This is a genomic window from Micropruina sp. (assembly GCF_047606365.1).
In the GTDB taxonomy this organism is placed as follows: Bacteria; Actinomycetota; Actinomycetes; order Propionibacteriales; family Propionibacteriaceae; genus Micropruina.
On the sequence record NZ_JASGEN010000105.1, the window covers coordinates 55,616 to 111,090 of the forward strand.

A 55,475-nucleotide genomic window follows, 5' to 3' on the forward strand; every position below is an offset into this window, starting at 1 on the left:
CGGCCGCTGCGGGATGCCGAGGTGCATCGGGTGATCCATGACTTGGTGCACGAGTTGGCTCGATAAGCTCAGCGCGTGCGGATCATTGGCATCGCGATCGTCGGCTCCAACGGCGTCATCGGGGACGGCGAACGCCAGCCGTTCGAGATCGCCGAGGACTGGGCGCGCTACAAGCGGGTTACCCACGGCCACCCGATGATCATGGGACGAGGCACGCATGACGCGATCGGACGCTGGCTGCGAGGACGCACCACCATCGTGGTGACCAGAGAGCCGGCTCGCATCGAACTGCCCACCGACGGGCGTGCCGTCGGCCACGCGGTGGCCTCGCTGGACGAGGCGCTCGAGCTGGCCCGCTCGCTGGACGACGAGATCTACGTCGCGGGCGGCGGCACCATCTATCGCCAGGCCTGGCCGGTACTCACCGAGCTCGACCTGACCGAGGTGGACGCGGCGGCCGAGGGCACCGTGTTCTTCCCGGAGGTCGATCCCGGCGAATGGCAGGAGGTCAGCCGCGAGCCGCGCGACGGCTTCGCCTTCGTCCGCTACCTGCGGCGTGCCGAACCGCGGACTGCCGGGTAGGCGTGCGCCCCACCGCCTCCGTCCTGCATCTTGATCTGGACGCCTTTTTCGCCGCCGTTGAGCAGCGGGACAAGCCGTCGCTGCGCGGCAAGCCGGTGATCGTCGGCGGCATCGGCCAGCGCGGGGTGGTCGCCACGGCCTCCTATGAGGCGCGCGTGTTCGGCGTGCATTCGGCGATGCCGACGCACGAGGCCCGGCGCCGCTGTCCGCACGCGGCCTTCCTGTTCGGCCGGTTCGGCGCCTACCGGCAGGCGTCCGGAATCGTGATGGGACTACTGCGAGAACTGTCGCCGCTGGTCGAGCCGCTCAGCCTGGACGAGGCGTTCGTCGACCTGGCGGTGGGGGACAGGTCGCTGGAACCGGAGGCGGTGCTGGCCGAGGTCGCGCAGTTGCGAGCTCGGCTCACTGACGAGACCGGCGGGCTGACCGCGTCCGTCGGTATCGGATCGTCGAAGTTCATCGCCAAGGTCGCCAGCGAACTGGCCAAGCCGGACGGCGTCCGGCTGATCGCTCCCGGCACCGAGGTGGAGACCATCGCCCCGCTGCCGGCCCGGGCGATCCCCGGGGTGGGCCCGGTCACCATGGAGAAGCTGGCCCGGCTCGGGGTCGGCACCGTTGCCGACCTGCAACGACTGTCGCAGCGCGAGCTGACCCGCGAACTGGGCCGGGCACAGGGGGAGTGGATCGGTGCGCTCGCCTTCGCCCGCGACGACCGCCCGGTGGAGCCCGACCGGGAGACCAAGTCGATCTCGGTGGAGGACACCTTCGAAACCGACGTCACCGACCGTGCCCGGTTGGACGCCATCGCCACCCGCGACGCCGGCACCGTCGCCCGACGATTGTCGGCGGCGCACCTGTTCGCCCGCACCATCACCATCAAGGCCCGCTACCCGGACTTCACCACGCTTTCCCGCTCGCGCACTCTGGAAGGAGCCACCGACGACCCCGAGGTGATCGCGACCATCGCCCGCACACTCCTGGACGGCGTGGACGTCCCCCGCGGCCTCCGCCTGTTCGGCGTCGGCGTCGCAGGCCTCACCGAGGTCGCCCAGGAAGCACTCTTCGAGACGTCCGGCCCGTCGGTCGAGCTGGTCGAGACCCATCCAACCGCCTCGTCTCCCGCCGCATCACCGTCATCCCGGCGAACGCCGGGATCTCCGGACGAGCCTCCAATGCCGCCGGTCGAGCTTGTCGAGACGTCTTCCACGCACGAGCGCAACCAGCGGGCAACCGCCTACCGTGCCGGCGCCGATGTCGTCCACGACGAGCACGGCCCCGGCTGGGTCTGGGGTGCCGGCCTCGGCCGGGTCACCGTCCGCTTCGAGACGGCTCAAACCGGGCCGGGCCCCGTCCGCACCTTCGCTGTCGACGACCCCGCCCTGCACCCGGTCGCCGACTGAGCGCCGCCGGCCGGGGCCCTACACTGAGCCCTGCCGCCGGAGTGGTGAAATTGGCAGACACGCAGGATTTAGGTTCCTGTGCCTTCGGGCGTGAGGGTTCAAGTCCCTTCTCCGGCACCTATCTCGCGCCGAGCGAGGAGCCGTAGACTCGGGCCATGACGTTCGAGCGAATCCAGGTTGATCCGCGGAAGATGGGCGGCGTTCCCATCATCCGTGACCTCCGTATGCCGGTCGCGACGATCATCAACATGGTGGCGGACGGCCGAACGGTCGAGCAGATTCTTAGCGATTTCCCCGAACTCGAAGCCGAGGATCTCAAGCAGGCTTTGCAGTTTGCCGCAGCGACCCTGAATGAGCGCCAGGTTCCGCTCCTGAGTGCATGAGGCTCCTGATCGACCAGAATCTCTCGCGGTATTTGCCAGAGCTCTTGGCGGCTGCGGGTTTCGACGTCGCTGACACTCGAACGCTCGGCATGCAGCGGTGGGTGGACGAGGACATCGCGGACTTCGCTGCTGCCGAGAACAGGATCGTCGTCTCGGCTGACACCGACTTCGGTGCCATTCTCGCCAAGCGTCAGACCGCGAGGCCCTCGTTCGTGTTGTTGCGACGGACGGGAGATTTATCCTCCGATGCGATCGCCAATCTCCTCACGATCAACCTTCCTGCGTTCGAAGAGGACCTGAATGAGGGCGCGATCCTGGTTGTCACGGACACCGTGATCCGCGTGCGTCGCCTTCCGATCTCACCAGCTTGACTGATCGAGGCTGAACGGAACTGGGATTGAGGGATTGTCGTCGCCGAGACTGCCATAGCTGACCAATGGCAGATATGGCCGGCTGCGTGAGGTTGCCCGTGTGTGCAGGTCGCCATCGCGACCGGTGTTCACCTGGGCCCGGTCCTCGTCGAGGTTGCAGACCAACCCGACACGAGCGTTGCTTGGGAAGAACGCGGATCGACCCACATCAACATTGACGAGCCACTTGCCACCAATGAAGAGGGCAAGGAACCCCTCATCATGTTCCGTCCGGGTGCCAGCGGTCACCATCGAGTCGACGTCTATGCGATGAACCGCGACGTCAACCGAGATCTGGCGCTCAAGCCGAAGGCGCGCAAGAACCTGGAGCGGTATCTGGTGGTGTTCACCTCGGTCGAGCGCGTCAGCTGATGCGGCGATGGTGGTTGAGCTCGGAAAACCAGCCGGTCGGATCGCGCATAAGGTCTCGACAAGCTCGACCAGCGAGAACTGGCGTTTCGCACTGGCGCCGGACGTGGCACGCAATGAACGCTGCGGTGTCACGTCCGGCGTCCAGTTCCGGTCTGATCAAGTCAGCGTGTGGCCATCGGGACTTTCAGTTCACCTTGCCCAGGGCTGCCAGCAGCATCCGGCGACGGTATTCGGGGCTGTCCGGCGGCTCGCTGTCGCCGAAGATGGCCTTCAGCCAGTGCCCGTCGGTGTTGTTCGGGAAAAGGATGTAGTCGCTGCCGAAGTGCCGGGCGTCCTCCATGGCCAGCTTCTTCCGCTCGGTGACCGAGTTCACGTAGTAGCGCCGACGGAAGTCGTTCAGGTTGTCGCCGAGGTAGGCGATCACGTCGTACTTCGCCGCGATCGCCTGCTGCGCCGGCTCCTTGTTCGACGAGTCGCGAAGAATCGTCACGTGCGCGTCGTCGGCATAGGCCAGGCCGGCGTGCCGGAGGTTGGCGAGGCCGTACTTCTGCGTGTTGTCGCCCTGGTCGCGGCTGGACACGTAGAAGATCTGGACGCCGCGGCGCTTGGCGTAGTGGGTGAAGTCGACGGCGCCGGGGGTGGCAGTCGGACCGTTGGCGGCCACCCATTCGTCCCACAGCGGGTCGTCGAACGCCTGCTTGCCGGCGGCCAGCAGGAGTGCCCAGTAGCTGTTCGAGTCGAGCACCGTGTCGTCGATGTCGGAGATGAAGGCCAGCTTCTTGCGCCGCCGGCCATGACCGTGCGGACGGCGGCGGGCCAGCGCCGCATCGAGTCGTGCCTTCGCCAGGTTGAAGCCCTGGATGTACAGCATGTCCCGCTCGGCCGCGGTCTGGCGCCAGGCGACGGCAGCGCTGAAGATGTTCTGCACCTCGCCCGCTGCGGCGTTCGCCCGTGGCGCGGCGGCCGCCATCGCCGCCAGGGTGCCACCGGCCACACCGGTCAGCAGGCTCCGTCGTCTGAGATCACTCATCGCGACTCCTCGATCGCTAGATGCCCGGCGGGGTCCGGGCTGAGGCGTCGCACGCTAGCAGCGCTAGGTGACAGTTGGTCAGGCCCGGCTCGGACCTTTCCACAGGTTGATCCCGCCCTCGACCGCGTGGGCGTCGATGGCGTCCAGTTCGTCCTCGCTGAAGTCCAGGTTGGCGACCGCACCGACGCTGTTCTCCAGCTGCGTCACGCTGGACGCCCCGATCAGCGCCGAGGTGACCCGGGTATCCCGCAGGATCCAGGCCAGCGCGAGTTGCGCCAAGCTCTGCCCGCGCTCCTGCGCCATCGCGTTCAACGCCCGGATGTGGGTCAGGTTCTGCTCGCTCAGCAGGTTCGGCGACAGCGACTTGCCCTGCGAGGCGCGCGATCCGGACGGGATGCCGTTGAGGTACTTGTCGGTGAGCATGCCCTGGGCCAGCGGCGAGAACGCGATGCAGCCCACACCCTCCTCACCGAGCACGTCGAGCAGATCCTCCTCGACCCATCGGTTCAGCATTGAGTACGACGGCTGGTGGATCAGCAGGGGAGTGCCGAGGTCGCGCAGAATGGCGATCGCCTCCCGCGTCCGGGTGCCGGAGTACGACGAGATGCCGACGTAGCGTGCCTTGCCCGAGCGCACGGCCGAATCGAGCGCTCCCATGGTCTCTTCCAGCGGGGTGTCCGGGTCGAAACGGTGGTGGTAGAAGATGTCGACGTAGTCGAGCCCCATCCGTTGCAGCGAGGCATCCAGCGAGCCCAGCAGGTACTTGCGCGAACCGAAATCGCCGTAGGGCCCGGGCCAGAAATCCCAGCCGGCCTTGCTCGAGATCACCAGCTCGTCGCGGTGCCGGGCGAAGTCCTCACGCAGATGCCGGCCGAAGTTGGTCTCGGCCGAGCCGTAGGGCGGCCCGTAGTTGTTGGCCAGGTCGAAGTGGGTGATGCCCAGATCGAACGCCCGGCGCAGGATCGCCCGCTGCCGGTCGAACGGCACGTCGTCGCCGAAGTTGTGCCACAGGCCGAGCGAGATGGCCGGCAACAGCAATCCGCTGCGTCCGGTGCGGCGATAGGGCATCCGGCCGTCGTAGCGGTCGGCGTCGGGAACGAACACGGGCTGCAGGGGCATAGTGGGTCCTTTCGGTCCCGACCGAGCTTAGAGGCTTAGTGACGCGGCCTACTCAGCGCGTCCCAGCTGTCCGTGACGTGCGGTGATATCGGCGTAGGCGTGGGTCAGCATCCGGGTCAGCACGTCGAGATCGACGCCGTCGAGGCGCCGCAGATACAGGCAGGTCTTGGCGGCCCGGTGCGGGCCCAGGTTCTCCAGTTCGTGCGCGTACAGCGACAGGCCGTTGACGAAGTAGAGGGCAAGATCACGGTTGCGCGGGGCGAAGCCGAGCGTGCACATGTCACCCTCGCGGCCACTCTCGTAGCGGTAGTGGTAGGTGTCGAAACCGATGATGCTGGGGCCCCACATCACCGGTGGGTGCCCGCTGATCCGGCTCATCAGGGCGATCAGTCGCCGGCAATCCTCGCGCTGCTGTGGGTCGACGAGTTGCGTGACGAAGTCGTCGACCGAGGCGCCGGTGGGCGCCGTGGTGCCCGCTGCCATGCCCATAGCCTAACCCGCCCCGCCGGTGCGTCGCTGGCCTTGACGCGGACGCGGGTTAGGCTTGCTCGGTGCCGACCCAGCTCACCCTCCCCGAGGAACGCACCGCGTCCGGCGCCTCGCCGGGGCCGCGAGCGGCGCGTCTCTGGTTGCGGCTGCTGATCGGCGTCGCCGCGATCGCCGCGTTGATCGGCCTGCGGATGTTCGCCGATCCCGCCTGGACGCAGTGGCTGCCGAGTGCCGGCCGCGACTTCTTCACCCTCTCGGTGAGTGTGATGGTCGAGTCGATGCCGTTCGTGTTCCTGGGAATCGGCATTTCGATCCTCGTGCAGGTCTGGCTGCCGGACCGGGTCTGGGGCTGGCTGCCCCGCAACCCCGTGGTGAGGCGGATCGTGCTGTCCGTCCTGGGCGTGGTCTTCCCGGTCTGCGAGTGCGGCAACGTGCCATTGGCACGCGGGCTGATGCTGCGTGGGCTGGGGGTGGGCGAATCGCTCACCTTCCTGATGGCGGCACCGATCCTGAATCCGGTCACAATCATCACCACCTATCAGGCGTTCGGATTCGACGACGGCATCCTGCTCGGACGCGTCCTCGGGGCGTTCGTGATCGCCAATCTGGTCGGCTGGGTCTTCTCCCGGCATCCCAACCCGAGCCAGTTGCTGACCCCGGGCTTCCGTGCCGCCTGCGAGGCCGACCACAGCGAGTCACCCAGCCGCTGGCAGCGCAGCGCCGAAGCCTTCACCACCGAGACCGCCGCAATGATCCCGGCGCTGGTCGCCGGCTCGTTCCTGGCTGGTGCGATCCAGGTGGGGGTGCCGCGGGACTGGCTGGTCACCATCGGCGGCAACCCGGTGATCTCGGTCGGCGTGCTGATGGTGCTGGCCTTCGTGGTCTCGGTGTGCTCCAACGTGGACGCGTTCTTCATCCTGTCGCTGAGCGCCGCCTTCGCACCCGGCGCGGTGGTCGCCTTCCTGGTCTTCGGGGCGATGATCGACATCAAGATGCTGGCGCTGCTGCGTACCACCTTCACCACCCGCACCCTGGGCCTGCTGACCGGACTGATCGGACTCAGCACGCTCGTGCTCGGATTGGGGCTGAACCTTGTCACATGACCACGATCATGACCACGCCCCCGCAACTGGCTTCCCGTGGGGGCTGCTGCTCGCGCTGGTCAGCTCGGTGGCCATCTGCTGGCTGGGTGTCACCGGACGGCTGAACCTCTACATCCACCCGCGCTACAACACGTTCACCATCGTCATGGCGGGCCTCGCGGTGGCCGCCACCGTGGCGGCCTGGGTGGCCCGGGGACGTCGTGGCGGCGGCAGCGGACGCAGTTGGGCCGCGATGGCGGCCGCGGCCGCGATGGTGGTCGCACTGCTGATCGTTCCGCCGTCCACCCTGACCGCCTCGTCGGCGCAGCAGCGCTCGTCCGGTTCGGGCTCCGAGACCGACTCGACCAGGCTGGCCGGGGCGGATCCCGCCAGCTTCCGCATCCGGGATTGGGCGGACCTGGTCGTCAATCCGGACAGCGCAGCCAAGTATGCGGGCCAGCAGGTCAAGCTGACCGGCTTCGTCGCGCCGGCCGATAAGCGTTCGGACATGTTCTATCTGGCCAAGTTCGTGGTCACCTGCTGCACGGTCGACGCGCGTCCTGCCGTGGTGCCGGTGAGCAAGCCGGACTGGGCGAAGTCGTACAAGGCGGACCAGTGGCTGGAGGTGACCGGCCGGATGATGCCGGTGGAAGACGCTCCCGGTGGCGCCGTGCTGGTGATCCGGCCCACCGGCATCCGTTCCGTCCCGGCACCGGAAATCCCCTATGAGTACTGAGTCGGGTGCCAGCACCGTCGACAGCGAATCGCGGGAGGGTCGTGGCGGCGTCCGGTTCTGGCGGACGAGCCTGATCCTGTGTTCAGTTCTCGCGCTGTTGGCGCTGGGGCTGGGCGCGGCGGGGGTGATGCGTCCGCCGAGCCTGGCCTCGGCCAGCATCGCCGCGGACCGGGCGGTGGGGACCGCCGGCGAGCGGCTGGTGCTGAAGAGTCGTCTTCCGGTGGTGCCCGTCGAGGCCGAACAGGTCACGGTGACGCCGGCCGTGCCGTTCACGGTGCAGACCAGTGAGAGCACGGTGACGCTGCGGTTCACCGCACCGCTCAGCTACGCCACCGAGTACCAGGTGGCGATCAGCGGTGTTCACAGCCAGTACACCACCACGATTGCGGACTGGAGCTACTCCTTCAGCACCCCCGCAGTGACGCTCTATTCGCTGATCGCCCATCGAGGGGATGAAGCGCAGGACGACACGGTCGTGAGCAACGACCAGGGCCGGACCAGCACCCTGATCACCGCCCCGGGCATCGAAAGCTATGTCGCGACCCGGAAGTTCCTGGTGGCGCTCAGCAACGCCGATCCGGATTCATCGGCACTGGTGGCGGTCGACCGGACGACGGGTGCCTCCGTGCCGGTCGCGATGCCGGGGACCGGGCTGGCCACCGAGCTCAACGCAGCCCCGGACGGCAGCAGGTTCGGCTACGTGTTCACCAGCACCGACGGCGACAGCAGCTATCAGAACTCCCTGTTGGTGGCGGACGCCGCCGACCTGGCGTCGCCTCCGGTCGAGGTGACCGCCAGTGGCCAGCCGCTCGCCGTGCGTGAGTGGCAGTTCGTTCCGGGCGTCGACGCGGTGGTCGTGGTCACCCCCGAGGAGCAGGCATTCCTGGTCTATCTGGACGGCGGCACTCCGCCGGTGCCGCTGGGGCCCATCGGGCAGCTGATCGGGTTCCTTCCCGGGTCGTCGACGCTGATGGCCGAGGGAGGCGGCAAGCAGCTTCTGCTCGACCTGGCCAGCGGCCTCAACGCCGACATCCCGAACACTCCCGACCCGGACAAGCGGACCTTCGCCGGACGTCGAAGTTTCCGTGCCGTCGGCGACTACCTGGTGGAGTTCAACACCTTCAAGAAGCGGACCGGAGGCACCGGCGTGACCACCCGATTGGCACACGTCACTCGCGCCGGCACCACCGATCTGTTCACCCTGCCCGACGACCAGGGCCAGGTGTTGAACAGCGGCCTCTCGCCGAACGGGCAGTTGGCCTGGGCGGTGGTGCTCGACCCGGACGCCCCGCTCGATGACCTGTCGTCGGGGGCATCCGACCACGCCACCACGAGGATCTTCGACCTCGCCACCGGTGAGCAGGTCGCCACTGTTCGGGGATCCCTCCCGGTCTGGGCGTCGTAAGGAGGTCGCCGAGCAGCGCAACCGCCGCTGGTTGAGCCTGTCGAAACACCCCGCCCGCGCCTCTGGAATGCGTTCATTGAAAGTTATATGGTTGCATCATGCAACTATCCGAGGAGCTCGCCAGGTTCTTCACCCTGTTGTGGCGGATCACCAACGATCAGCGCCGTGGTGCCACGCTGACCAGGCTCGAATACCTGGTGCTGGCGCGGTTGCATCGCGACGGCGCGATGCGGGCCGGCGACCTGGCGCAGAACGAGGGGCTCGATCCTTCTACCCTCAGCCGCCGGATCGCCGCGCTGGCCGAGCGCGATCTGGTGACTCGCCGGACCGATCGCGACGATCGGCGGGCGCAGCAGGTGGAGATCACCTCCGCCGGCCGGGACGCCTTCCTGGTCGAGCAGCGACGGCGGGTTGCGCTGGTGACCGACGCACTTGACCACTGGCCCGAGCCCGACCGCGTCCGGCTCGCCGAACTGCTCCACGAACTGAACGACTCACTGCACCGGAAGGCTGCCTCGTGACCGACACCGCCCCCGCACCTTTCAAACTGACACCGCAATCGCGGCGCATCTTCACCGGCCTGCTGCTCGGCATGCTGGTGGCCTCCATCTCACAGACCATCGTCGGCCCGGCGATGCCGCGCATCGTCGCCGAACTCGGCGGCATGGAGTACTACTCGTGGGTCGCCACCGCCGCGATGCTGGTCTCGGCGATCTCGGTGCCGATCGTCGGCAAGCTCTCCGACCTGTTCGGACGGCGTCCGTTCTACCTGGGCGGCCTGGGCATCTTCGTGCTCGGCTCGATCCTGGCCGGCACCGCACAGACCTTCTGGTGGCTGGTGGCGGCGCGCGCCGTCCAGGGCCTCGGCATGGGCATTCTGATGCCGCTCTCGCAGACCATCGTCGGCGACATCATTCCGCCTCGTCAGCGCGGCAAATACCAGGGCTACATGGGTGTCGTGTTCGGCGTCACCAGCGTCGCCGGTCCGCTGGCCGGCGGCGTGATCACCGACGCCCTGGGCTGGCGCTGGCTGTTCTTCGTGGGCGTGCCGATCGGCCTGGTCGCGGTGTTCGTGATCGCCCGGTTCCTGGTGATGGACCACGAGCCGCGCAAGGCCGTCATCGACTACTGGGGCATCGCCACCATGTCGGTGGGCATCACCGCCACCCTGTTGGCGGCCTCCATGGGCGGCACCAGTTACCCGTGGAACTCGCCGCTGATCATCGGCCTGTTCGTGGTGGGCGCGGTGTTCCTGGTCATCTTCGTGTTCGTCGAACTGCGGGCACCCGAGCCGGTGGTGCCGCTGCAGCTGTTCCGCTCGACCATCTTCACCTTCGCCAACCTGGGCGCCTTCGGCATGTCGATGGTGATGTTCGGGTCGATCATCTACGTGCCGGTCTACGCCCAGGGCGTGCTCGGCGTGAACGCCACCACCTCGGGCCTGATCACCCTGCCGCTGATGCTCGGCCTGGTCTTCGTCGGCATGGGCGCCGGGCTGCTGATCACCCGCTACGGCCGCTACAAGGAGATCATGCTGGTCGGCGCGGTGCTGCTCGGTGCCGGCGTGCTGGTGCTGGCCCGGCTGCATGCGCAATCGTCGGTCTGGGAGGTTGTCGCCGGTGTGGGCCTGATCGGCGTTGGTCTCGGTGCCCTGTCGCAGCAGTACACGCTGGTGGTGCAGAACGCCGTGGCCCGGCGCGACCTGGGCGTCGCCACCGCCGCGCTGCAGTTCTTCCGCAACGTGGGCGCGACCGTCGGCACCGCGGTGTTCGGAACGGTGCTGAGTGCCGGGCTGGATTCGGCGATCTTCGCCCATCTGCCCCCGGAGCTGGCGAAGACCATGCCGCACGGCACCATCAACGCCGGTTCGGTGCTCGACCCGACCGTGATCGGGAAGCTGCCGATCGAGGTGGTGGGAGCCGTCCGGATCGCCCTGGCCCAGCAGATCTCGACGATCTTCCTGGTGTGTATTCCGATCGTGGTGCTGGTCTTCGTCTGCACCCTGCTGATCAAGCCGATGGAGTTGCGTGACACGGTCAGCAACGCCGACGACGCCGGACGCGAACTGCTCGACACCATGTCGCAGCAGGGCGGCGATGTGGCGCCGGTGCTGTCCGGGACCGGGACGGGGGAGCGCACCCGGGAGCGGCTGCTGGGTCTCGAGCTGGCGGTCGTGGCTGAGAGCGCGGCCCGAGGTGATCGTCCGTTGGCTCGACGGGCCGTTACCGAACTCGGTGGCGGCGACTTTTCCCACGGCTTGACGCTGCTCTACTGCACCGCCGAGATGCTCACCTCCGATGATCCGGAGGTGGCTGCCGGTGCCGAGCGGTACGCCTGCGAACTGGCGCGGCGGGTCGGTGAACTCGGGGTGCTGATGAGCGAGGAGCTGCGCCGCCAGGTCGCGCTGGCCGCCGCCCAGTCACCGCGCCGCGCGATCCTGGAAGAGATCGAGAAGCCGGTGGCCGAGCGTCATGAGGCGGTGGACATCGGCAAGCTGCGCGGGGTGGCCAATGAGCTGATGGCGGCGCTGATCGCCGACATCGCCGTCGACCGGCGGGGCTAGCCGATCAGCCCTCCAGGGCGGGGATCTTCAGTTCGCGGCGCAGCTTGGCGACGTGACCGGTGGCCTTGACGTTGTACTGCGCGACGTCGATGTGGCCGACGCCCTCGTCGTCGACGCTCACCACGAACGTCGACCGGATGACGCCTTCGATCTCCTTGCCGTACAGCACCTTGCGGCCGAACGCGCCGTAGGCCTTCAGCACCTCTTTGTCCGGGTCGGCCAGCAGCGGGAACGCCAGCTCCTGCTGCTGGCGGAACTTGGCCAGCTTCTCGACGCTGTCCGGGGAGATGCCCACGACGTCGAATCCGGCGGCGGCGATCTCACCGAGCGCGGCCGAGAAATCGACCGCCTGGGTGGTGCAGCCGGGGGTCATCGCGGCCGGGTAGAAGTAGACGATGACGCGATGTCCGGCGTAGTCGGCCAGCGACACCGGGGTTCCATCGGGATCGGGCAAGGTGAACGCGGGAGCGACGTCGCCCACAGACAGCTTCGACATGGGGCCCACTCTAGGGTCTGTGGACGCCCTGGTCCGACGGTGGTCGCGGCGCAGGCCTTTGGGGGGTGCCTGTCCGGGTGCTGGTGGGCATAGGGTAGAGACCCCAACCGAGGCAGAAGGACTCCCCGTGGCCGACAGCACAACCCGCAGCAAGCAGGACATCGAGGCCGAGATCGCGGCTGCCCGCCAGCGCCTCTCCGACAATGTGGCCGGGCTGATCAACCAGGTGCATCCCAAGGCGGTCATGCAGCGTGGAATCGACGACGCCCGTGACCTCGCCGCCGCCGAATTGAACAACGTGAAGGCCCAGGTGATCGACGAGAACGGCCAGCTCCGCACCGAGCGGGTGCTGCTGATCGGTGGTGCGGTCGCCGGCGTGGTCACCTTCGTGCTGCTGGTGCGCGGCATCCTGCGGGGCATCCGCCGCGACTGAGCCGTCCCGCGGCCACCCGCCCGTCCCACCCCGAAGCGAGGATTCGATGAGTCACGCCCGCGCCGTCCGGCGAGCCCTGATCACGCTGGCCGCCGCCGGTGCGCTGGCGATCAGCGTGGGCTGCACCGCGGGGCCGGCGCCCTCGGCGTCGGTCACCGCGTCCGCGCCGAGCGCGAACTGGGACGAACTCGGGCCGATCGTCTACGCCCAGGGCAAGGACACCTCGGGCACGGTCAAGGCTCAGGTGGCGGAGTGGAACAAGGCCAATCCCAACGAGCAGGTCGAGTTGCGCGAACTGTCCGAATCCACCGACGAGCAGCGCGACGCGATGGTCGAACGGGCGAAGAACAAATCGGGCGAGTTCGCGGTGATGGCGATCGACGTCGTCTGGACCACCGAGTTCGCGGCCAACGGCTGGCTGCAGGAGCTGCCGTCCGACCGCTTCCCGACCGGCGGCTACCTCAAGGCGGCGGTGGATTCCGGCACCTACTTCGACAAGCTCTACGCGATGCCGTCCACCTCCGACGGTGCCCTGCTGTACTACCGCAAGGATCTGCTCGACAAGGCCGGGGTGCAGCCGCCGACCACCTGGGCGGAGCTCCAAGCGGCCTGTGACAAGGTGCTACCCAGCCAGGACGGGATGTCGTGCTACGGCGGCCAGTTCGACAAGTACGAGGGGCTGACCAGCAACGTCGCCGAAGCGATCAACTCCGCCGGCGGCTCGATCCTCAACGCGCAGGGGCAGGCCAGCGTCAACAGCCCCGAGGCGCTGGCCGGGCTGAGCTGGATCGTGGACGGGTTCACCTCGGGCAGGATCCCGGCCGAGGCCAAGACCTGGCAGGAGGAGCAGTCCCGGGCCGCCTTCCAGAGCGGCAAGCTGCTGTTCCTGCGCAACTGGCCCTACATGTACGAGCTGGCCGAGAAGGACGACCGGGTCGCCGGCCGCTTCGCGGTGGCCCCGCTGCCCGGCAAGGACGGCCCCGGCGTCTCCACGCTGGGCGGGCAGAACCTGGGCATCTCGGCGTTCGCCAGGAACAAGGGCACCGCGCTGAAGTTCGTGAACTGGATGCAGACCAAGGAGCAGCAGCAGCGCCGCCTGGCGGACGCCTCGCTGGCGCCGGTGCTGGAGGAGTTGTACGACGAGCCGGCGCTGCAGGCGAAGATTCCCTATCTGAAGACGCTCGGCGATTCGATCCGCACCGCGCAGCCACGGCCCAAGGCGGCCCGCTACAGCACCGATGTCAGTCGTGCCATCCAAGAAGAGGCCCACGCCGCCATCGACGGGACGAAGGATCCGCAGACGGCGCTCAATGACCTCCAGCTCAGGCTCGAAGCACTGGTCAAATAGCTGTCGCCGCCGATCGGTCGGCGCTAGCGTGACGCCATGCGCATCGCCATGGCCAACGACCACGCCGGGACGGCACTGAAGAACGAGATCGCGGCCTGGCTGCGGTCCGAGGGACACGAGGTGGTGGACTTCGGCGCTCACGACGAAGAGGCGTGTGACCTGCCCGACCACGTGTATCCGGCGGCGCTGGCCGTTGCCCGCGGCGAATGCGAGCGGGGGATCTTCGTCGACGGCGTCGGGTACGGCTCGGCGATGATCGCCAACAAGCTGCCCGGGCTGTTCGCGGCGGTCGCGCAGGACCCGTTCTGCGCCTGGCTCGCCCGCTCGCATTCGGATTCGAACGTGCTCTGCCTCGGCGCCAAGATCATCGGTTCGGCGCTGGCGATGGAGGTGGCCAAATCCTGGATGACCACTGACTGGCTCGGCACCACCGAAGAGAAGTACGCCCGCCGGGTCGCCAAGGTGGTCGAGATCGCCGAACGCCACGTGCGACCGCTCTGAAGCCTTGACCCGGGGACGCGCTGCGAATGCAGTGGGACGCCAGTGAGGGGTTTCGATCCCAACGCGCAATTCGGGGTTGATCGCTGTCGGTCAGGGTGAGTAGCGGACCAAGTCAGGTCTGATGAAAAGAACGCGCGGCTGGCATGAGGACCTCGTGGATGGGGCGCCAGGTATCGCTTCTGCGATTGGATCTGATGCTTGCATAGGCTCACCGGGCCGCATCTGCTGGCGGGAGTTCTATGAAGAGTGACCAAGAACGGCCTCGGTCACGCGGCGGATTCCAGCTATCGGATTGTGGAGGTTGATCGTCGCGGGCAAGTCCACCCGGAAGGTGAGGGACTCGACGTTCACATGCTGGTGGGCGACTACATCATCGCGCCGGAGGACTTCGACGGCGGGGTCCCCCATGTCATAGCCACGCAAGAACGAGAGAGCGAATGGGGTGGTGAACGGGGCGTCGTTGGCCATTGCAGCGTGCTCGTAGCCGATACCGGACTCGGAGCCGTAGACGGAAACATGGGTCAGGAAGTCATCGATCATCCCTCCCGCACCGGCCGCATTGAGCCGTTCAAGGAGGCTGTCTACCAAGGACGGAATCGAGAAGGCTGGCACGTCAGGCTCGGCCTGGCACAGGCCCACGCTGACGAGCAGCAGGCTGGCCTCTCCCAGGTCGTCGTCCGTGGCTGGTGCAGCCTCGATCTGGTGGACACCATGGATGGTGTGACTCGAGGTGCTCTGGGTGGTGGTTTTGACTTCCACCCCGGTGCCTTCCCAGGTGAAGTCACGAGTTGATCGGCGCCAGCCATCCCAGGCCTGGACAATCGGACCGACGTGAATATCGTCTGCGCGGCGGCAGAGCGCGTCGAGGAAGAGTAGTTCGCCGACCAATCCGAGGATGGCGTTCTCGGAGATCTCCAGACGCTTGATGGAGAGCTCGATCAGAGGTTCGGTCACGGCGAAGGCGCGTTCGAGGTCGACGTCGGCTTTCTCGCGTAGGAGTTCGGCGGCTATGAACGCCCCTACTTGGTCGAAGTGGCCCAGCGCAGGCAGGAGGATGCGGTTGGCGCTGAGGGGTGGCTGGTTCTCACGGTGCCACGAGTGGTGCTGCATCGCGGACCTCACGGTGCTGGTCCTGGCCCTCAACTGATCGCCTGCGAGGAACAGTTCCAGGTGGCCGCGGCTGTTCCTAGCCAGGCCTACGACCTGAGAGGCGGTCAACCATGTGATGGTCCGGTCATCGCCGGCACTGCCGACTGCGATTGACATGATCTGGTCGAGTACATCTTCATAACTGGTCACGGAAGGCTCCTCAATGCAGTGGCCGCTCCAGCGCGTGTGGCTGAAAACTGTTCGGGACCGCCGGCGGGGATGCAGACTCCAACTGCGACAGCTGGGTGCCGCTGCCCTGGCAGCTGGTTGATATAGAACAGGATCTGGCCGTCGGAGCCACTCGGGCGCCATGACGCATCGCCACTCGCCGACGGCAGGGGTGCCTGTCGGTGGTAGTAGTCGAAGTACAAGTCGCCGCGGTACTGGCCCGGCCCGGCCATGGGGTCGTTCGCGCCCCAGGTGGTGGTGATCTGACCCCCAAGGGTGTTCTTCGTCGTGGTCCGGATGTCGAAGCGGAGTTGCGCAAGCGGGCCGACTGACACCGGGCCGCCGCTCCCGTAGCGGATACCTATCCAGAACCGCGGCTGTTCGGCAGCCTTGCGCGCCAGGTCCGCGTAGGACCAAGGGTCGCCGGGACGGCCTGTCACGAACAGCCCATTGACCGGGCGGGTAAGGCTGGCCGACCAGAGGCGGAGATAGGCAGCGATGGCGTACGGACAGGCGCGGCGAGCAGGGACGCCCTGCCCGCGCTTGTCGGGTGGTCTGTAGAACCCGGGGTCGGCGAGAGGGCTGACCGCGTTCACCCGAGCTTCGATGCGTTCCCAAAGCTCTCCCTGGATACTCTCGGAGCCAGGTCGGTAGTTGTCGAAGGCGAGGCTGTCGAGCAGTTGCGCAGCTTCGGTCAGATCAAGGGAGCGGTCCAGGACCCGTCCGCGCAGTATGTTGCCGACCACCAGGTCGGTTGAGGGCCCACCGAAGAGTTCTGCGACCACGTCGGCGTTGGGGTCCGGTTGCCGGCCGGCATTGATCACCTTCACGAAGGGCTGGGCGCCCGGTGCCAGCGGGTAGTTGCCGACGTTGGCGATCTTGCCGGTGGCGGCGAAGTTAAGCCCTTGCAGCACTGAGGGCTCGGGGGCACCACTCATCATGTGTTCAGTAACGGCGGCACGCAGGGCCTCGTCCACGTCGTGGTAGGCACGGAATAGGTTGAGTTGACCCTGGGATGCGAAGATGCGGCACAACTCGATGTAGGAGCCGCGATAGCCGAACCAGCGCTGCATCTGCATCTGCGTGTCGGCTAGCGGGTTGGCCGAGGAACGCTGGAACAGTGCGGTGGTCATCCCTTCGAGGGTTAGCCCACGGGCCATCACGTTGCCGGAGACGAAGATCGTGCTGAGATCCCTTGCGGCATTCCACTTGCCGGTAGTCGGGTCCTCTGCCGGTGCGTACGCAGGTCGGTCGTCCGCGCCGGGATCACTGTTGACGACGGCGACCCTGGTTCCCGGAATGATCTCGTTGACAAGAAGCTTCTCGATCGTCTGCCAGTCTGGAAAAGCTCTGGGCGGAAGCACATCGAACTCGGACTCAATCTCGTCGGCAGAGGCACGGTACTTGTCCAGCCACTGCGACCACGGGGTCGGATTTGCGCGCAGCGAAGCTGCCAGGGCGTCGGGCAGCCGGGCGTCTCCACTGTTGAGTAGCCTGCGCGCGGTCCGTCGGTCACTGATGCCGGCCCATAGCAGGACTTGCTCGGCTGCTCCGAAGTGCTCCGCGATGGTGGCCGAGGGGTGATACAGCATCGAGTGGGGCGCAGCGACGCTGGAGAGAGCATCGTCCTCGGTGTCGAACTGCGTCGTGGCGGCCGAGGTTGGGCCGAGTTTGCCCGAGCGATGCAGTCGAATCGCACCAGCCACGAGGAAGGCCCGCACGGCCTCGGCGAGGTCGTGCACGGTGGAGCTAGTGGTGGGTACGCACAGGCCCGCGCTTCGTGCCCGGCGGTAGAAGACCTCCCCGCCGGTGTAGTAGGAGTCGATGCCTGCCGGCTCCGGGTAGGTTGATGAGCGAGGGACGCTAAGGTCGGTCGGGTTCGCGGTGTTGACCGGATGGCCAACGTCGAGCGGGGTGCGCAGCGAAATAAGGAAGTCGCGTGGGGCCAGTGGGTTGTGGTCCTCCTGCAGGAGGTTAGCCTGGGGCGTCGCCGTGTAGGCGATATAGGTGGCGAACAGGTTCGTGGGCGCGCCCTGAGGTGGATCCCACAGATTCGCGACCGTCCGGGGGATCTGTTTTAGGTTGCCGTAGACGGGATCCTGCGCGGACTCGACGATCGCATCGAGGATGGAGCCGTCGTCTGCCTCGTCGTCGAGCACCACCATGTGCACTGAGCGATCGAGTTCCTTGATCGCACTGAATACGTTCTTGCGCAGGCTGTTGCCGAGGGCACGCAGATGGTGAGTCTGCTTCATGGCCACTATGATGATGGGCCGGTGTTGGAACAGGCGCTGCTTCACTGTTGCCGGCATCAGACGATAGGTGCGATCCAGCGACTGGTTGCCCTCGGACAGTGCGAGGGTGGCGGCTGGGCAGAGAAGGCGCCGTGAGCGCTTGGCTGCGCTGTCCGGGCCCGCGTCGAGTTGTTCCACGAGGCGCCCATATGTCTGCCTCCAGAGCGACAGCCTGGTGCCGCCCAAGACGATCAGGATGTCCACGCCACGGTCTATGGCCAGTGCAGATACGCCGAGCATCGAGGCGGTCTTGCCAGACTGGACGGACCCCATCACCAACCCGGTCCGGGAGCGGTTGGCTGGCCAGTTTCCCATGCCGGGGTCACCGTCGCCGAGGATGCCGCGTTCGAGGATGTATCGGCTGTCTGCCTCAACGGAGGCCTTGGCCGTCGGGCTTAGCCCGCCGAGTTGCGCCGCGTAGCGCGACCACCATGTGTCTGCCGGGACCAACTCCGGTGGACGGAAGTAGACGCGCTCCGTGAGCGGTGGGCTTGCCATTGGTTACCGCTCGTCCGCCGGCAGGATCATGCGCTCAAGGGATTCATAACCTGATGACCCGAAGCGGTACCTCACGGCCTCGGATGCCTGCGCTGGATCTAGGTCGAGTAGTTCGATCACGCCCTTGGCGATGCGCGCGATGTAGTCCCACTGGGTCTTGCTCTGGGCCTTCTCGATTCGCTTCCAGTCGTCGTTACTGGCCTCCCAGATGGCATCGGCGCTCTGTTCAATGCGTGCCTCGATGTCGTCGGGCGACGCAGCGAATGCGAAGGCGATCCCGACCAGCGAACCCACGAGTTGAAGTTCTTGCCACTTGACTCCCTTGCCTCCGTCCATGAAGGCTTCAGACCAGAGTTCCGGGTGACGCGCGTGCAGGTCGACGGCTGAGTTCAGCCAGTCGAACAGGTCGGCCAGGACCTTCTTGTTACGTAGCGGGTCCTGCGCGTCATCCTGGACTCGGGTGAGGAACTCGTCGATGTGGCGCGCGGTGGTCTTGACCTTCTGGCCCTTCGTGTCGAGTAGGAGCAGGGACAGAATCCACGAAACGACCTTGGTGCGGCGGTAGCGGCCGACGCCGAAGCCATAGGCCCTGAGTGTTTCGCCGAGGCCCGCCAGGCCGGAAATGTTCGCTAACGACGGCGCAATGTCATTGACGGCGACGCGGGGGTCGGCGTCACCAGCCGCGAGCAGGATCGCGGGCGTGAGTTCAATCTCATGGAACGCTGCGTTCCGGAGTTCTTCGGCGTTGAGGTGCACGCCCTGCTTGTTGTAGAGCTTGAAAACGTCGTGTATCTGACGCGGATTTGCCTGGGTATAAAGGATTACAGGAACCTTGTACGGCACCGTCTTGGTGAACAGTTTCTCGATGGTCATCTCGGCTCCTGCGACCTTAATGACGTTCTTGAGGATCTGGGTGTAGTACTTGCCACGGAGAGCTTCGAGTTCGTGGCCGTTGAGGCCACCGCTGCCGTTATTGCGCAATTTGAAGGGAAAGTAGTATTCGTTCTCGAGTGCCGCGGTGATGCTCTCACCCTCCAGCGTCTTCCAGGCTGCTTTGAACTTGGGGTAGTTCTCCCGGAAGTTCCTGAGCAGGTCCTTGCCAGGATGCCGGGCATCTGCTTCCTGGACCCTTTCGAGGGCTGCGGGATGGCTGCCAACGAACCTCAGCAGCGCGGTTAGCCGTTGCTTCCCGTCGACGACCTCCTGAGGGTCGGAGGCCCCGACTTCCCGGAGGATAATCGACGGGAGGGGGACGCCACGAAGGACGGATTCGATGAGTGCCTGTCGGTCGTTGGTTGTCCAGACGTCACCCCGCTGGTAAGAGGGGGTGAGATTCAGGTCGGAGTTGGTGAGTTCGCTGATTGGAACTACGTCGGCCGTGGCGATGACGGGTTCGGTGCTGAGTGGCTGGGCGCCAGGGTCGGACTCCTCCCAGGCCGCCGACCAGTTGCTTGTCGCCGACGCCCGTGTGGCGCCGTCAGCCTCCAGATCCTCGATGAAGTCTTGTTGCAGACGTGAGGCGAGCTCGATGCGTTGGCTGAGCCTCTCCAGCGCCAGCGGGGTGAGCTGGTTCGGGGTGACGGTCGTGTCGATCGCTTCGCCGGCTTCGAGTTCAAGGCTCGAGACAAGGCTGGCGAGAAAGGCGGCGCGTCCGGAGTTAGGCAACTGCTCCGAGAGGTTGAGCCAGCCCTGGACCTCCGCAAGCTGTGGCATCCAGGAGTCGTCCGATGACATGTCGACGTCGTCGCGGCTGATGGAGGATGTGGCGGCTGAGACTCCCAAGGGGGTGTCTGTCGCCTCCGACAGAGCGGAAACTCCGTCTGCGATACTCTCCCACAGCTGGGTTCGGGGATCCTCGTCACTCTCGATGTCGTTGTATTCGGCGTTCTCGGTCACGCGATTTCTCCCAACAGTTCGAGGTCGGTGTCAGCGGCGGTGAAGTCGCCCAGCCCTATGAGTAGGCGTTGAGCGATAGCTTTGACGACACGGGCGTTGACGGCATTGCCGAGTGCTTTGTAGGCGTCGAGGTCGGACGATGGAAGCTGGATGTTGCCGAGACTCTGGAGTTCAGCGCACTCGGCAGGTGTCATGTATCGGCGTTCGCCTGTCAGGTTGGCGCCGAGGATCGGGACCTGGGTCTGGGTGAAGGCAATGAGGCTCGGGGATGTCGTCGGACGCTTGATCCGGAGCCCCGAGGCACGCACCTGCAGAACGAAGTTATCAATGTCGCGTTGCTCGCCCTGGGCGTTCCATTCCATCTTCTGGAAACTCGACGGCATGGTCTCGGGCCTCCATTTCTCGAGCCACGGGTCGAGCCAACAGCAGTTGTCGTCGTAAAACTCGCGGTTCTGTCGGATGAAGGTGCGCTTCCAGCGCGGGAACTGGTAGTCGCCGTAACGATTGGCGTGACTTGGGATCAGTTCTTTCTGTTCGTCGACCGTGCACTCAAGACTTTGGCCAAAGCTGCCTTTGACACCCATCTGCCGTAGACCCCATACCGGCCGGCGATCCCACACGCCCGGCGGCGTCTCGTCTTCGTACGGGTAGGTTGCACCGAACTCCATCGACCAGATTGGGAACGAGGGCATCTTCAACGAGGAGGGCGAACGGCGAAGGAAGTCGCCCCACATGTCGATCGCACGCAACGTCTGTTCGGGGATCGAGCGGGTGGAGGGTACGTCTTGCCGGAGTACCGAGGTGATGTCTGTGGGGTTCTTGTGCTTGGTCGGCCACTTGAACTCATCCAGTCCGTTGAGCGAGCCAACGAAATATGCGCGGTCCCGGACCTGCGGTATGCCGAACTCATGAGGAGAGAAGTGCCGGACGTCGACCGCGTAGCCGAGCAGTTCCAACATGTTTATGATCTTCGCTTTGGTGCGCCCGCTGTCATGCTTCAGGATGTTGGGCACGTTCTCAAGGATGAAGCGGCGAGGATGTTTGACGCGGAGGATCTGATGGACTTTGAAGAAGAGGTTGCCCTGGAGAGTGTCTGCGAAACCCATCTGGTCGCCGGCCTTGGAGAACGGCTGGCAAGGAAAACCCGCAGTCAGCACGTCATGGTCGGGGACCTCGCGCTCAATATCTTCATCGGTTTCAAGATCGTTGATGTCGCTCCAGGGCTGGATGCCAAAGTTGGTCTTATAGAGTGCGTTGAGGGTCGGCTCGCGCTCGGCAGCGAACACGCCCTTGCCGCCTAGGCGATCGAGAGCCACGTGGAAGCCTCCCAGGCCCGAAAAGAGGTCGACAAACTCGAAGGTCGGTGTTGTGGCTGCCACATCGCCTCCTCGCCGGGTCACTCCTGCCGGTGCTCGGCCAGGGCCAGCGGTCTCGATCCGCCGTGTCTACAAGACTCCCAGTCCCCACTGACATTTTTGAAGTCGACATGCAGCGGTCGCGCAGAGTCGACAGCAGCAGGACCGATCAAGCGCCTCGATCGGTGCCCCGTCACGAGCTATATCAGGCCCCGACAAGACCACGCGGGTGGCCGTGTCCTCGCGGAGCACGCCACCAGAACGGTCACCGCTCCTGCAAGTCGAGGGGCAGTTCACTTGATGCTGCCCGGCGGCCGCCCGGGGCCTACTGTGCGCCAGATCACTCCATACTGTGGCGCGCGATCTTGATCTGCAGTTGGCCGTTCCGAGAACTACCGGAACCGGCAGCAACAATATCGCCGATGATGAGCTCACCCTCGATCGCCTTGATCGTGGCCCCTCCTCGCGCACCATCCGCGGCGAGCGCAGGAGTCGTCAGCGCCGTCCAACTCACCTCTACTGTGGGCGTCAGGACGGGATCCAGCCGTCCCGAAGCAGAGGAGTCATCACATGGCGGACATCACGATCGCGATTGAGGCCAACGGTCGACGCATCGGCTGGCAGAACCCGGAGTTCAAGGAGCACCTGCCCGTCTCGTCCGAGATGCTCGAGCGCATCGCGCAGCACCCCGACGATCCGATCGCGGCGATCAACGCGGTTGCCTATGCCGTTGTGGCCCTTGAGAGTCGCCTGCCGGCGGGAATGGGAGTTCCGCGTCGCGCCCATACGGATGCAGAGGACTGACAGGCCGGCTCGCCGTAGTGGAGGGCAATGCCAGGATCACTCAGGTTCGTCGCGCCGCCCGCTTTCCGGCATGCTTCGCCGGCCACTTCTCCAGCAGCGTCTTCATGCCGGAGTGGCTGAGTGACGGCTCACCATTGGCAATGCGCCGGTGATACAGCCCTCCGGGAGTACCGGCGGTCAGACCGAGCTATAACTGGCCACGCCGCTCACTGCTCGCGCTCCTCGGGCGCGTGCAACCCACCGGACAGATGAATGAGCGTGGAGCCCCTTCCTCGGGTTCAGTTCGTCGTGGTGGTGTCGCGCGGCGTCCGCGCTGGTGTGGAGCGGGTCGGGCACAATCAGCGCCATGAACGACGCATCATCTGCTCGCCGCCTGCTGGAGTACATGCGGGCGTGGCAGAAGATCCCGGCGTCTGGATCCCCGGCAACGGTGCGTGCGTCAGCAGGTGGCGACTGGTGGACGCCGAGCGTCGACGCTGTCCGCTGCGCCGTCGAGGTAGAAGAACTCGTTGAAGCGCTGGACGACAGCGACCTGCGAGATGGGTTCGAAACGATCCGTGCCCATATCCGTGACGCGGTGTTCTCCAGCAAGTGGCAACTCGACAGTTCCGGGCAGGCGCGCGAAATCATCCCCCGCAGCGCGCTCGGCACACTGGCGGTGGTCGTGTCGGCACTTGAGGGCCGCGCACTGCTGATGGAAAAGACATCCGAGTTCACCGAACTACGGGAGTTCCTGCTCGTTATACGTGAGCAGCTCGTGTCAGCGGACCTCCCCGAGGAGACACGCGAGTATCTGCTCGTACTCGTCAGCCACCTGGAGCAGGCGCTGGCCGAGGCTGCGTTCCGCGGGATGGCTGATGTCGCCGCTTGCGCGGATCAACTCGCTGGGGCTCTCACCCGCCTGTTCGTTCAGTTCGACAGCGACGATGCGAACAAGGCGTCCGGTCTCGTGAAGAAGCTGGTCCGCAAGGTCAGCAATTTCGTGAACAGTCCGTTCATGCAGGCCGCTATCGGCAGCTACGTCGGCACCGTCACCGGCCAGATCACAACTGGCTGACCACAACACGAGCATCCCGTCGTTAAGGCACCCCTCGACCTCGTGCAACAGCAGGTGCGGATCCTGTGCATCAGGATAGACAGGTGCAGCTCAGCGAGCCTCACCTGAATCGATCGCAACACCGTCATCGGGCTCACCTGCGCGGACGCCGTGGCCTCCCAACGCCTCGGGTAGCCCGCCGTGCTCGCTGACCTGCCCCGTGTTCTTATCCAGACCCAGCGTCCAGTCCGGGCTGGGCCACCCAGGCTCCGAATGCGACGCGCGACGGACACGATGTCGTGCGGTTCCCAAGCGTCGGCTTCCCACGCAGCGAGCGACTTCGGGTTCACGCCGAGCGCCTCAGCGAATTGGATCTGGGTCAGGTTGTTGACGCGGCGGACCTTCCGGAGCCGATCCCCGAACGTCCATGCCGGAACGACGCCTGTGTTGCCATCTGACAGTGGCACCGACCCCCGAACAGAGGACGGTGCAGTGCCGCTGTCAGAGGCGCCCTGCATGATGGGGGCATCCGAGGAGGTGGGCTCCTCGGCCACCGGCGCAGCAACACCGGAAGACAAGAAGGGAGAGTCACCATGGCTACCCCCATCACCGACCAGGTCTTTCAGCGCATCGACGATTCCCGCCAGTTGCTCGCTGTCCAACTGGGGGAGTTCCCCACGGACGACCTGCAAGGCCTTCTCGGCCAACTCCCGATGGCCATGCAAAACGAGGTCGACGTCCTGGTCGCTGTCGTCGGTGCTATCGAGGCCGAGTTGGCGAAGTAGCCCCTCGATATGGGCGGCGGGGTTGTGGCGCCTGAGGATGTCGCTCAAGTCCTGGGAGATCCGCTTGGCGTCGGTGCACACGTCCCGTTGCTCAGCACTACGGTGAGTCTCATGGACTGGCTCGTTATCGCTTCCGTCGCCTTTGGCGGCGTCGGCAGCGTGACGGGCATCCTTGCCCTCAGGTACGCCGCCTGCGAGGCGAAGGCAGCCCAGGAGCAACTCAAGGTCGCGCGTGAGGACATCGCGATGGCCGCTCGGACAGCTTCCGAGGGCAAGCGGATCGCTGAACATGCGAACCAGCTGGCAAAGGACGCGAACGAACTGGCCGAACGAGCGGTACGGGCTCAACTCGACCAGCAGGTGTTCGACTGGGTCGTCCAAGAGTACGGCGACCTTCGGGAACCCGTCGGTATCATCCTCAATGGCCCAGAAGTCGTTCGTGATGTAATCGTCCGTGTCGCGCGTGGGCACGAGTGTGTAGCGGAAGCCATGGCCGATGAAGTGCGCCCGCTCGCCCCTCTCAAGGTAGATCTTGTCGAGGTCTGGGCACAGCACCTTGAAGAAGTGCGTGCGGAGCAAGGTGTCCCGGCTCGCAGTGGCGGTGGCATCTTCGTGGCCGGCCGCGAACCCGATGTTGTCGAGTTGTGCCTGAGCTTCCACGTCGGATACCGGACGCAAGCCGGGGTGCGGCGCAACGGTGGCGTCGAATACCGGGCCCGCCATCAGCGTCACGGAGCGAACATCCGGCTCCGTCGGAACCTCCCATAAGGCGCCGAGCTTGATCACTCTACGCCCTTGGCTCGGCACCGGCAGACCCGACCGCCTCCGCAGGTGCGGCGTCGCCTTGGGCTGCCTCCGCTCCCCGGGTGAGGACCCGGTTGACCTCAGACTGTGGGAACCGGATCGTTCCGTTGGAAGCCTCACGGATACCGTGCCCCCGGTCGTTGGCCAGCGACGCACAGTCGATGGATCGACGCGTAGGACGCCGGCAACCTCGCAGGTCGTCAGAAGCGCTATATCTCGTGTCTTGCACGGAGATATAGCCCGCGGCGCACTGAGTCGTGTCAAGCACGACTTACCCTCAGCTACGACCAATCGGCCTCGGAGCCACCGAGGCTCGCCACGTTTGGAGCGCGCCTCGCGATCATCCGCTGGGCGATGCGCTGGAACCTCAAGGAGGTCGCGCTCACATGCAACCTGCCTCAGGCATCCTGGCGCGAGTAGGAGATGTTTCGACCGCACGCCTCGCAACCTGGTGGAGGTTGCAGGGAGGATCGCCGATCGCACCGGATACGATGATTGATGGATCATGACGGGCAAGCAAAAGGCCCCCACCGAAGGTGGGGGCCAAGCTGTGCGCCGCCAGGGACTCGAACCCCGAACCCGCTAGTTAAGAGCCAGCTGCTCTGCCAGTTGAGCTAGCGGCGCGCGATCAGTAACTATACCGAACCGGTGCCCGGAGGGAAAATCGGCGGGCGCCGTGGACGCCCTTCAGTGCCGGACCGCCTGCTTGCGGACGAAGGCCACCCGCTGGCGGTGCAACTCGTCGATCTCGGGCCGCTCCAGCGGCTCCAGTTCACGGTCGAGCGCCACCGACAGGATGTGGTCGGCGAGGGCTGCATTGCGGGCCAGCACCGGGCCGTGCGGATAGGTGCCGATCACCCGTCCCTGGACGGCGCCCTCGGTGCCGTCATTGGCGTTGCCGACGCCGATCTCGACGCTGGCCAGGGGTTTCGCGCCGGCGCCGAGCCGGGTGAAGCCGCCGTGGTTCTCGAAGCCGGTGAGTAGCTGCTGACTGCCGTCCGGTGCCGTCCAGCGGGTCAGGATCTCGCCCACGGCACGTTCGGGGCCGCGCCGGGTTTCGACGTCCAACAGTCCGAGGCCGTCGATCACCTCGTCGCGCTCGCCGATGGTGAAGGTCGTCCCGCAGATCTGGTAGCCGGCACAGACCGCGAACAGCACGCCGCCGGCGTCCAGGCCGCGGAACAGGTTGCCGTCGGCCTGCAGCGCCCGGACGGCGGAGACCTGGGCGGCGTCCTCACCGCCGCCGAGCAGGTACACCGAGCCCGTCGCCGGCACCGGAGCGCCCGGTTCGACCATGGTCAGCTTCGCGTCGATGCCGCGCCATTGCAGGCGCTTCACCAGCACCATCGCATTGCCGCGGTCGCCGTAGATGCCGAGCAGGGATTGGTAGATCAGGACGATCTCGACCGGCGCGCTCATCGCAGACCCGCCATCTTCAGTAGCTTCTGGAACGGGGTATAGGTGGCGATCAGATCGACCGGAGCCTGCGGTATCGCACCGTTGACGCCGGGCGCCGAGGCCCGCTGGTCGTGCACCGTGGCCAGCGCGGCGGCGAGATCGGGCACCACCTGGTGCTCGACCTCGGCGTAGCTGAGCCGCACCGCCAGATCCTGCGCCCGCGGCCCGGTGGCGACCACCCGCCGGCCCTGCAACTGCTCGTAGTCGACGTCCCACAGCCACGAGACGTCCTTGCCGTCGGCGGCGACCGAGTCGATCGCCAGAATCACCGGGTCGGACGTCGCCAGCGGCAGGGCCTCGGCCCACCCGGCCGGGTTCTTGGCCAGCAGCAGCCGCGCGGTGGTGCCGTGCAGGGTGGCGGTCGCGAAGCGTCCGGCTGGTGCGGTGACGGTGCGCATGCCGGCCAGTGCGGCGTCCATGCCGACGCCCAACTCGACGGCGGCGGCCAGGGCGCAGGCGGCGTTCGACACGTTGAACGTGCCGGGCACCCGCAGTTGCGGCGTCACCTCGTCGCCGTGCGGGGTGTGGATGCTGGCGCCGTCGACCACCCAGGACGCCGCCGGCTGGGTGAGTTCGCAGGCGGGGCAGTCCCAGCGACCCTCGGCGGTGACCAGCACCGCACCGCAGGCGGGGCAGAGCGCGGCGTCACCCGTCCATGAGGTGGCGGTGTCCACCCAGACGACGTTGGCCGCGGTGCCCGCCGACCACACCACCAGCGGATCGGACGCATTGGCGACCACCGTGGGTCCGGCGTGTCCGGCCCGCTCCAGGGCGGCGCGCCAGGCGCGTCCGAGCGATTTGATCTCGTGGTTGCGGTCGAGCTGGTCGCGGCTGAAGTTCAGCAGAACCAGGATCTCCGGACGGCCGTACTCGATCATGTCCGAGACGACGCGCTCGTCGGTCTCCAGCACTGCGATGTCGGCCAGCCGATGTGCGCTGAGCGCCGAGGCGATGCCGTAGTGCAGGTTGGCGCCGTCGGCGTTGGTGACCAGCCGCCGGGTGTCCGCGCCGAGCCCCGAGCGGACGGCGGCAGCCAGCAGATGCGAGGTGGTCGTCTTGCCGTTGGTGCCCGTCACGCTCGCGATTCGGCGTCCGCGCAGCAGCAGCTTGAACGCGTCCGGGGCGATCCGGGTGAGCACCTGGCCACGGATGGACGCCCCTGAGCCGCGGTTGGCCAAGCGGGAGCCGAGCGCCGCCAGATTGCCGGCGGCGATTCCGGCACCCAGGCGTAGCCGGTCGGGAAGGCGCAGGGCAGCCGGGGCGGCACGGTCGGCCAGAGTTGCGGCAGGCATGCGGCCTATTGTGCCGTCTGTGTCGCCTGCGGCGGCACCGACACATAGTCCGGGAGTTTCGCCGTCCGTCCCGCGCCCGAGGAAGTCCGCCGGATTCGGCGTCCGATCCACGGCCCGGCATGCTCGCGGGCCCAGGTCAGCTGCCACTCCAGCCACTCGCGGCGCGACTTCGCCGGCAACGGCGGCAGCGGCTCGTCCCAGCCGGGCCGCGGGGGCAGCCCGACCGCAACCAGCGCCGCCTGCGACACCCGCTCGTGGCCGATGCTGTTGAAATGCAGCCGGTCGTCGTGCCAGAGCTGCCAGTCCCTCAGGCAGCGCATGCCCCAGACGTCGATCACGTGGGCGCCGTGCCGGCGGGCGATGCTCCAGATGTTGGCGTTGTAGATGCCGGTGCGCGAGCGGGTGAGTTCGAGCACGGGGGAGTCCTTGGCGTCGACCCCGGTACCGATCAGCACATCGGCGCCGGCCGCGCGCAGCCGGATCACCGCCTGCTCGATCTGGTCGGTGATCGCGTCCACGTCGGCGCGTGGGCGGAGGATGTCGTTGCCGCCGCCCCACAGGCTGACCAGGTCGGGCTTCAGTGCGAGTGCCGGCTCCAGCTGTTCGGCCACGATCGGGCCGAGCAGGCGTCCGCGGATGGCGAGGTTGGCGTACTCGATCGGCTCGCCGGCCGCATCGGCGAGATGCTGCGCGAAACGATCAGCCCAGCCGCGCGGACTGCCGTCCGGATTGGGATCGGCCAGTCCCTCGGTGAGTGAGTCGCCGATCGCCACGTAACGGCGCCAGTGGTGAGTCTGCTCAACCATGTCGAACCTGCGATGCGAAGTAGCGATGCTTTCCAAGCACGTCGAGTCACCCTACTCCGCGGGTCTCGGCGCGCCAGTGGTTGCGTGTCGACTGTCGGACGGAGTCGTTACGCTGGCGGCCACGGCGGCTTGGTCACGGCACCGCCGTCGGTGATCGGCGGTTGGCCGGAGCGGCAGGGTGCTGAAACAGTATCGAACACATGTTTGATTACAGGCGTGATGTCGGGTAGAATCCCGTCATGGAGCAGCTCACCGTCGATACCCTCCCCGGCCTGGTGCCGGCGGTGGCGGAGGTGTGCTTGGCGTCCGACGCGGCGGGGCTGATCGACCAGCTTCGCTCCCTGGAACAGCTCAAAGCCGCCTGCGCTGCAGCGCAGGCGCGGGTGACGGTGGCGTTCAAGCGGCGGCAACTCGCCGAGCATGAGGCGCAGGGTGTGCCCGCGAACCGACGTGGCAAGGACGTGGCCGCGCAGGTGGCGCTGGCGCGACGCGAGTCGCCGCGCAACGGCTCCCGGTTGGTCGGCTTGGCCGACGCGCTGGTGCGTGAAATGCCCCACACGATGGCCGCCCTCGCCACCGGTGAGTTGAACGAGTGGCGAGCCACGCTGATGGTGAAAGAGACCGCGTGCCTGAGCCGGGAGCATCGGCGGCAGGTGGACGCCGAACTGGCCGGCCGGCTGGGCGAACTGAGTGATCGGGCGGTCAGTGCAGAGGCCCGGAAGGTTGCCTATCGGCTCGATCCGTACTCGTTCGTCGAGCGGGCACGGAAGGCCGAGGCCGATCGGTGTGTGTCACTACGGCCCGCGCCCGATTGCATGACGCGGCTGTCGGCACTGCTCCCGGTGGCGCAAGGGGTCGCTGCCTTCGCCGCACTCACCCGGGCTGCCGATTCGGCGCGAGCCGCGGGCGATGAGCGTGGCCGGGGCCAGTTGATGGCGGACACTCTGGTCGAGCGCGTCACCGGTCAAGCAGCAGCCGACGAGGTCGAGGTGGAGATCCAGCTGGTCATGTCGGGCGAGACGCTCTTCGGTCACCCAGGCGATCGCGCCGATGACGGCGAGAGTGCCGACCGGGGTGACGACGCGGCCGACGAGCCCGCCGTGGTGGCGGGCCACGGGCCCATCCCGGCGCCGGTCGCCCGGCGGATGGTCGCTGACCTGCCCGACGAGGCGCGCACCTGGATCCGTCGGCTCTACACCGATCCCGACACCGGACGATTGGTCGCGATGGAGTCGGCGGCCCGGTTGTTCCCAGCCGGTTTGCGGCGCTTCCTGATCGCTCGTGACCAGTACTGCCGGACGCCGTGGTGCGGTGCACCCATCCGGCACGCCGATCATGTGGTTCCCCACCAGGTGGGCGGTGAGACGAGCGTCGCCAACGGTCAGGGCCTGTGTGAGGCCTGCAACCAGATCAAGGCCATGCCCGGCTGGGGCGCGACACCCGACACCGAGGGCGCCGGCAGCACGGTCACCACGACCACGCCGACCGGGCACAGCTACCTGAGTCGACCGCCGGATCCGCCCGGTGCGCGGACGGGACGCAAGCATCCGAGGGTGGATTTCTTCCCACCGCCGCCGGTCGGGTCACCGCTGGAAACCCGGCTGCGTCTGATCCTTGCCGCCTGAGCAGAGCGGCGCCGTCATGACATTCGTCATGGCCGAACCCGGACGGCTTCACATCAGCCGGTGAGCATCGGCACTGCCCGGACGCCGCGTCGGCCGGAAACCTGGACACATGACCACAGACACGATCGACGACGCCATCACCGTCACCGGTGTCCGCCGCCGCTATGTGACCCGCACCCGGCTCAACATCCTCACCGGACGCCGCGAACCCACCGGCTGGTTCGAGGCCGTCCGCGGCATCGACCTGCGGGTCCGGCGCGGCGAACTGTTCGCCCTGCTCGGCACCAACGGGGCCGGCAAGACATCCACGGTGGAGCTGATCGAGGGCCTGGGTCGTCCTAGCGAGGGCAGCATCCAGGTGCTCGGCCACGACCCGGTCGCCGGACGCCGGCACGTCCGGCACCGCACCGGGGTAGTGCTGCAGAGCTCCGGATTCCCGCCCGGCCTGACCGTCCGCGAGATGGCCCGGCTGTGGCACAGCACGCTGAGCAACCCGGCACCGGCCGACGCGGCCGTCGCGTCGGTGGGGCTCGAAGCGCAGGCCGACGTGGAGACTGCGAAGCTCTCCGGCGGTGAACGCCGCCGCCTCGACATCGCCCTGGCGGTGATGGGCCGTCCCGAGGTGCTGGTGCTCGACGAACCCACGACCGGGCTCGACCCCGAATCGCGCCGCGCCATCTGGTCGCTGGTGCAGGGTCTGGTCGAGCAGGGGACGGCGGTGCTGCTCACCACGCACTACCTGGAGGAGGCCGAGCAGCTCGCCGACCGGGTGGCCATCATGAACGCCGGCCTGATCGCCCGCGAAGGCACGGTCGCCGAGATCGTCGCCGACGCCCCCGCCCGGATCAGCTTCGACCGCCCGGCCGGACTCGCCCTGGCCGACCTGAACGTCGGCGCCGCCACGATCACCGCGGCCGACTCGGTGTTCATCGAAACCCGCACCCTGCAACCCACCCTGCGCGCCGTCCTCGACTGGGCGGGCGAGGTCCCGCTACGCCGACTCGACGCCCGCTCCGCCTCGCTGGAGCAGGTCTTCCTGGCCATCGCCGACACCAAGGAGCAGTCATGACCACCCTCGACACTCAGCCCACCACCCGCCTCGAGACGGCGGCAGCAGGTTCCGGTCTGCGTCGCTTCACGGCGCTGGCAAGGGGTGAGACCACGATCCTGCTGCGCAACCGGACGGCGATCTTCACCGCGGTCGCGATGCCGTTCGTGGTCGGCCTCGCCTTCTTCGGAATGAGCCAGGACCGCGCCGGCCTGGGCGTCGTGCTCACCATGGTGCTGGTCGGGACGGCGCTGATGTTCGTCATCTACTACACGATGGTCACCTCACTGGTCGGACGCCGCGAGCAGCTGGTCCTGAAGCGCCTGCTGGCCGGTGAGCCGACCGCGCTAGAGATCCTGATCGCACCGGCCGTCCCGCTGTGGGCGTTGTTCGCCGTCCAGTCGTTGATCGCGATCGGCGGTGCGATGCTGCTGGGCTCGCCGATGGCGCACCCGTGGGCGTTGGTGCTGGCGCTGCTCGGGGGCGCCGCGGCCTGGACTGCACTCGCCATCGTCAGTGCCGCCTACACCCGCACCGTCGAGTCGGCCCAGATCAGCACCCTGCCGCTGATCCTGACCTCGCTGCTGCTGTCCGGCTTCTCGGTGCCGCTGGAGTGGCTGCCCGAACCGGTGCAGCGCGTCGCCCACGTTCTGCCGATGACCCCGGTGGTCGATCTGATCAAGTTCGCCTACACCGGCGTCGGCGTCGATGGACGGGTTCTGACCGGGCCGGCCGAGGTGCTGGCCGGTGCCGGCGGCATGCTGCTGCCGCTGGTGGTGTGGACCACCGGCGCACTCGTTCTCGGGCTACGCCGGTTCCGCTGGGATCCTCGGTCCTGACCGTCACCGTTAGGCTCGAACGAAGCAGAGGAGGAGTCGTGAGCACCCTGCAAAGCAGTACGGCGCAGCATCGTGCAGAGCTGGGCGTCCGGCGCACGGAACGCTATGTCTACAACTCGCTGCACTGGGCGTTTCCGCTTCTCGGCGCCGTCGCGCTGATCGCGGTCACTGGTGATGCCCCGCTGGAGTGGTCACTGCCCTGGGCGGCCATGCTCATCGTCGCCGCCTGGTCCGGGCTGGTGGTGCTGCACACCCGGCTGCGGGACGCCGATCTACTGCCGGCCAGCGGCTGGGACGCGGTGCGCGTGCGCCGGGTCGAGCCGGTGCGGCTGGTATGGATCGCGTCCGGGCTGATCTGCGCGGCGACCGCCGGTTTCGTCTTCCCGCCGGCGGGATTCCTGCTGGTGCTGAGCAGCGCGATGCTCGGCAGCGTGCTGGTCATGCCGATGCTCACCTACCCGCGCATCCGGCCCATGGTGATCGGCGCAACCGGCATCGTGCTCGGCCAGCTCGGCATCTGGTTCGGCCCGCACCCCGGCGCCGCTCAGGAACTGCCGTGGGTGGTCGCCGCCTACTGGTCGGCGTTCGCGAGCGGCATGCTGCTGGGGTACGCGGTGATGTTCCTCAACGTGCTGACCACCACGCGCGAACTCGAATGGGCCCGGACGGACACCGCCCGGCTCGCGGTCGCCGAAGAACGGCTGCGTTTCTCGCGCGACCTGCACGACGTGTTCGGACGCACCCTGTCGACGGTGGCGCTGAAGGCCGAACTGGCCGCTGAGCAGGCCCGCCGCGGACGTCCGGAGTCGGTCGCGACGATGCGTGAGGTGCAGTCGATCGCCACCGAGGCGCTCGGCGAGGTGCGTGAGGTGGTTCGTGGCTACCGGCAGACCGACCTGGCCGGCGAGATGGCCGGCGCCCGGTCGCTGCTGGAGGCATCCGGCATCGAGGTGACGACGGTGACCGAGGGCAGCGGCGTGCTGCCGGCCCCGGTGGCCCGGGCCTTCGCCTGGGTGGTCCGCGAGGGCACCACCAACATCCTGCGGCATGCGGACGCCGGCCGCGTCCGGATCGCGCTCGACAGCGAACCGGGCCGGGCCCGGTTGGTGCTCGACAACGACCACCCGCACCCGGCGACCGGGCGGGCCGGCTCGGGCTTGGCGGGGCTGAGTGAGCGGCTCGCCGAGGTCGGTGGCAGGTTGTCCGTCGACCACGACACCGACAGGTTCACCCTGACCGCCGAGGTCACCGACGCCGCGTTGGCTCGGCTGCGGACGGCGTCCGGGCCGTCGGAAACGGGAGGTGAGCGATGATCCGGGTGGTGCTGGCCGAGGACGAACACCTGATCCGCGAGGCGCTGGTAGCCCTGCTGGAACTCACCGACGACATCGAGGTGGTCGGCCAGGCCGGTTCCGGCGACGAGGCGCTGGCGATGATCCGCAAGCTGGCGCCCGAGGTGGCGGTGCTCGACCTGCAGATGCCCGGGGCGTCCGGCATCGAGGTCGCAGCCGCGTTGGCGTCCGAACTGCCGGGCTGTGCCTGCGTGATCGTCACCAGCCACGGACTGCCCGGCTACCTGAAGCAGGCGCTGGCGCACGGCGTGCGCGGCTTCGTACCCAAGACCACCAGCGGCGCCCGGCTGGCCGAGGTGATCCGGACGGTGCACGGCGGCGGACGCTACGTCGACCCCGCCCTGGCCGCCGATGCGATCGCCGCCGGTGACTCACCGCTCACCCCGCGGGAAGCCGACGTGCTGCTGGCTGCCGACGGGGGAGCGCACGTGGAGGAGATCGCCGCCCGGGTGAACCTGTCGCCGGGCACCGTGCGCAACTACCTCAGTTCGGCGATCGGCAAGCTGCAGGCAGCGACCCGGCACGAGGCCGTCCGGATCGCCCGGGAACGCGGCTGGATCTGAAGACCGGCTCACCCCGCCGATTGGGCCGCCTCGACCTAGCCCGCGATGCCCACCCGGTGTCGCCGGCGGGGCCGGATGGTGCGGGCGTTCCAGCGACCGTCACGATGCTCCACCTCGATCGGATGGCCGAACGTGCGGGTCACGATGTCGCTTGTCAGCACCTCGGTGGCGCGACCCGCGGCGACCGTCCGTCCGTCGCGCAACAGCAGGGCGTGCGTGGTGGTGACCGGCAGCTCCTCGAGGTGATGCGTGACCAGCATCGAGGTCAGCTGCGGATGGGTCTCGGCGAGCAGATCGACCGTTTCCAGCAGCTGCTCGCGAGCGGCCACGTCCAAACCGGTGGTCGGTTCGTCGAGCAACAGCAGGGCCGGGTCGGAGGCCAGCGCGCGGGCGATCAGGGTGCGTCCGCGCTCGCCCTGGGACAGGGTCGTCCAGCGATCATCGGCGAGCCTGGCCAGGCCGAGCAGGTCGAGCAGCTCGGCTGCCCGGGCCCGGTCGGCCTGCGAGGGCTGCCAGCGGAGCGGCAACTCGATGGTGCCGGTGAGGCCGGTCAGCACCACCTCGGTCACGGTCCGCGCCGAACGCAGCGGATGGCGCGGATTGACGTGCCCGATGTGACGGCGGAGCGCCTGCAGCTCGACCCGGCCCAGCCGATGGCCGAGCACGTCGACGGTCCCGGTGGTGGGATGGACGACGGCGCCGCAGAACCCCAGGATCGTGCTCTTGCCGGCCCCGTTGGGTCCGAGCATCACCCAATGCTCGCCGCGACGCACGGTGAACGAGACGTCGTGCAGGATCTCCTTGTCGCCACGCCGGAACGTGACTGTGTCGAGGTCGAGGACGGTCGGCGAGCTGAGGTCTAGCTGCACGGGTGTTCTTTCGTCGGCGTGGGTGGAAGCTGATCCGCCGGTGCGGGCGCGGCCTTGACCGAATCGATCAGGGCGTAGCCGAGCCGGGTGGCGCTCTCGACGTCGCCCGCGCAGATCGCGTGGGTGAGTTCGCGGTGGGCGTCGCGGACGGCGTCCGGCTCGGGGAGCACGGCAGTCTCCCTGATCGACTGCTGGACGATCTCGGAGACGGCGGCGTACAGCCGGATCAGAATCGGATTGCCGCTGGCCCGCACCACCACCTGGTGGAACGTGGTGTCGGTGGCCACGTAGCCGGCCAGGTCGCTGGCATCGTGAGCGGCGGTGCGGGCGTCCAGTGCGGCACGCAGCGCGGCGAGATCGTCGGGGTCGGCGCGTTGGGCCGCGAGCCGAGCGCCTGCGGCCTCGAGTGCCGCGCGGGCGTCCAGTACGTCGCCGGGCGCTGCCACTCGGTCGGCGGCGGTCGGCAGGTGATCGCGAACCAGCACCCCGGTGATCTCGTCGGTGGCCCGGACGTAGGTGCCATCGCCGATCCTCGGCTCGAGCAGCCCGGTGATGCTCAGGCCGCGCAATGCCTCGCGCACAGTCGCCCGGCTGACGCCCAGATCGTCAGCTAGTTGATGCTCGCCGGGAATCCTCTCGCCAACCGGCCAATCGCCGGCATCGATCAACTCGCGAAACTGACTGGCCACCTGGGTCACCAGCGGCTCGTGGCGCACCGGACCGCGAATCATTGCTCCTCCTCGGCAGGTCAGCGGGTCGCGCTGGATCGCGTGATCTGTGGAGAGGCTAGTGCAGATGTCAGACATTTGCATATGGCGCCCGTTGGTTGAGCTTGTCGAAACCCCTGATGTCGTTTGCCAGCCATCCCAGTCGGCCGGGATTCGATAGTTAGTAACTAACATTAGATTCATGGGACGTTGGGATCGAACTCACGACGCACTGACACGCGCCGCGTCCGAGCTGTTCGCCGAGCAGGGATACGCAGCCACCGGCACGGCTCAGATAGCCGCACGCGCGGGGGTGAGCGAGATGACCTTGTTCCGGCATTTCGCCACCAAGGAGTCGTTGCTACTGACCGACCCCTTCGACCCACTGATGGCTGAGGCCGTCCGCTCGCGACCGGCGGACGAACCGCCGATGCGTGCACTGGCGGAGGGGATTCGGCAAACCTGGGCCGATATCGACCCGGCCGCGACCGACGCCCTCCGGGGCCGGCTGGCGATCATCGCCGAGACGCCGGAACTGCAGGGCGCGATCGAGCGCACCAGTCAGGACACCGTGACCGCCCTGATCGAAGCGCTGTCGGAGCGAGGAGTGCCCTCCGCCCAGGCGCGGATCGCGGCGACCGCGGTGATCGCCGGGCTGAGTGCGGCACTGCTCGACTGGGCCCGCTCTGACCGTGCGGGACTGGATGACGTGCTCGGTGCGGCGCTGGACGTGTTGGGCGGTGCGTGACGTGCTTGCCTTCGACCAGGTCAGCCGGCGCTTCCCGGGTGGCGCTGGGGTGACCGACCTCACCTTCGCGATCGCGCCGGGCGAGATCGTGGCGCTGATCGGACTCAACGGCGCAGGCAAGACGACGCTGATGCGGCTCGCGCTCGACATGCTGCGTCCAGAGCAGGGTGAGGTGCGGCTGTTCGGCAGTCCGCTTGCCGCGTTGCCCGCCGCGGCGTGGGCGCAGGTCGGTGCGCTGATCGAGGTGCCGCTGGCCTACCCGGAGCTGACGGTGCGGGACAACCTGCTGATCGGATGCCGGCTGCACGGCAGCGATCCGAGACGGGTCGAGGAGGCTCTTCAAGCGTGGCAACTCGCCCCACTCGCGGAGCGCCGGTTCCGTCGGCTGTCGCTCGGAAACCGGCAGCGCACCGGGTTGGCGGCCGCGCTGCAGCACGACCCGCGGCTGATCGTGCTGGACGAGCCGAGCAACTCCCTCGACCCGGCGTCGGTGATCCTGCTGCGCGAACAGCTTCTTCGTCGTGCCGCGGACGGTGCCGCGGTCCTGGTCAGTAGCCACCACCTGGACGAGGTGGCGCGGATCGCGGACCGCGTCCTGCTGATGAACGCCGGACGGCTGATCGGCGAGCTCGACACCACGGGGGTCGATCTGGAACGGGCCTTCTTCGAGCGCATCCGCCAGGATGACGAGCATCGTGCGGAGGTCGTCCGATGAGGGCGGCCCTCGGTGTCGAAATGCTCAAGCTCACACGCTCGCCGGTCGCAGTGATCGGCACGCTGGCGGTCCTCGGCGGAATGCTCGGCCTGCTCGGCGGGATCACCGCCGCGGTGGCCGGCGGCAACCCCGAGGTGATCGCCAAGGCCGGAGCAGCCGCCAGCCACGACTGGGCCGGCCTGCTGCTCGGTGCCGATCAGGTGGCGGCTGCCGGCGCCCTGCTCGGTTTCGGCGTCGTGTTGTCCTGGATGTTCGCCCGCGAGTTCACTGATGGCACGATCACCGGCCTGTTCGCGCTGCCGATCAGCCGCGGCAGGATCGCGCTCGCCAAGCTGATCGTCTACCTGCTCTGGACGGCGGTGGTCGGCCTCGCCGTCACACTCGAGGTGTTCACCCTCGGGCTGCTGCTCAGCTACGGCATCCCGGACGCCGCTACCTGGAGAGCCCTCGGACGCCTGCTGGTGCTGGTCGTCCTGACCGGGATCGTCGCCGTTCCGGTGGCCTGGGTGGCTACCGTCGCGCGGTCACTGCTGGCAGCAGTCGGCGGCACGATCCTCCTCGTGGTCGCGGCACAGGTCGGTGCGCTGGCCGGAGCCGGAGGCTGGATGCCGCTGGCCGCGCCCGCCCTATGGGCGCTCTCTGCCGGGATCGCTGTCAGCATCGGGCAGTTGGTCCTCACCATGGCCGTCTCGGCGATCTTCGCGACCCTGACCTGGATGACTTGGTCACGACTCCAGTTGGATCGCTGACGTGAATATCGTTGGTCGAGCTTGTCGAGGGGAGGAGCGCCAGATTGTCCGGGACGTCGACGGCTGCCGAGGCCGCGAACACGCTGGTGCTCGTCCGCCACGGGCAGAGTCAGGCGAATGCGGACGGCTTGTTCACCGGGCTGCTCGACGTCCCACTGACCGACCGTGGCCGAGCGGAGGCTGCCCGGGCGGCACGGATGCTCAACGATGCGGGCCTCGCTCCACCCGTGTGGTTCTGCTCGCCGTTGCGCCGGGCCCGCGAGACCGCGGCGATCCTGACCGCCGAGCTGAGCCGTCCGCCGAGCCGCACGGTGTGGGACTGGCGGCTGGCCGAACGCAACTATGGTGCGCTCACCGGCCGCACCAAGCAGAGCGTGCTGACCGAGTACGGCCAGGAGCAGTTCCTCGCCTGGCGACGCTCGGTCGACGTGGCCCCGCCGCCGATGTCGGACGAGCAGCGCGCCACCCTCGGTGACGCGCCGGCGGCGCTGGGGCTGACCGAGGCGCTTCGCGATGTCGTCGTCCGAGTCGGGACGGTCTGGCGCGACGAGATCGAACCGGCGCTGCGCCGCGACGGGAGTGCGCTGGTGCTCGCCCATGGCAACTCGCTGCGCGCGCTGTGTGTGGTGCTGGATTCGCTGACCCACGCCGAGGTGCAGGCGCTCAACATTCCGACCGGCCACCCGCTGATTTACCGGATCGCCGACGACGGCCAGCCGCAGGTGCGGGGCGGGCGTTACCTCGACCCGATCACCGCCCACGCCGCCGCGGCCCGGATCGCCCAGGAGGGCGGCACCTGAACCTGATCGACGCGGTGCGGGAAGTCCGCCCAGCGGAGACCCGCCGATGACCGTCGAGTTGAGCGGCGCCGACCCCGGCGTCCGAACTTGCGGATCATCGGTGTTCCCACTCCGGTGCGGAGGCCTGTGGTGCGGCCCCCGCGGTGGCCCTCGGCCGGGCCGCGCTCTGCCACCCTGCCGGCAGCAGCGGGTGAAGTTCAGGCGTGCGACGAGCGGCGCGGGCGATATAGACGGCGTTCCAGATGCCCAGGCCGGCCATGCCGACGGCCATCCAGAGGGTGGAGAGACCCACCGCCCAGTCGATCGGCAGCACCGCCACCATCGGAATGCGCAGCAGCGATTCCGCCACCAGCCCAACGCCCCAGCCCACGGTGCTGACCCGGAACGCTCGACGGGCAGCCGGCACGGTCCGGTACAGCTCGCCCAACTCGACCGCCCGCCCCGGCTTCCACGACTGTGCTGCGGACAGCGACATCGGTTGCCGCGAGGCGAGGCTGAGCAGGAACATCGCGCCGATCGTCACTGTCCCGGCCGAATCCTTGAGAAGTATCCAGCGAGCGTCGCCGCCGACAAAAGCCAGAGCGAAGCCGACCCCGAAGACGGCGAGCATCATCCCCGCGAACCAGGTCAGGCGCCGCTGCCGAACCGCCACCCAGGCGAGCCGGAGCCCGGCGGCCACGCCCGCGGTGAGCAGTGCGAGCTGATCGGACGCGCCGGCGAAGTGGAGGGCGTAGTAGCAGACCAGCGGCAGTCCGATGTCGGTGAGGAGACCCGGCAGCGGACTCCCGTCGGCGACCGGCCGGTTGGGGCGACCGTGTGTAGCAGATGCCATAACACTGGTATATATCAACGTTATGCCGAGATCAAGGCCGGGCGATACCGTGCAGCATGGCCACCACCATTGATGCCGACGAGTTCGCGCGCATCGTGGCTCCCTATCGCCACGAACTCCTGGTGCACGCCTACCGGCTGACCGGAGCGCCGTCCGATGCTGAGGACGCCCTTCAGGAGGGCATGATCGCCGCTTGGCGTGGGCTATCCGGGCTGCGCGAGCGGGCTGCGCTACGGGCTTGGCTGTACCGGGTGACGACGAACGCGGCGCTGCGGCTGGTGGAACGCCGGGGGCTGCGGCTGTTGTCCTGGGACAGCGCGTCGGCCGCTGATCCTGCGGCCGAGCTGGGGCCGCCGCGCGACGACGTTGCCTGGGTGGAGCCGTTTCGTGGCGCGGCTGACCCCGCGGAAGTCGCCGAACGCCGTGAACACATCGAACTGGCCTGGATCGCCGCCGTGCAGCAGCTACCCGCCACGCAGCGCGCCGTCCTCGTGCTGAGGGAGGTGCTCGGGTTCTCTGCGGACGAGACCGCCGACCTCCTCGACACGTCGCGGACGGCGGTGAACAGCGCATTGCAGCGGGCTCGCGCGACGCTCGCCGGGCGTCGGCCGTCCGGCCACAAGCAGCACGCCGAACTCGACCGCGACGTGGTGAAGACGTTCGTGGAGGCGTTCACGGCCGGCGATGTGGAGCGAGTTGTCGAACTGCTGGCCGACGACGTCCGGTTCACCATGCCGCCGCTGCCGGCCTGGTTCGACGGTCGCGCCGACGTCGCCGAGTTCCTCCGGACAAGTGTGTTCGCGACACCGTGGCGGGTGCGTGAGATCGGCATGGTCAACGGGCATCCGGCCGTCCTCGGCGAACAGCGATGGGAGGGTGCCTGGCGTCCGGGCGCACTGATGATCCTGCACCTGAGGGAGGGGCGGATCGGTTGGCTGGCGACCTTCGTCGGCCCGTTGTGCACAGATTGGGTGAAGGATTTTCCGACGGACCGATGAATCCGCGGCCTCCCGCGTATCTGTACAGGTGACAGATACGTACGGAAGGAGCGCGACATGCGCAAGGTCATCGTCAACAACATCGTTTCTCTCGACGGCTGCTACGCCGACGCCACCGGCAATCCGCTGGCGCTGAACATGGACGCCGCCTTCGACCAGGCGAACCTCGACAGCATCTCGGCGGCCGATGTGGTGCTACTCGGCCGGGACTCCTTCGACGGGTTCAGCTCGTACTGGCCGTTCATCGCCGATGCGCCCGAGCCCGACGATCCGGACGCGCCCGAGGCTCGCGCGCTCAGCGAGGTAAACCGCGCCATCAGTCGCCGCTACAACGCGATCCCCAAGGTGGTCGTCAGCGACCGCGGGGGAGTGCCGTCGGACAATGCGTGGGCACAGACGACGACCGTCGTGCCCCGCGGTGCGGCCGCGTCCTGGGTGGCCGACGCGAAACGGAACGGAGACGGCGACATCGTCATCTTCGGCAGCCGCCGGATGTGGAACGGACTCCTCGGCGACGGTCTGATCGATGAACTGCACCTGATGGTCAGCCCGACCGTGCTCGGCGACGGCGTCCGGCTGTTCGGGGTGCCGGCCGACCTCGACCGGATCGAGTGCCGCCGCTACGACGGTTCACCGAACGTGCAACTCCGGTACCGCGTGCTGGCGCCGCGTTCCGATCGGGCTTCGTGACAGCCGAAAGGGATCTATCGGACGTCGGCCAGAGAGCGCCAGCATTCCTGCAGATGGTCGTCGACCATGCCCGCGGACTGCATGAGTGCGTACATCGTGGTCGGGCCGACGAACCGGAAGCCGCGTTTGCGGAGCGCCTTGCTCATCGCCTCCGACTCCGGCGTGGTGGCAGGGACGTCGGCGAACGTCCGCGGCCGGGGGCGTGGCTGCGGAGCGAACGACCACAGCAACTCGTCGAGTTCGCCCGGCCGCATCTCGGTGACCAAGCGTGCGTTCGAGATGGTGGCTTCGATCTTTGCGCGATTGCGGACGATCCCGGCGTCGGCCATCAGCCGTGCGATGTCGTCGGCGCCGAACCCGGCGACGGTCTCGGGCTCGAACCCGGCGAACGCCTCGCGGAACCTCGGCCGCTTACGCAGGATCGTGATCCACGACAGGCCCGCCTGGAAGCCCTCGAGGCTCATCTTCTCGAACAACTCCCGATCGCCGTGCAGCGGCACCGCCCATTCCTCGTCGTGGTAGCGGCGGTAATCGGCGTCGTCGCCGACCCAGCCACAGCGCACAACCGCGTCGGGCCCGATCCGGAGTTCATCGATCACGTCGTCAAGATACCGGGACGCCGCTTGCAGCTGCCGGGAGGCTTCCGGAAGGGTCGCAGGGTCGAGGCCCCCGGGTGAGGAAGTGCGGCAGCCTCACGAGTGCGCCGTGCTCCTCGGCGGCTGCACGTACGCCTCGCCCAAGCTCGGGTTAATCCGCTCCCGGGAGTTGATGATTGGTCCGTCCAGCCTCGGCACGGGCCTTCAGGTTGCGGAGTTGGCGACCGGCCATGATCTTGTCTCCGGCGGCGAGCGCGAGGTGACGGACGCCAATGCCTGCGTCGTGCTGGACGCAGGCATTGGCACGTAGACGGGTGGCGTCGTCGTCGAGCGACGTCACTGAATAGGAGATCGCGATGCGGCCGTAGCTGCGGTCGAACTCCGGCCGGGATATCCCGGCGAGGTAGGAGTTGGGAGCGAAGCTCGTGATGGCGAAAATCAGGAAGTGCTGACCGACTCTCAGTCGTTCCGCGCCGGGGGTCAGTGTGACTGGGCTGCGGCGTCCGGGGAAGTCAATGGCATCGAAACTGTAGGGGGCGACGGTGAGTTGGCAGAGCCAGCGATAGACCAGCTGACGTGGGGCGTTGACGGTGATGCAACGCACCCATCGGTCACAGTTCGAGGCGAGGAGGTCGTCCGCCGGGCTTGGCTCATCGATCTCGCCCGGTGCCGCGCGGGTGTGGCGCAGTAGTGACGGGACCGGGATCCTGAACCCGCTCGTCATGCCCGTGAAGTCACGATGACGCGCTTGCCGTTGGCTGAGCGACTCTCGGCGTCCCGGTGTGCCTCACTGACTCGATCGACTGAGTACGTGGCCTCGATGATCGGGGTGATCGAGCCGTCATCGACGCGGCTGGCCAACCAGGTGAGGTCGCCTGCGTGGGGCTTGCCGGAGACCATGCGGATCAGCGGGCCGGCACTGACCATGGACACGAAGATGGCGGGCATCGCCGAAGGCGACAGGGCGACGATTCTGCCGCCAGGGTTGAGCATCGTGCGGTAAACGAGCAGGTCATCGCTGGCGGTAGCCAGAATGGCGTCGTACCGCTGAGTAATCTGCGCGGCGCCTCCCTCGCGATAGTCGTAGATGCTCGTGGCGCCGGCTTGCGTTGCTGCGGCGTTGCGGTCGCCGGTCAGGGCATCGACCCGTGCGCCCTGCGCTCGGGCGACCTGGATAGCCGTTGATCCGACTCCGCCGTTGCCACCGACGACGAGCACCCGGTTGCCCTTGTCGACGCGCAGCGCCCTCAGTGCCGCCACGGCAGTCAGCCCGACCAGCGGCAGCGCCGCAGCTTCTTCCAGCGGAACCCGCGACGGTGCGACCGCGATCTGATCCGCCCGGATCGTGAGGTATTGCGCCGCGGCGGCGTGGCGACCCGGCGGCTTCATGCCGAGATATCCCCACACGCGGTCACCGACCGTCAGGTTCGGGACGCGGGCGCCGGTCCGCACGATGGTTCCGGCGAAGTCGACTCCGGTCCCCTTCGGGAAGCCGAATCCGTTCAGCCCCTTCAACTTGCCCGCCCGTGCCATCAAGTCGGCCTGGTTGAGGCTGCATGCGGCCACCTCAACGAGCACCTGTCTGGCTCCAGGCCGAGGTACGGGTGACTGTCCGACCTCCAACACCTCCGGACCGCCGTACTTGCGGTACTGAACTGCCCACATCTGATCGCTGGCCATCATGCCTCCTCGGTTTATGCTACGAAACGTAGCGTAGCAGTGAGATCGCGAAGGTCGGTGAGGTCCGTGGGGTTCCTGTCTGGCTCTCAGTCGGAGGGGCGTGCGTGCAGAACTGCCAACAGCTGCGCGGTGAGTGAGCCAGTCAGAGCGTCAATGTCGTTCCGACCGAGCAGGTGAACCTGCGCGTATGGGATGCCCAGCAGCGCGGCATGGACATCGGTCACGCTCGCTCCGGTGGAGAGTTCTCCACGCCCCTCCGCTCGGTCGAGGATGACCGCGATGTCATCGCGTGCGGCGGCGATGAAGCCCTGTCGCAGTCGGTCGGTGAGCTCGCTGTCGCCGGACATGTCGGCGAGCAGGCCAGGAAGTACGGCGCGGCCGGGCTCTGCTGCCACCAAGCGCACGGCCCGGCCAGCTAGTACCGCGATGTCGCCGGCCAGCGAGCCAGTGTCGATCGATGGTTGCTCCTCTGCGCGATGGATCGCCAAGTCGAAGACCATTTCGGCTTTGGTGCCCCAGCGGCGGTAGATCGTCGTCTTCGCCACGCCCGACTCCGACGCGACCCGTTCGATCGTCAGGCCCGCGTAGCTGAGCCGGCCCAGGAGGTCGCCCACCGTCTCGGCCAGGCGGGCGTCCGTCCGAGCGCGCCTCGTATCCCGTGGCGCGCGTCCCTCCCGCTGGGTCATGCGGACTCCGTCCAGTCCCTCAAGCAACTACGCTCCGTAGCGTATGTCGTCTGGGGAACTCTGGAATGCGGATGTCAGTGGAACAGAGCTATCCCGAGTATCGGCGCGCTGTCCGGGAATGCACCTGGGTTGGGGTTCGGAGTAGTTCAGTCGGAGATGGCGAGCTTCATGGCGCTCCCGCGAGTTGGCTACGGCCCGAGATCGTGATCGACAGGGCCGCGGCCGGGGTCGTCGGTCACCGGGTCGAGGATCGTGAATCCGAGATTGCGGGCGGCGACTGCCATCTGCCTGTCGTGGGTCACCAGTGTGAGCGCGGTGGGGCCGAGTCGCAGTGCGGACGCGACATGAATCGAGTCGGCGCCACCCAGCCGCTCGTCGAGGGCGATGGCCTCCGCGATTAGCTCGTCGTTGACGTTCATCAGGAAGAACTCGTCCACATATTCGGTGACGATGTCCTGGTCGATGGCGGCGTTCTTCGTGACCCGACGCACCTCCAGTTCCATCACTCGAGACGCGATGAAGGCGTCGCCGCGCCGGGAGACGTCTTCGAACCATGCCCGCGCTGCTGGTGACTGTTCGACGATCGCCCGCACGAGGACAGATGAGTCGACGTACCAGGTCTGTTTGTCAGCCATCGAGGCGGGACCGGTCGTCGTCGAGTGCGGCACCGACATCGGCCGTCGTGGGCGCGGTTCTGCGTTCCGTGGCACGGCGGGTCTTGCGAGGGGGGGCGAGTAGCCCGGCGCGGACCAGTGCCTCGACCGGGTCGGTGGGCTCGTCGGCGATGCGAGTGAGCCGATAGGCGGCGCTTCCTCGGCGCATGATGACCACCTCGTCGTCGTCGGCGAGCCGGGTCGCGCGCGAGGGGTTCTGGTTGAACTCCGTGAGCGAGATGGTCTTCATGACCAGATTCTAGCATTAATACTAATCTATTGAAGTGACGCCGGTCACGAGGTTTGACTGCGGCGGAGGCGACGGCAGCGGGCTGCGTTCAAGTAGGGTCGGTGACCGAACGGCCGGTGATCTGGCGCTCTCCGCGCGCAAAGGGACAGCATGAGTATCAAGCGACTCTCATCGAGGCTGGACGGCTTCGCTCGGCTGAGCTTGCTCGACGGGCCGACGCCCCTTCAGCACCTTCCTCGACTCTCTGATCGCCTCGGCCGCGCGGTCTACGTCAAGCGCGACGACGTGACGCCGCTCGCCATGGGCGGCAACAAGCTGCGCAAGCTTGAGTACCTTGCCGCCGACGCTCTGCGTGAGAAGGCGGACGTGCTGGTGACTGCCGGGGCCATCCAGTCCAACCACGTCCGGCAAACCGCTGCGCTCGCCGCGCAACTCGGCCTGGGCTGCGTCGCCCTGCTGGAGAACCCGATCGGCACCTCACGCGACGACTACCTGAGAAGCGGCAACCGGCTCCTGCTGGATCTGTTCGCTGCGCAAGTGATGAATGTGGGCAGTCTCGAGGACGCCGACCGGCAACTCGACGATGTCGCTCAGCAACTGCGTGAGCAGGGACGCCGGCCCTATGTCATTCCAGTCGGCGGCTCGAATGCGCTCGGCGCGCTGGGCTACGTGCGTGCGGGCATGGAGATCGCGCAGCAGGCCCGTGCGAACGACCTCGCCTTTTCTGCCGTCGTGCTTCCCTCCGGCAGCGCAGGCACCCATGCCGGCCTTGCTCTCGCCCTCGCCCACGCGCTCCCGGCGACGTCCATCATCGGGGTCACCGTGTCGCGTAGCGCCGACGCGCAGCGGGCCAACGTCCAACGCCTCGTCGAGGCTACGAGCGCGTTGCTCGGTATCGAGGTCCCTGCGGACCTTCGCATTGAACTGTGGGACGAGTATTTCGCCCCGAGGTACGGCGAAGCCAACGCGGCTGGCACGAATGCCATTCGCCTGCTCGCCCAAACCGAGGGCCTGTTGCTCGACCCGGTTTACACGGGCAAAGCAATGGCGGGCCTGCTGGACGGAATCCAACGCGACCGGATCGATGGGGAAGGGCCCGTGCTTTTCCTGCACACCGGGGGAGCGCCGGCATTGTTCGCCTATCAGGATGCCTGTAGGACGCAATGATGCGGCACCAGCAGCAACGCCGAATTGCGCTGAGAACAGTTGTCTCTCCGCGGTCTCCTCACCGCATCGGGCTGACATGACCCGGCACCATTGGACGACAACCGCCATCCGGAAGATCGAAGCCGATGTCCGACGGTCGGCGGACACCCACCTCATTCCGCTCGATTTTCCCGGCTATCCCGGAATCGACGTGTATCTGAAGGATGAGTCGAGTCACCCGACCGGCAGCCTCAAGCACCGGTTGGCCCGCTCGCTGTTCCTCTACGCACTGGCGAACGGCTGGCTGAATCCGGACAGCACGGTGATCGAGGCATCGAGTGGCTCGACGGCAGTGTCCGAAGCCTATTTCTCGCGGCTGTTGGGCCTGCCGTTCATCGCGGTCATGCCGGCATCGACCTCGCCGGAGAAGATCGCCGCCATCGAGTTCCAGGGCGGACGTTGCCACCTGGTCGACAACCCGCGCGACATTCACGCCCAAGCAGAACTACTGGCCCGCACCACCGGCGGTCACTTCATGGATCAGTTCGCTTATGCCGAACGGGCCACCGATTGGCGGGCCAACAACAACATCGCCGAGTCGATCTACAAGCAGATGACCCAGGAGCCGCACCCCATACCGGCCTGGATAGTTTGCAGCCCGGGGACCGGCGGCACCAGTGCGACGTTGGGGCGCTACGCGCGCTACCGGTGCTACGACACCCGGGTGTTGTGTGCCGACCCGGAGATCTCGGTCTTCTTCGACTACTACAGCAGCGCCCGCGCAGGCCGTCCCGACGCCTCGCTGACGTCGACGGGCGGTTCGCGGATCGAAGGCATCGGACGCCCTCGCGTCGAGGCAAGTTTCATCGCAAGCTGTGTGGACGCGATGGTCAAGGTTCCCGACGCACTCAGCCTCGCGGCCATGCGTCATGTCAGCTCAGTACTCGGTCGCCGCGTGGGCGGCTCGACCGGCACCAACTTCGTCGGCGTCCTGCTCGCTGCCCAGGCGATGCACGCGGCGGGCCGCACGGGATCAATCGTCAGCATCCTCTGTGACAGTGGCGCCCGGTATGCCCACAGCTACTACGACACAGGCTGGTACGAACGAGAAGGTATTGACGTCGAGGGCGCCGACCAGGTGATCGCAGAGGCCGTCGACGGCGGGCCCTTGCCTCCGTTGGCGACGTGCGGCGATCTGGATACGTGACGCCGGCGATCAGCCCTCCGGTGGGACTCACCCTGAGTGTCACGTCGCCAAGGGCGTGGCCCAAGAATGGGTGGTGGGTGGGTCCGGAGCTTAGAGACTGCCTCATCCAGGGAGCGGCTTGCGCGAATCATCGGCAGGGTGCCGGTGCGCCCGGACGGCACCTATCAGTTCCGGCTGTTCATGTGACCGGCTGGGCCAGATGGCCGCTAAGTCTCGAGCCTCCCGCCACTTACAGTGGCCGTCAGAAGCCGACCGAAGCGGCAACTCGCTGCTGGCCTGCATGTCCCACAGCTGCGTGGTCGCTGAGCTTCGCGTTGCGTGCGGCCCCGATGAGTTGACAGGCAAGTGACCCTCAACTACGGTTTGCTGCAACCGATCTCTGCAACCGATCTCAAAGGGGAGTTCATGACTACGACCCTTGGAGATCTGAGTGTCAGGTACGTTGCGCGGCATCAGTTGTCGCCGAGATGCGTCGTTCATGTGATTCCCGCTGCTGTTGATGGTTGTGGTGATCGCGTGTGGCGCGGACGCCGTGAAGTGCGGCCACGGGGTTCGTCGACGAAATTTTCAGCCGTGTCGGTGCGCCAATATGGATAGGGCTAGGACGATTGTCTTCGGCGCATCGCACTGGCACATGCCCCTGTGTGCACCGCGGATTGCCGCATGCCACGACGTCGTGGGGGTCAGTGACGCCGACTCGCCGCGCTCGAAGCAGCTTGCCGATCTCTGGAACGCACCTCTCTATCAGTCCTGGGAGGAAGCCCTCGCGGCCCACGGGGACGCTGAGCTGGCGTACGTCTTCGTGCCACATGACAGGATGCGCGAGGTCTGCTTGGCTCTCATCGCTCGGCGTATCCCGATCGTCTTGGAGAAGCCGGCTGGGTTGTCGTTGCAGGAGCTGATCGACGTCCGGGTCGCTGCGGACGCCGCTGGGGTTCCGATCACTGTGGTTCTCGTGCAACGGGGAGGTCCGACCGACCGATGGCTGGCCAAGGCTGGCCGCTCGGTCTACGAAAGTGTCCAGTTCATCGCAGGCCCGCCCAGCCGATACCTCGTCAACGGCAGCCCGTGGATGCTCGATGTCGAGCGCGCCGGCGGCGGGTGCCTGGTCAACCTCGCTCCGCACTTCGTGGATCTTTTCCTCCGCTCGGCTGGCGCTGAGGAAGTCGCAGTGACTGCAGCCTTGTCGTCGACCCTGCACCACAGCCAGGTCGAGGACTACGCCTCCATGACGCTGACCACGGCCGACGGACGGATCGCCACGATCGAGGTGGGCTATGCGTTCCCGGGGTCACCGCTCAAGCGACACTGCTCATTCATGCGGATCGGCGCCGCAGGGGCTGCGACCATCTGGTCGGACGGGAGCGCGTCGTTCACCTCCGTGGACGGCACTACGGAGACCGCTCACTTCGACGTGGACAGCGACACGTTGTACGGAGTGTTCGTCGACCAGGTGGCCGAGCAGCTGAATCGTGGTTTCGTGGAGCTCCCGCGGATCAGCGATCTCGAGACGACGATGGCCGTCATCTGGGACGCGTACGCGTACGCGCACGGCAGATAGAGGAGAAACGGTGTCCACACCCAACATTGAAGAGGTAGCGGCGGCGGCCGGGGTCCACAGGTCGACGGTCTCGAGAGCGTTCTCCCGTCCGGAGGCCGTCAAGCGAGAGACCCGAGATCACGTTCTCCGGGTGGCTGCCTCCCTGGGTTACACGATGAGCCCGTTCGCCCAGGCGCTTAGAACCAAGGTCAGCACCCTGGTGCCTCTGGTCGTCCCCGACATCACCAACCCCTACTTCGCTGAACTCACAAAGGCCATGACAGCCGCCGCGGGTGAGCGTGGCTACCAGCTGGTGCTGTGCGTGACGCAGGGTGACGCCGACGCCACGGCCCGATACCTCGACGCCATGCAGGCGATGTACGCGCCGTTCGCCGTGATCGCTCCCTACGCCCAAGTGGATCCCGCCGAGTTCGAGTTCCACGGATTCGGGAGGCGGCTGGTCGTCATTGACCGGGTTGAGCCCGGCGACGACACATCCACAGTGACGGTCGACAGTGCGACAGGGATCGAGCTCGCGTTGGACCATTTGTTCGAGCTCGGGCACACCTCGATTGCCTATGTGTCGGGAATCGCTGGGACACACACGGCTGCAGACCGGCGCGAGGCCTATCGGAAGCTGGCGGAGAAGCACGGGATGACGCCGCTCGAACTCGGTAGCAGCGTTATCGGCGTAGAGGCCGGCGAACGTGCCGCGGAGGAGCTCGTGAACCTGCGTGAGAGGCCGACCGCCGTGGTCGCGGGCAACGACCAGATCGCCTTCGGACTCATCAGCGCACTTGGCTCGCGGGGGATGTCGGTTCCCGGCGATGTCTCGGTAGTGGGCTTCGACGGTCTCCCGCTCGGTGCCAGCAGCAACCCGCCGCTGACCTCGGTGCAACAGCCAATCGGCGAGATGGGCCGTATAGCGATACACCTGGCCCAGCAAGCGGCGAACGGCGGCCCGATCGAGCACGTGGTGCTCCAGCCGCAGCTGCTCGTCCGTTCTTCGACCGGGCCGGCCCGATGACAAGCCCGTTGCTGCCTGGGCTGCGGCACGTGGACCATGCTGCCTACACGGTCCCAGACCTCGACGAGGCGGTGCGCTTCTTCGTCGAGGTCCTCGGGGCGGAGGAGCTCTACCGCTCCCGGCGTGGGCCCGACCCGTCGTTCATGCCTGCGCACTTCGAAGTCCCATCTGACGCTGTCCTTGAGCTCGCGATGCTGCGGCTGCCGCCGAATCTGAACGTCGAGCTGTTCGAGTGGGAGTCCGTGGACCAGAGGACCGAGCATCCTCGTCATAGCGACCGCGGCGGCCATCACCTCTGCTTCGTCGTCGACGATGTCGACGTGGCGATCGCCCACCTCAGCACGATCTCCGGCGTTCGCATTCTCGGCGGCCGCAAGGAAGTCGGGCCTGACAGCCCCCTCGTGGCCGGCAATCGGTGGACCTACTTCGTCACGCCTTGGGGCCTGCTCATGGAACTCGTGGACCGGTCCCGCGTGCAGAACCCCCCGAACCTCGTCGGCCCGGCGGACTGGAACCGCCTACCAAGAAGGAGCACTCCGATCTCATGATTATCGCCGGACACACCCTGGGAACTCCGGGCCGTGACCTCTCGCAGGCGCTGAGCCTCTTCGCCACGGCAGGTCTCGACGCCGCCGAAGTCATCTACCAGGATGACTACCCGGCCGCCATTAGCCCGTCCGACCCGCGCTCTGCACAGCGGGCTGCCGCGATCGCCGAGGCTGAGGGTGTCCCCATCGTTGCACTTACTCCGTACACGACCGCCATCAACAGCGTCGACGCTTCAAGCTGGCGGCGGGGAGTCGATGAATTCCGGGAATGTATCGAGGCTGCGCACACCGTTGGCGCCACTCGTGTCCGGGTGTACGCAGGCGCCTGGCACCCGGGAGATGTGGATCACGCCCGGCACTGGGAGCAGCTCCGCAGCGCGCTGGTGACCCTCGCGTCCGAGGCTGCAGACGCAGGCGTGATGCTGTGCGTCGAGAACCACTTCGGCACCATGACACAGACCGCAGACGACACCGCTCGCCTCGTCAGCGAGGTCGGAAGCCCCTCTGTTCGAGTCCTGTACGACCAGGCCAACCTGACCTTCACCCACGATGAGGCCTGGCGGGAGGCACTTGCGGTTCAAGGCGATCTCATCGGCCACGTACATGTGAAGGATCTGGTCTTCAAAGACCCCGAGGCGCCCTTCCACGCCTCAGATACCGCCAGGGTCAAGGCCGAGGAACGGGCCGTCATCTCCCGGACCGTAGGCACGGGCATCGTGCCTTGGCGCGACATTCTCACTGAGCTCGTCCGCCGCGGTTACGACGACGTGCTTTCACTTGAGTACGAGTACCGGTGGCACCCTCAGGACCTGCCCGACCCAGCAATCGGCTTCAAGGAATCCGCGCTCACGCTCCGTGAGATGCTCGCCGAGGTGTCCGCATGACCAGGGCAGGCATGCTGCGCATCGGCGTGGCGGGCGCCGGCAACATCGCGAGCATCGCCCAACTCCCCACTCTCGTGGCACGTGACGATGTGGAGCTTCGGGCAGTGGTCACTCGGAAGGATGATCCACAACCGCTCATGCGGCGCTGGGGCTTTCACCGTGCCTTTCCGACGGTTGAGGCGTTGCTCGAGGCGGAGGAACTGGACGCGTTGTTCGTACTGACGCCCCGGTCGGAGCACGTCCACGCCACGCGACTCGCGCTGGAGGCCGGTGTCGACGTCTTCTGCGAAAAGCCGCTGGCGACCGGCGTGTCCGACGCGCAGTCGCTAGCTGCGTTGGCGCACGCACGGGAACGGGTGCTCATGGTCGGGTTCAACCGTCGGTTCGCCCCGGTTTACCAGGCCGGCCGCGCGGCATTCGGGGAGAGTGGCGCGACCTTCTGTGTAGCCCAGAAGAACCGAGCAGGATCGGAGTACCGCGCCACCTTCGAGAACGCGATCCACATGGTCGACCTGCTGCGTTGGTACTGCGGCGGGGAGGTCGTCGACGTCAGTGCTCACTCAGCTGGTGAGGACCGCTGGCAGGAGGACGGTGTGACGGCGCTCATCCGGTTCGACAACGGTCACTCCGGTGTGATCGTGGGCGCCCGTAACGCCGGCGGCTGGAGCGAGAAGCTCGACGCCTACGGCGACGGGGCAAGCGCGAACGTCATCGCGCCAGACCGCATCTCGATCAGCCGGCCCGAAGGGACGACCGTCCGCGAAATGTCACCGGAGGCCTTTGGCTGGGCAACTGCAACGCAGACCTTCGGGTTCGCCGGTGCAGTTCACCACTTTCTGGACCGGGTGCGGGACCGCGGTGAACCACTCACGTCTGGTGCCGATGCAGTGAAGACCCAGCTGCTCCTTGACCGCATCCTCGACGTGGCCGGGCTGCCGACCGACGAGCAACCGGGACGGGTCTGGAGCAGTCACGCCAAGAAGTGACGGCGACCAGGCCTCCGGCATGGGCCAAGCAGTCCTTGACAGTTATAACGAGAGGAACTTTTCGACGTGATTATCAACACATTTTCGTATCTGTGGTCGTCCACAGCGATCGATGCAATCGCTGAGTTGACCGAAAATGGGTACAAGACCTTCGAGGTTCCGATCAGCTCGCCGCACTGCTGGCCAGACGAGATTTCCGCAGCTGAGCGGACGGCGGCGAAGACAAGGCTCGCCGACTGCGGAGCGTCAATCAGATCGTTAAATGCCGGCGGATACGACATCAACCTGGCAAGCCCCGGAGCCAACATGCGGCGGAAGAGCGTCGAGCACATCAAGTCGGTGATCGACTTGGCCGTCGCGTGGGATGTGCACGAGGTAGTAATATCACCCGGCACGCGCCGCCCCATGATCTCGCCTTCGCTGGAGAGGACGTACGGGTGGATGTACGAGAGCCTAGATGAGCTAATTCCCATGGCTAGGCAGGCTGGCACGCGGCTCCTTATGGAAAATACTCCCTATTGCTTCACTCCCACCATTGAGGACCTCGCGGGCATCGTCCGAACGGTCAACGACGATGTGCTGAAGATCGTATTCGACGCCGCCAATGCTGCCTACATCGAGGATGACCCAGTGGCTGGTCTCCTCTCGTACCATGAGGCTATCGGCCTCGTACATATCTCGGACACCGGGGTGGATATCTGGGGTCATGACCCAATTGGCACCGGCGTGATCGATTGGGAAGGGCTGGGCAGTGCCGTCGAGGAAACATGCGGAGTCGAGAATGTCGTTCTTGAGATCATCCGCGAAGAAGACACGTTGAGCGAGTTCAGCCAAGCGATGCAGGATCTCGCGAGTAGAGGTTGGAAGCTAGGCGACTGACTGAGGCCAGCGGGGGACAGTGCTCTGTCCCGGTGCAGGGGCACCCCGGCCGCACAAGTGATTGGGCGGCCAGAACACAACTGATGTCGCAGTGAATGCGTCGAGGGGTGGCGCCGCCGAGTTGACCCAGCAACCGAGCGATGCGCTGCCTCGTGCTTGTCGGGGAATCCGGGAAGTCGATTGGCCTACAAGCCGACCAGTGCTGTGGTTCGCGCGGCGGTGATCGTCGACAACATTGTGGTTAGCGCGGCGAACCCACGGTTCCTGCTCGTCTGCGGCGCCGCGAGATGCCGCAGACGAGCACCACGACCGACCGAGAGGCCGACCTCCCTCTGTGCCGTCGCACCCCTCAGTTGGAGCTTGGCCGACCGGGGATATGGCTAAGGATCGACTTGGAGAAGCCGCCGTCGACACAGATGTCTTGACCCGTCACATAGCCGGACAGTGGGCTGACCAGAAACTCGATCACGTTCGCAATGTCTATCGGGTCACCAATCCGGCCTAGCGGAATGAGTGCTTCACGTGCTTCTTTGATCTTGGGGTCAGCGTACATCTTTTCCGTCATGGGCGTATGTGTCATTCCCGGAGAGACGACATTGACGCGAATGCCGTCAGGCGCCCACTCCAAGGCAAGCGTATGGGCCAGCATCGTCAAAGCCGCCTTGCTTGGGCTGTACGCACCTGATCCGGCATGCGGTTGCTGACCGGACATCGAGGATGTGAAACAAGCCGCACCGCGACTGCGCTTGAGGTGCGGATGACTTGCTTTGGCCAGGAGCCACGCGCTGCGCAGGTTGACCGCTAACATCCTGTCCCAGTCCTCGACAGACAACTCGCATATTTGGGCTGGGCTAGCGACCCCCGCATTGGCCACCAGCGCGTCCAGACCATCGAACTCAGCCGTGGCCGCGTCCACAAGCTGTCGTGGAACATCTGGGTCACTAATGTCTCCCACCAGTGCAATGGCGGTACCCCCTAGCGACTTGATTGCCTGGACAACCTCTCCTTGTGTAGCGGTCTTCTTCTGTCCGCACACGGCGATCTGCGGTTGCTTGCCCCTGGCAAGAGCTGCCTCGGCGAGCCTCATGCATGTAGCCGCACCGATCCCGCTACTTCCACCACTCACTAGAACTCTCATTGCGAACACTCCTTCAAATAGGGATTAACGTGGCCCAACTTGAGACCCATGACTGTTTACGCAGGCCGCGGTCGGCGCGCAGCTGCACGCAGCTGGTTAGGTGTGGCGCCCTCGTAGCCAAAGAACTCCAGGTATGCCGGAATCAGCTCGAACAGCATGTCGCTGCCGACCTGGACCGTGCAGCCCCTGTCCTTGGCCGCCTGGAGGAACGGGGTGATGTCAGTCTTGAGCACCACGTCCCCGACGTACGAACCGGGAGCGATGCGCTCGACGTCGACAGGAAGGGGATCGTCCTCGTTCATGCCGATGGGAGTGGCGTTCACAATCACGTCGTAGCCGTCGGGATCCTTGGATCCGACCACCACCCTCACGCCCGGGTGGGTCAGGCTGATGCGGTCGGCGAGTTCGTCAGAAGCGGCTGCGTTGGGGTCGAATAGGCCGATCTCCGCCAGTCCGAGGCCAGCTAACGAGGCGGCGATCGGGGAACCGACTCCGCCGTTTCCTACAACCAGCGCGCGTTTCCCGGACGGGTCGAATCCCTTGCGCAGCATGCCCCGCACGAAGCCGGCACCGTCGAACTGGTCGGCGAGGAGCGACCCGTCCTCCCTCCGCAGGATGGCGTTCGTGGCCCCGGCCATTCTGGCGGTCGGGCTGATCTCGTCCGCCAAGTCCATCGTGGTGACCTTGTGCGGCATGGTGATAAGTGCGCCACGGATGTTAGTGAGAGTGAACAGAGACCGGAAAACGGCTAGATAGTCCTCGGCCCTGACCCCCATCGGGACGACCGCTGCATCGATACCGTTCTCCTCAAACCACGGGTTGCAGATCAGCGACGACTTGAACGTGTGCGTGGGGTAGCCCAGGTGCGCGATGAGGGTGGTCGTTCCGCTGATCATCGGGCGCCTGTGTCCGTGCAGCGGCGTCCGCGTTCGGGGTCGACCGGGACCGGCTTGTCGTGGACCGTAGCTGGCTTCAGCGCTTCGTCCTCGTCATTGACGAGCTCTGACAGCCGAACATCGGTCCATG

The 55,475-nt window shown here is 66.8% G+C and carries 59 protein-coding genes and 2 tRNA genes (2 of these 61 running past the window's edge); 36 read left to right on the forward strand and 25 right to left on the reverse strand.

The features are described 5' to 3' along the window. The 7 genes from QM624_RS12315 to QM624_RS12345 all read left to right on the forward strand — a co-directional run. Positions 1-66, forward strand: the end of a protein-coding gene (locus QM624_RS12315; protein ID WP_415092195.1) for an esterase/lipase family protein. Its footprint begins 624 nt before the window's first position; the window shows 66 of its 690 coding nt (coding positions 625-690); its start codon lies off the left edge, out of view; its stop codon occupies positions 64-66. A gap of 9 nt (positions 67-75) precedes the next feature. Next, positions 76-582, forward strand: coding sequence for a dihydrofolate reductase (locus tag QM624_RS12320; RefSeq protein ID WP_415092197.1), 507 nt, complete (start codon positions 76-78; stop codon positions 580-582). Positions 583-584: 2 nt separating this feature from the next. After that, positions 585-1,982: a DNA polymerase IV gene (locus QM624_RS12325; RefSeq protein WP_415092199.1), complete on the forward strand. Its 1,398-nt coding sequence runs from the start codon at positions 585-587 to the stop codon at positions 1,980-1,982. A gap of 35 nt (positions 1,983-2,017) precedes the next feature. Beyond that, positions 2,018-2,099: transfer RNA gene (locus QM624_RS12330), tRNA-Leu, on the forward strand. Between the two features lie 38 nt (positions 2,100-2,137). Beyond that, the gene (locus QM624_RS12335) at positions 2,138-2,365 is read left to right on the forward strand and encodes a DUF433 domain-containing protein (RefSeq protein ID WP_415092201.1); all 228 of its coding nucleotides are present in this window, start codon (positions 2,138-2,140) and stop codon (positions 2,363-2,365) included. Next, positions 2,362-2,736, forward strand: a complete 375-nt coding sequence (locus QM624_RS12340) for a DUF5615 family PIN-like protein (RefSeq protein ID WP_415092203.1) — start codon at positions 2,362-2,364, stop codon at positions 2,734-2,736. Before QM624_RS12335 ends, QM624_RS12340 begins: the two co-directional genes overlap by 4 nt. A gap of 102 nt (positions 2,737-2,838) precedes the next feature. Beyond that, positions 2,839-3,147, forward strand: a complete 309-nt coding sequence (locus QM624_RS12345) for a hypothetical protein (protein WP_415092205.1) — start codon at positions 2,839-2,841, stop codon at positions 3,145-3,147. A gap of 184 nt (positions 3,148-3,331) precedes the next feature. On the opposite strand, the gene QM624_RS12350 is transcribed toward QM624_RS12345, so the two are convergent. The 3 genes from QM624_RS12350 to QM624_RS12360 all read right to left on the reverse strand — a co-directional run bounded on the left by QM624_RS12350 (position 3,332) and on the right by QM624_RS12360 (position 5,779). After that, positions 3,332-4,177, reverse strand: a complete 846-nt coding sequence (locus tag QM624_RS12350) for a 5'-nucleotidase, lipoprotein e(P4) family (protein WP_415092207.1) — start codon at positions 4,175-4,177, stop codon at positions 3,332-3,334. A gap of 78 nt (positions 4,178-4,255) precedes the next feature. Further along, a complete protein-coding gene (mgrA, locus tag QM624_RS12355; RefSeq protein WP_415092209.1) occupies positions 4,256-5,296 on the reverse strand; it encodes an L-glyceraldehyde 3-phosphate reductase in 1,041 nt (346 codons plus the stop codon). Positions 5,297-5,344: 48 nt separating this feature from the next. Further along, positions 5,345-5,779 carry a DUF1801 domain-containing protein gene (locus tag QM624_RS12360; RefSeq protein WP_415092211.1) on the reverse strand — a complete coding sequence of 145 codons (435 nt, stop codon included), beginning with the start codon at positions 5,777-5,779 and terminating at the stop codon, positions 5,345-5,347. Between the two features lie 68 nt (positions 5,780-5,847). Between QM624_RS12360 and QM624_RS12365 the strand changes: the two genes are divergently transcribed. The 5 genes from QM624_RS12365 (at position 5,848) to QM624_RS12385 (ending at position 11,571) form a co-directional block, all read left to right on the forward strand. Further along, entirely contained in the window at positions 5,848-6,888 is a 1,041-nt protein-coding gene (locus QM624_RS12365; protein ID WP_415092213.1) for a permease, read from the forward strand. After that, complete coding sequence (locus QM624_RS12370; protein ID WP_415092221.1) at positions 6,878-7,603, forward strand: TIGR03943 family putative permease subunit; 726 nt, start codon at positions 6,878-6,880, stop codon at positions 7,601-7,603. Before QM624_RS12365 ends, QM624_RS12370 begins: the two co-directional genes overlap by 11 nt. Then, on the forward strand, positions 7,593-9,008 hold the full coding sequence (locus tag QM624_RS12375) for a hypothetical protein (protein ID WP_415092223.1): 1,416 nt from the start codon (positions 7,593-7,595) through the stop codon (positions 9,006-9,008). The genes QM624_RS12370 and QM624_RS12375 overlap by 11 nt, the downstream gene beginning before the upstream one ends. A gap of 98 nt (positions 9,009-9,106) precedes the next feature. After that, complete coding sequence (locus QM624_RS12380) at positions 9,107-9,529, forward strand: MarR family winged helix-turn-helix transcriptional regulator (RefSeq protein ID WP_415092225.1); 423 nt, start codon at positions 9,107-9,109, stop codon at positions 9,527-9,529. Beyond that, positions 9,526-11,571, forward strand: a complete 2,046-nt coding sequence (locus tag QM624_RS12385; RefSeq protein WP_415092226.1) for an MDR family MFS transporter — start codon at positions 9,526-9,528, stop codon at positions 11,569-11,571. The genes QM624_RS12380 and QM624_RS12385 overlap by 4 nt, the downstream gene beginning before the upstream one ends. 4 nt (positions 11,572-11,575) lie before the next feature. On the opposite strand, the gene bcp is transcribed toward QM624_RS12385, so the two are convergent. Continuing rightward, entirely contained in the window at positions 11,576-12,067 is a 492-nt protein-coding gene (bcp, locus tag QM624_RS12390) for a thioredoxin-dependent thiol peroxidase (protein WP_415092228.1), read from the reverse strand. 127 nt (positions 12,068-12,194) lie between these two features. On the opposite strand from bcp, the gene QM624_RS12395 reads away from it, so the two are divergent. From QM624_RS12395 to QM624_RS12405, 3 genes are read left to right on the forward strand one after another with little or no spacing between them, the layout of a single operon-like run. After that, positions 12,195-12,500, forward strand: a complete 306-nt coding sequence (locus QM624_RS12395; RefSeq protein ID WP_415092230.1) for a DUF3618 domain-containing protein — start codon at positions 12,195-12,197, stop codon at positions 12,498-12,500. Positions 12,501-12,546: 46 nt separating this feature from the next. Next, positions 12,547-13,848: an ABC transporter substrate-binding protein gene (locus QM624_RS12400; RefSeq protein WP_415092232.1), complete on the forward strand. Its 1,302-nt coding sequence runs from the start codon at positions 12,547-12,549 to the stop codon at positions 13,846-13,848. Positions 13,849-13,884: 36 nt separating this feature from the next. Then, positions 13,885-14,349 carry an RpiB/LacA/LacB family sugar-phosphate isomerase gene (locus QM624_RS12405; RefSeq protein ID WP_415092234.1) on the forward strand — a complete coding sequence of 155 codons (465 nt, stop codon included), beginning with the start codon at positions 13,885-13,887 and terminating at the stop codon, positions 14,347-14,349. Positions 14,350-14,586: 237 nt separating this feature from the next. Here the strand turns inward: QM624_RS12405 and QM624_RS12410 are convergent, their stop codons facing one another. Genes QM624_RS12410 through QM624_RS12425 form a run of 4 tightly spaced genes read right to left on the reverse strand, consistent with a single transcriptional unit; the run spans position 14,587 to position 21,733 of the window. After that, a complete protein-coding gene (locus QM624_RS12410) occupies positions 14,587-15,648 on the reverse strand; it encodes a PD-(D/E)XK motif protein (RefSeq protein ID WP_415092236.1) in 1,062 nt (353 codons plus the stop codon). Beyond that, complete coding sequence (locus QM624_RS12415) at positions 15,645-18,458, reverse strand: Z1 domain-containing protein (protein WP_415092238.1); 2,814 nt, start codon at positions 18,456-18,458, stop codon at positions 15,645-15,647. The genes QM624_RS12410 and QM624_RS12415 overlap by 4 nt, the downstream gene beginning before the upstream one ends. 3 nt (positions 18,459-18,461) lie before the next feature. Continuing rightward, positions 18,462-20,354 (reverse strand): DUF262 domain-containing protein, encoded by a 1,893-nt coding sequence (locus QM624_RS12420; RefSeq protein WP_415092240.1) that lies wholly within the window; start codon positions 20,352-20,354, stop codon positions 18,462-18,464. Beyond that, a complete protein-coding gene (locus QM624_RS12425; protein WP_415092242.1) occupies positions 20,351-21,733 on the reverse strand; it encodes a DNA cytosine methyltransferase in 1,383 nt (460 codons plus the stop codon). The genes QM624_RS12420 and QM624_RS12425 overlap by 4 nt, the downstream gene beginning before the upstream one ends. 546 nt (positions 21,734-22,279) lie before the next feature. On the opposite strand from QM624_RS12425, the gene QM624_RS12430 reads away from it, so the two are divergent. Together QM624_RS12430 and QM624_RS12435 are read left to right on the forward strand one after the other, a co-directional pair. Then, positions 22,280-22,513, forward strand: a complete 234-nt coding sequence (locus QM624_RS12430) for a hypothetical protein (protein ID WP_415092244.1) — start codon at positions 22,280-22,282, stop codon at positions 22,511-22,513. 346 nt (positions 22,514-22,859) lie between these two features. After that, entirely contained in the window at positions 22,860-23,570 is a 711-nt protein-coding gene (locus QM624_RS12435) for a hypothetical protein (RefSeq protein WP_415092246.1), read from the forward strand. Here the strand turns inward: QM624_RS12435 and QM624_RS12440 are convergent. From QM624_RS12440 to QM624_RS12460, 5 genes are all read right to left on the reverse strand, one after another. After that, positions 23,531-25,120 carry a helix-turn-helix transcriptional regulator gene (locus QM624_RS12440; RefSeq protein WP_415092248.1) on the reverse strand — a complete coding sequence of 530 codons (1,590 nt, stop codon included), beginning with the start codon at positions 25,118-25,120 and terminating at the stop codon, positions 23,531-23,533. The genes QM624_RS12435 and QM624_RS12440 overlap by 40 nt on opposite strands. A gap of 569 nt (positions 25,121-25,689) precedes the next feature. After that, positions 25,690-25,762: transfer RNA gene (locus QM624_RS12445), tRNA-Lys, on the reverse strand. 63 nt (positions 25,763-25,825) lie between these two features. After that, positions 25,826-26,557, reverse strand: coding sequence for a type 1 glutamine amidotransferase (locus QM624_RS12450; RefSeq protein ID WP_415092250.1), 732 nt, complete (start codon positions 26,555-26,557; stop codon positions 25,826-25,828). Continuing rightward, positions 26,554-27,888 carry a MurT ligase domain-containing protein gene (locus QM624_RS12455; protein ID WP_415092252.1) on the reverse strand — a complete coding sequence of 445 codons (1,335 nt, stop codon included), beginning with the start codon at positions 27,886-27,888 and terminating at the stop codon, positions 26,554-26,556. Before QM624_RS12455 ends, QM624_RS12450 begins: the two co-directional genes overlap by 4 nt. A gap of 5 nt (positions 27,889-27,893) precedes the next feature. Further along, positions 27,894-28,694, reverse strand: a complete 801-nt coding sequence (locus tag QM624_RS12460) for an SGNH/GDSL hydrolase family protein (protein WP_415092254.1) — start codon at positions 28,692-28,694, stop codon at positions 27,894-27,896. Between the two features lie 239 nt (positions 28,695-28,933). Here QM624_RS12460 and QM624_RS12465 point away from each other — a divergent pair, with 239 nt between their 5' ends. From QM624_RS12465 to QM624_RS12485, 5 genes are all read left to right on the forward strand, one after another. Then, positions 28,934-30,319, forward strand: a complete 1,386-nt coding sequence (locus QM624_RS12465) for a DUF222 domain-containing protein (RefSeq protein WP_415092256.1) — start codon at positions 28,934-28,936, stop codon at positions 30,317-30,319. 109 nt (positions 30,320-30,428) lie between these two features. Further along, positions 30,429-31,388, forward strand: coding sequence for an ABC transporter ATP-binding protein (locus tag QM624_RS12470; RefSeq protein WP_415092258.1), 960 nt, complete (start codon positions 30,429-30,431; stop codon positions 31,386-31,388). Continuing rightward, positions 31,385-32,206, forward strand: a complete 822-nt coding sequence (locus QM624_RS12475; protein WP_415092260.1) for an ABC transporter permease — start codon at positions 31,385-31,387, stop codon at positions 32,204-32,206. Before QM624_RS12470 ends, QM624_RS12475 begins: the two co-directional genes overlap by 4 nt. 38 nt (positions 32,207-32,244) lie before the next feature. Then, positions 32,245-33,519 carry a sensor histidine kinase gene (locus QM624_RS12480; protein WP_415092262.1) on the forward strand — a complete coding sequence of 425 codons (1,275 nt, stop codon included), beginning with the start codon at positions 32,245-32,247 and terminating at the stop codon, positions 33,517-33,519. Further along, on the forward strand, positions 33,516-34,121 hold the full coding sequence (locus tag QM624_RS12485; protein WP_415092264.1) for a response regulator transcription factor: 606 nt from the start codon (positions 33,516-33,518) through the stop codon (positions 34,119-34,121). Before QM624_RS12480 ends, QM624_RS12485 begins: the two co-directional genes overlap by 4 nt. A gap of 35 nt (positions 34,122-34,156) precedes the next feature. On the opposite strand, the gene QM624_RS12490 is transcribed toward QM624_RS12485, so the two are convergent. Both QM624_RS12490 and QM624_RS12495 read right to left on the reverse strand, forming a co-directional pair. Continuing rightward, a complete protein-coding gene (locus QM624_RS12490) occupies positions 34,157-34,990 on the reverse strand; it encodes an ABC transporter ATP-binding protein (RefSeq protein ID WP_415092266.1) in 834 nt (277 codons plus the stop codon). Beyond that, positions 34,981-35,721, reverse strand: coding sequence for a FadR/GntR family transcriptional regulator (locus QM624_RS12495; protein ID WP_415092268.1), 741 nt, complete (start codon positions 35,719-35,721; stop codon positions 34,981-34,983). The genes QM624_RS12490 and QM624_RS12495 overlap by 10 nt, the downstream gene beginning before the upstream one ends. Before the next feature lie 178 nt (positions 35,722-35,899). Here QM624_RS12495 and QM624_RS12500 point away from each other — a divergent pair, with 178 nt between their 5' ends. Genes QM624_RS12500 through QM624_RS12515 form a run of 4 tightly spaced genes read left to right on the forward strand, consistent with a single transcriptional unit; the run spans position 35,900 to position 38,709 of the window. Beyond that, positions 35,900-36,445 (forward strand): TetR/AcrR family transcriptional regulator, encoded by a 546-nt coding sequence (locus tag QM624_RS12500; protein WP_415092270.1) that lies wholly within the window; start codon positions 35,900-35,902, stop codon positions 36,443-36,445. Further along, on the forward strand, positions 36,438-37,160 hold the full coding sequence (locus QM624_RS12505) for an ABC transporter ATP-binding protein (RefSeq protein WP_415092272.1): 723 nt from the start codon (positions 36,438-36,440) through the stop codon (positions 37,158-37,160). Before QM624_RS12500 ends, QM624_RS12505 begins: the two co-directional genes overlap by 8 nt. A 20-nt stretch (positions 37,161-37,180) precedes the next feature. Further along, complete coding sequence (locus QM624_RS12510; protein WP_415092274.1) at positions 37,181-37,909, forward strand: ABC transporter permease; 729 nt, start codon at positions 37,181-37,183, stop codon at positions 37,907-37,909. 44 nt (positions 37,910-37,953) lie between these two features. Next, the gene (locus QM624_RS12515) at positions 37,954-38,709 is read left to right on the forward strand and encodes a 2,3-bisphosphoglycerate-dependent phosphoglycerate mutase (protein WP_415092276.1); all 756 of its coding nucleotides are present in this window, start codon (positions 37,954-37,956) and stop codon (positions 38,707-38,709) included. Positions 38,710-38,803: 94 nt separating this feature from the next. On the opposite strand, the gene QM624_RS12520 is transcribed toward QM624_RS12515, so the two are convergent. Continuing rightward, entirely contained in the window at positions 38,804-39,541 is a 738-nt protein-coding gene (locus QM624_RS12520) for a VC0807 family protein (protein WP_415092278.1), read from the reverse strand. A gap of 56 nt (positions 39,542-39,597) precedes the next feature. Between QM624_RS12520 and QM624_RS12525 the strand changes: the two genes are divergently transcribed. Further along, positions 39,598-40,539: an RNA polymerase subunit sigma-70 gene (locus tag QM624_RS12525; RefSeq protein ID WP_415092280.1), complete on the forward strand. Its 942-nt coding sequence runs from the start codon at positions 39,598-39,600 to the stop codon at positions 40,537-40,539. Positions 40,540-40,596: 57 nt separating this feature from the next. Continuing rightward, entirely contained in the window at positions 40,597-41,229 is a 633-nt protein-coding gene (locus QM624_RS12530) for a dihydrofolate reductase family protein (RefSeq protein ID WP_415092282.1), read from the forward strand. Positions 41,230-41,243: 14 nt separating this feature from the next. Here QM624_RS12530 and QM624_RS12535 read toward each other — a convergent pair whose 3' ends face one another. From QM624_RS12535 to QM624_RS12560, 6 genes are all read right to left on the reverse strand, one after another. Next, a complete protein-coding gene (locus tag QM624_RS12535) occupies positions 41,244-41,825 on the reverse strand; it encodes a DNA-3-methyladenine glycosylase I (protein WP_415092336.1) in 582 nt (193 codons plus the stop codon). A gap of 151 nt (positions 41,826-41,976) precedes the next feature. After that, positions 41,977-42,549 (reverse strand): hypothetical protein, encoded by a 573-nt coding sequence (locus QM624_RS12540; protein ID WP_415092284.1) that lies wholly within the window; start codon positions 42,547-42,549, stop codon positions 41,977-41,979. After that, on the reverse strand, positions 42,546-43,505 hold the full coding sequence (locus QM624_RS12545; protein ID WP_415092286.1) for an NADP-dependent oxidoreductase: 960 nt from the start codon (positions 43,503-43,505) through the stop codon (positions 42,546-42,548). Before QM624_RS12545 ends, QM624_RS12540 begins: the two co-directional genes overlap by 4 nt. Positions 43,506-43,591: 86 nt before the next feature. Continuing rightward, a complete protein-coding gene (locus tag QM624_RS12550) occupies positions 43,592-44,191 on the reverse strand; it encodes a TetR/AcrR family transcriptional regulator (protein ID WP_415092288.1) in 600 nt (199 codons plus the stop codon). A 188-nt stretch (positions 44,192-44,379) separates the two neighbouring features. After that, positions 44,380-44,826, reverse strand: a complete 447-nt coding sequence (locus QM624_RS12555) for a type II toxin-antitoxin system VapC family toxin (protein WP_415092290.1) — start codon at positions 44,824-44,826, stop codon at positions 44,380-44,382. Then, positions 44,819-45,094 (reverse strand): hypothetical protein, encoded by a 276-nt coding sequence (locus QM624_RS12560; RefSeq protein ID WP_415092292.1) that lies wholly within the window; start codon positions 45,092-45,094, stop codon positions 44,819-44,821. Before QM624_RS12560 ends, QM624_RS12555 begins: the two co-directional genes overlap by 8 nt. Before the next feature lie 150 nt (positions 45,095-45,244). Here QM624_RS12560 and QM624_RS12565 point away from each other — a divergent pair, with 150 nt between their 5' ends. The 8 genes from QM624_RS12565 to QM624_RS12600 all read left to right on the forward strand — a co-directional run bounded on the left by QM624_RS12565 (position 45,245) and on the right by QM624_RS12600 (position 53,311). After that, positions 45,245-46,261, forward strand: coding sequence for a D-cysteine desulfhydrase (locus QM624_RS12565; protein WP_415092294.1), 1,017 nt, complete (start codon positions 45,245-45,247; stop codon positions 46,259-46,261). A gap of 76 nt (positions 46,262-46,337) precedes the next feature. Then, the gene (locus QM624_RS12570; protein ID WP_415092296.1) at positions 46,338-47,447 is read left to right on the forward strand and encodes a PLP-dependent cysteine synthase family protein; all 1,110 of its coding nucleotides are present in this window, start codon (positions 46,338-46,340) and stop codon (positions 47,445-47,447) included. Positions 47,448-47,946: 499 nt separating this feature from the next. Continuing rightward, positions 47,947-49,008 carry a Gfo/Idh/MocA family protein gene (locus QM624_RS12575; RefSeq protein ID WP_415092298.1) on the forward strand — a complete coding sequence of 354 codons (1,062 nt, stop codon included), beginning with the start codon at positions 47,947-47,949 and terminating at the stop codon, positions 49,006-49,008. Between the two features lie 10 nt (positions 49,009-49,018). Continuing rightward, complete coding sequence (locus QM624_RS12580; protein ID WP_415092300.1) at positions 49,019-50,014, forward strand: LacI family DNA-binding transcriptional regulator; 996 nt, start codon at positions 49,019-49,021, stop codon at positions 50,012-50,014. Between the two features lie 29 nt (positions 50,015-50,043). Further along, the gene (locus QM624_RS12585; protein ID WP_415092302.1) at positions 50,044-50,562 is read left to right on the forward strand and encodes a VOC family protein; all 519 of its coding nucleotides are present in this window, start codon (positions 50,044-50,046) and stop codon (positions 50,560-50,562) included. After that, on the forward strand, positions 50,559-51,446 hold the full coding sequence (locus tag QM624_RS12590; RefSeq protein ID WP_415092304.1) for a sugar phosphate isomerase/epimerase family protein: 888 nt from the start codon (positions 50,559-50,561) through the stop codon (positions 51,444-51,446). The genes QM624_RS12585 and QM624_RS12590 overlap by 4 nt, the downstream gene beginning before the upstream one ends. Continuing rightward, on the forward strand, positions 51,443-52,432 hold the full coding sequence (locus QM624_RS12595; protein ID WP_415092306.1) for a Gfo/Idh/MocA family protein: 990 nt from the start codon (positions 51,443-51,445) through the stop codon (positions 52,430-52,432). Before QM624_RS12590 ends, QM624_RS12595 begins: the two co-directional genes overlap by 4 nt. A gap of 66 nt (positions 52,433-52,498) precedes the next feature. Continuing rightward, a complete protein-coding gene (locus tag QM624_RS12600; RefSeq protein WP_415092308.1) occupies positions 52,499-53,311 on the forward strand; it encodes a sugar phosphate isomerase/epimerase family protein in 813 nt (270 codons plus the stop codon). Positions 53,312-53,660: 349 nt separating this feature from the next. Here QM624_RS12600 and QM624_RS12605 read toward each other — a convergent pair whose 3' ends face one another. The 3 genes in view from QM624_RS12605 to QM624_RS12615 are tightly spaced (at most 56 nt apart) and all read right to left on the reverse strand, a layout consistent with a single transcriptional unit that may run on beyond the window. After that, positions 53,661-54,449, reverse strand: coding sequence for an SDR family NAD(P)-dependent oxidoreductase (locus tag QM624_RS12605; RefSeq protein WP_415092310.1), 789 nt, complete (start codon positions 54,447-54,449; stop codon positions 53,661-53,663). 56 nt (positions 54,450-54,505) lie between these two features. Next, entirely contained in the window at positions 54,506-55,345 is an 840-nt protein-coding gene (locus QM624_RS12610) for a shikimate dehydrogenase family protein (RefSeq protein ID WP_415092312.1), read from the reverse strand. Continuing rightward, positions 55,342-55,475 carry the end of an AAA family ATPase gene (locus QM624_RS12615; protein WP_415092314.1) on the reverse strand. 487 nt of this gene lie beyond the right edge of the window, so the window shows 134 of its 621 coding nt (coding positions 488-621); its start codon lies off the right edge, out of view — the gene reads right to left on this strand; it ends in the stop codon at positions 55,342-55,344. The genes QM624_RS12610 and QM624_RS12615 overlap by 4 nt, the downstream gene beginning before the upstream one ends.

Bases quoted from the DNA above. Each gene is read 5' to 3' on its own strand.
- QM624_RS12575 (WP_415092298.1), top strand. From the start codon at position 47,947: ATGGTTGTGGTGATCGCGTGTGGCGCGGACGCCGTGAAGTGCGGCCAC.
- QM624_RS12460 (WP_415092254.1), bottom strand. From the start codon at position 28,694: ATGGTTGAGCAGACTCACCACTGGCGCCGTTACGTGGCGATCGGCGAC.
- QM624_RS12465 (WP_415092256.1), top strand. From the start codon at position 28,934: ATGGAGCAGCTCACCGTCGATACCCTCCCCGGCCTGGTGCCGGCGGTG.
- QM624_RS12430 (WP_415092244.1), top strand. From the start codon at position 22,280: ATGGCGGACATCACGATCGCGATTGAGGCCAACGGTCGACGCATCGGC.
- QM624_RS12595 (WP_415092306.1), top strand. From the start codon at position 51,443: ATGACCAGGGCAGGCATGCTGCGCATCGGCGTGGCGGGCGCCGGCAAC.
- QM624_RS12510 (WP_415092274.1), top strand. From the start codon at position 37,181: ATGCTCAAGCTCACACGCTCGCCGGTCGCAGTGATCGGCACGCTGGCG.
- QM624_RS12530 (WP_415092282.1), top strand. From the start codon at position 40,597: ATGCGCAAGGTCATCGTCAACAACATCGTTTCTCTCGACGGCTGCTAC.
- QM624_RS12495 (WP_415092268.1), bottom strand. From the start codon at position 35,721: ATGATTCGCGGTCCGGTGCGCCACGAGCCGCTGGTGACCCAGGTGGCC.
- QM624_RS12520 (WP_415092278.1), bottom strand. From the start codon at position 39,541: ATGGCATCTGCTACACACGGTCGCCCCAACCGGCCGGTCGCCGACGGG.
- QM624_RS12555 (WP_415092290.1), bottom strand. From the start codon at position 44,826: ATGGCTGACAAACAGACCTGGTACGTCGACTCATCTGTCCTCGTGCGG.
- QM624_RS12375 (WP_415092223.1), top strand. From the start codon at position 7,593: ATGAGTACTGAGTCGGGTGCCAGCACCGTCGACAGCGAATCGCGGGAG.
- bcp (WP_415092228.1), bottom strand. From the start codon at position 12,067: ATGTCGAAGCTGTCTGTGGGCGACGTCGCTCCCGCGTTCACCTTGCCC.
- QM624_RS12570 (WP_415092296.1), top strand. From the start codon at position 46,338: ATGACCCGGCACCATTGGACGACAACCGCCATCCGGAAGATCGAAGCC.
- QM624_RS12415 (WP_415092238.1), bottom strand. From the start codon at position 18,458: ATGGCAAGCCCACCGCTCACGGAGCGCGTCTACTTCCGTCCACCGGAG.
- QM624_RS12340 (WP_415092203.1), top strand. From the start codon at position 2,362: ATGAGGCTCCTGATCGACCAGAATCTCTCGCGGTATTTGCCAGAGCTC.
- QM624_RS12455 (WP_415092252.1), bottom strand. From the start codon at position 27,888: ATGCCTGCCGCAACTCTGGCCGACCGTGCCGCCCCGGCTGCCCTGCGC.
- QM624_RS12590 (WP_415092304.1), top strand. From the start codon at position 50,559: ATGATTATCGCCGGACACACCCTGGGAACTCCGGGCCGTGACCTCTCG.
- QM624_RS12545 (WP_415092286.1), bottom strand. From the start codon at position 43,505: ATGGCCAGCGATCAGATGTGGGCAGTTCAGTACCGCAAGTACGGCGGT.
- QM624_RS12450 (WP_415092250.1), bottom strand. From the start codon at position 26,557: ATGAGCGCGCCGGTCGAGATCGTCCTGATCTACCAATCCCTGCTCGGC.
- QM624_RS12550 (WP_415092288.1), bottom strand. From the start codon at position 44,191: ATGACCCAGCGGGAGGGACGCGCGCCACGGGATACGAGGCGCGCTCGG.
- QM624_RS12405 (WP_415092234.1), top strand. From the start codon at position 13,885: ATGCGCATCGCCATGGCCAACGACCACGCCGGGACGGCACTGAAGAAC.
- mgrA (WP_415092209.1), bottom strand. From the start codon at position 5,296: ATGCCCCTGCAGCCCGTGTTCGTTCCCGACGCCGACCGCTACGACGGC.
- QM624_RS12560 (WP_415092292.1), bottom strand. From the start codon at position 45,094: ATGAAGACCATCTCGCTCACGGAGTTCAACCAGAACCCCTCGCGCGCG.
- QM624_RS12540 (WP_415092284.1), bottom strand. From the start codon at position 42,549: ATGACGAGCGGGTTCAGGATCCCGGTCCCGTCACTACTGCGCCACACC.
- QM624_RS12485 (WP_415092264.1), top strand. From the start codon at position 33,516: ATGATCCGGGTGGTGCTGGCCGAGGACGAACACCTGATCCGCGAGGCG.
- QM624_RS12335 (WP_415092201.1), top strand. From the start codon at position 2,138: ATGACGTTCGAGCGAATCCAGGTTGATCCGCGGAAGATGGGCGGCGTT.
- QM624_RS12610 (WP_415092312.1), bottom strand. From the start codon at position 55,345: ATGATCAGCGGAACGACCACCCTCATCGCGCACCTGGGCTACCCCACG.
- QM624_RS12350 (WP_415092207.1), bottom strand. From the start codon at position 4,177: ATGAGTGATCTCAGACGACGGAGCCTGCTGACCGGTGTGGCCGGTGGC.
- QM624_RS12400 (WP_415092232.1), top strand. From the start codon at position 12,547: ATGAGTCACGCCCGCGCCGTCCGGCGAGCCCTGATCACGCTGGCCGCC.
- QM624_RS12500 (WP_415092270.1), top strand. From the start codon at position 35,900: ATGGGACGTTGGGATCGAACTCACGACGCACTGACACGCGCCGCGTCC.
- QM624_RS12565 (WP_415092294.1), top strand. From the start codon at position 45,245: ATGAGTATCAAGCGACTCTCATCGAGGCTGGACGGCTTCGCTCGGCTG.
- QM624_RS12360 (WP_415092211.1), bottom strand. From the start codon at position 5,779: ATGGCAGCGGGCACCACGGCGCCCACCGGCGCCTCGGTCGACGACTTC.
- QM624_RS12380 (WP_415092225.1), top strand. From the start codon at position 9,107: ATGCAACTATCCGAGGAGCTCGCCAGGTTCTTCACCCTGTTGTGGCGG.
- QM624_RS12435 (WP_415092246.1), top strand. From the start codon at position 22,860: ATGAACGACGCATCATCTGCTCGCCGCCTGCTGGAGTACATGCGGGCG.
- QM624_RS12475 (WP_415092260.1), top strand. From the start codon at position 31,385: ATGACCACCCTCGACACTCAGCCCACCACCCGCCTCGAGACGGCGGCA.
- QM624_RS12470 (WP_415092258.1), top strand. From the start codon at position 30,429: ATGACCACAGACACGATCGACGACGCCATCACCGTCACCGGTGTCCGC.
- QM624_RS12525 (WP_415092280.1), top strand. From the start codon at position 39,598: ATGGCCACCACCATTGATGCCGACGAGTTCGCGCGCATCGTGGCTCCC.
- QM624_RS12605 (WP_415092310.1), bottom strand. From the start codon at position 54,449: ATGAGAGTTCTAGTGAGTGGTGGAAGTAGCGGGATCGGTGCGGCTACA.